The organism is Micromonospora sp. WMMD1120, assembly GCF_029626235.1.
GTDB lineage: Bacteria > Actinomycetota > Actinomycetes > Mycobacteriales > Micromonosporaceae > Micromonospora.
The window spans coordinates 652,501-708,718 of the sequence record NZ_JARUBO010000005.1; the positions used below are offsets into that span (position 1 = coordinate 652,501).

Below are 56,218 nucleotides of genomic sequence, written 5' to 3' on the forward strand. Positions count from 1 at the left end.
CACGATCGTCGGGTTCACGTTCTCCAGGACGACCTCGCGGGTGATCAGCACCCGGGCGGCGTCGGGGTTGCTCGGCACCTCGTACATCGCGGAGAGCAGGACCTCCTCGATGATGGCCCGTAGGCCGCGGGCACCGGTGCCCCGCAGCATGGCCTGGTCGGCGATGGCCTCCAGCGCCGCCTCGTCGAACTCCAGCTCGACCCCGTCCAGCTCGAACAGGCGCTGGTATTGCCGGACCAGGGCGTTGCGGGGCTCGGTGAGGATCCGCACGAGGGCGGTGCGGTCCAGGCTCCGGACGTTGGTGATCACCGGCAGCCGGCCGACGAACTCCGGGATCAGGCCGAACTTGAGCATGTCCTCCGGCATGACCTGGCTGAAGATGTCGTCTGTCGACCGCTCGGACACCGACCGGAGCCGGGCGCCGAACCCGGTGCCGCCCTGCCCGGTGCGGGACTCGATGATCTGGTCGAGGCCGGCGAACGCGCCACCGCAGATGAACAGCACGTTCGTGGTGTCGATCTGGATGAACTCCTGGTGGGGGTGCTTGCGGCCACCCTGCGGCGGCACGTTGGCCACAGTGCCCTCGAGCATCTTGAGCAGGGCCTGCTGCACGCCCTCGCCGGAGACGTCCCGGGTGATCGACGGGTTCTCCGACTTGCGGGCGATCTTGTCGACCTCGTCGATGTAGATGATGCCGGTCTCGGCGCGCTTGATGTCGTAGTCGGCGGCCTGGATCAGCTTGAGGAGGATGTTCTCCACGTCCTCGCCGACGTAGCCCGCCTCGGTCAGTGCCGTGGCGTCGGCGATGGCGAACGGGACGTTCAACATCCGGGCGAGGGTCTGTGCCAGGTGGGTCTTGCCGCACCCGGTCGGACCGAGCAACAGGATGTTGGACTTGGCCAGCTCGACGGCATCACTGCCGGAGCCGGGCGCGCCCGCCGCCTCGGCCTGGATCCGCTTGTAGTGGTTGTAGACCGCCACCGCGAGGGCCTTCTTGGCCTGGTCCTGCCCCACCACGTAGGTGTCGAGGAACTGGCAGATCTCCATCGGCTTGGGAAGCTCTTCCCACTTCACCTCGCCGGACTCGGCCAGCTCCTCTTCGATGATCTCATTACAGAGATCGATGCACTCGTCGCAGATGTAGACCCCGGGGCCCGCGATGAGCTTCTTGACCTGCTTCTGCGACTTGCCGCAGAAGGAGCATTTCAGTAGGTCGCCGCCGTCACCGATCCGTGCCACCTACGTTCTCCCTGCGCTCATCGGCCGGAGACCCGGCCTGACCTGCGGACGCTGTGCGCCGCCCGGCTTGGTTCGCCCTGCCGGCCCAACCGGCGAAGCGGTACGGACCCGACGTTACCCGCTGGCGGGGCATTCTCCGACCCCCAAAACGGGTGTGTCAGAGGTCGGCCGGGAACCCTGGCCCCGGCCAACCTCTGACCCGGTACTGCTCAGCGAGCGGCGTTGGCCGCCAGCAGACCCTTCTTGCGGCTGGTCAGGATCGTGTCGACCAGCCCGTACTCCTTGGACTCCTCGGCCGTCATGATCTTGTCACGGTCGATGTCCTTGCGGACCTGCTCAATGGGGCGGTTGCAGTGGCGGGACAGCATGTCCTCCAGCTGCGTCCGCATCCGCAGGATCTCCCGGGCCTGGATCTCGATGTCCGAGCCCTGCCCGTAGCCGCCCTCGGTGGCCGGCTGGTGGATGATGATCCGCGAGTTCGGCAGGGCCATCCGCTTACCCGGAGTGCCCGCCGACAGCAGCACCGCCGCCGCGCTGGCCGCCTGCCCGAGGCAGACGGTCGAGATGTCCGGACGGACGTACTGCATGGTGTCGTAGATCGCCGTCATGGCCGTGAACGAGCCACCCGGCGAGTTGATGTACATGATGATGTCGCGGTCCGGGTCGGTGCCCTCGAGCGTCAGCAGCTGGGCCATCACGTCGTTGGCCGACGCGTCGTCCACCTGCACGCCGAGGAAGATGATCCGGTCCTCGAAGAGCTTGTTGTACGGGTTCGACTCCTTGACCCCGTACGACGTGCGCTCGACGAACGACGGCAGCACGTAACGGTTGTGCACGGCCGCGAACTGGGGCGGCAGGCTCAGGTCGGTCATCGTCAGCTCCTCAGCTCAGGGTCCCGGCGCCATCCGGAACCTGGGCGGCCCCGATGATCACCTTGTCGATGAAGCCGTAGTCCATGGCCTCCTGGGCGGTGAACCAACGGTCCCGGTCCGAGTCGGCCTCGATCTGCGACTGGCTCTGCCCGGTGTGGTGCGCGACCCGCTCCTGGAACATCCGCTTCGTGTAGAGCATCTGCTCCGCCTGGATGGCGATGTCGGACGCCGTGCCGCCCAGACCGCCGGACGGCTGGTGCATCATGATCCGGGCGTGCGGCAGGGCGTAACGCTTGCCCTGTGTGCCCGCGCAGAGCAGCAGCTGGCCCATCGAGGCCGCCATGCCCATCGCCACGGTCGACACGTCGTTGTCGATGAACTGCATGGTGTCGTAGATCGCCATGCCGGAGTAGACCGAGCCACCCGGCGAGTTGATCCACAGGTTGATGTCGCGGTCCGGGTCCTCCGCGGCGAGCAGCAGCAGCTGCGCGCAGATGCGGTTGGCGACCTGGTCGGTCACCTCACTGCCCAGGAAGATGATGCGTTCCTTGAGCAACCGGTTGTAGACCGAGTCGTCGAGGTTGCCAATGGAGTCGCCACCGCGGGCGTCGATCGCCCGGAGCGACTTCTTGGGGATGTGCATGTCGGTCATGGCAGCCCTTCGCTCTCCGTACCGTCTTTCCCGACACTAACCGCTGTGCGAGGCGGCAGAGTCCCGGTCGGGGCAGTGTTCGCTCTCAGCGCAGCTGTCGGGCGTACCCCGGCAGTGCCTGCCGCCCGGGCGGACCCGGGAAGGGAAACGGCCGCCATCCGCCGCGCAGCGACGGATGGCGGCCGCGCCCGACGATCAGTGCTCGTGGTTGTGCTCGGCCTCGTTGGCGGCGCGCAGCGCGTCGAGGGTGACCGGGTTGCCGGCCGAGTCCTTGATCGTGATCCGCTCCATGACGGCCGCGAGCGCCTTGCCCCGCCGCACGTCGCCGAAGACGGCGGCGGCCGCGCCGGAGCGCACCAGCTGGTCGTAGTACTGCTGCGGGGCCATTCCGGCGCGCTGCGCCCGGTGCACGATCTCGTGCCCGAACTCGTCGTCGGAGACCTGCACGTCCTCCGCGTCGGCGAGGGTGTCGAGCAGCAGCTGGACCTTGACGCCCTCGGTCGCCGCCTCGGTCAGCTCGGCGTCGATCTGCTCCTCGGTCTTCTCCTCGGCCGCCAGGTATTCCTCCATCGAGGCGCCGATCCGCTCCAGCTGGTCGATCATCGCCTGCTTGCGGCTGGCGACCTCCTCGCGGACGACACCCTCCGGCGCCGGCACCTCGGCGGCCTCGACCAGCTGGGCGAGGGCCTTGTCCCGGGCGGCGTAGATCTGCTCGACCTGCTTGCCCTGGGTGACCCGCGCCCGCAGGTCGCCGCGCAGCTCCTCGATCGTGTCGAACTCGCTGGCCATCTGGGCGAACTCGTCGTTCAGCTCGGGCAGCTCCTTCTCCTTGACCGTGCGCACGGTCACCGCCACCTCGGCGTCCCGACCGGCGAAGTCGCCGCCGACCAGCTGGGTGGTGAAGGTGGTGTCCTCGCCGGCGGCGAGACCGACCACTGCCTCGTCGAGGCCCGGCAGGAGCTGCTTGCTGCCCACCTCGTGGGAGATGTTGCTGGCCTGGCCGCCCGGCACGTCCTCGCCGTCGACGGTGGCGTTCAGGTCGATCTGGACGTAGTCGCCCTCGGCGGCGGCCCGCTCGACGGTCTTCAGGGTGGCGAAACGCTCCCGCAGGTTCTTCACCTGCTCGTCGATCTCGCTCTCGTCGATCTGGAGCTCGTCGACGGTCACCTCGATGGTGGAGGCGTCCGGGATGGTGATCTCCGGGCGGACGTCGACCTCGGCGGTGAAGTTCAGCGAGTCACCGTCGTTGAACTCGGTGATCTCGACCTCGGGACGCCCCAGCGTCTTGAGGTCGTGCTCGCGCACCGCGGCCATGATGTTCTCCGGGATGGCCTCCTGGACCGCCTCGTTCAGGACGGTGCCCCGGCCCACCCGCTGGTCGATCACCGCACTCGGCACCTTGCCCCGGCGGAAGCCGGGAACCTGGACCTGCGAACCGATCTCCCGGTACGCCTTCTTGAGGCTCGGCTCGAGCTCGACGAACGGCACCTCGATGGCGAGCCGCACGCGCGTCGGGCTCAGAGTCTCGACGGTGCTCTTCACAGGCGTACTCCTTGACGGATCTCAGTTGAGTCTGGGCGTGATTCAGCCCATCGAGTGTAGGCGAGCCGGCCGGACGCTCCGGCATCGCCCGGGGCCGCACCGGGCGGCACCCGGGTCGGCCCGGCCGCGGACGACAGTCGGGGTGGCGGGATTTGAACCCACGGCCCCTCGCTCCCAAAGCGAGTGCGCTACCAAGCTGCGCCACACCCCGTGGCGACGAGCATTCTATGCCGTCGCCGCGCCTCCGGCGGTGCCGGGGCCGCTCTCACCCGGACATGTCTCTCAAACAGGACGAGACAGTCCGGTTCCGGGGAGAGGCGACGCGCATCTCGAGAAGGCGCGACGCGGGGAGGGGACGACGCGGCGGCGCGGTTACCCGACCGACTTCGACATTGGGTACGCTGTCGACGCGACCTGCTCAGGTGGGCGCACGCGGGCGTAGCTCAATGGTAGAGCTTCAGTCTTCCAAACTGACTACGCGGGTTCGATTCCCGTCGCCCGCTCCACGCGACCCGGCCCAGGTCAGCGGCGTTCGCCGCCGACCTGGGCCGTTCACGTCATGCGGCGTTGCCCGTGCACGTGGCCGGGGACCAGACTGTCCAGTGTGATCACGGGGGCAGGGCGATTCGCCCGTTTCCGATCGACCGCGACAGGGTAGGGCTTCGGCATGGACACGACGACAACGGCACGCCTGACCGGCGGACCTCGCGACGGCAGCACCCTCGACGTCAGCGACGAGGCCCTGGTCGAGGTGGAGATCGACGGCATGATGCACCGCTACATCAGGACCACCAGAGAGCGGGACGGTGGCCCGCTCTACACCTACGACGGCATGGTCGCGCCGGACGGCGGCGAGCCCGGCGTCGAGGACCCGGCCGCCCGGGTCGCGTCGCCGAGGGCCGACGCCGAGGGGCACGGCGGCGCCCACTGATGACCCACACCGCCGGTACGCACACGGACCGGCCGGCCACGGATGAACCGTGACCGGCCGGGTAAGTAGCCGCACTGCCTGGTGGGGAGACGACCGGGTGCACGGGCGGGCGGCACCGAGCCGACCCGCCCGTGCGCGCCCCGTGCTCAGTTCGAGGAGATCCAGTTCCAGGCCGACACGACCCACTCGGTCTGCTGGAGCCACGCCACCCCGAGGCCGGCGAGGAACACCGCCGTCGCCAGGTGAGCGCCCCGGGCGCTGCGCCGGACCCGACCGAGCTGCCGCTCCAGCACCACCCGGCCGACCAGCCGGGACAGGGCGAACAGGCCGACGGCCACCAGCGAGCTGAGGACGAGCACCAGCAACGGACCGCTCAGGTCGCCCTGGCCGGACAGCGCCCAGATGCCCCAGCACACGAACGCGAAGAGCCCGGCCGCCGCGCTCCACTCACCACCGCGCCGCAGCTGCGCCATCCGCGCGTTCAGCGACTGGCGCGGTACCGGCCCGCCGGGCCAGCCGGTGCCGGTCGGCTCCTGCTCGACCACCGGGAACGGCTCGGTCCGTGGGGTGCGCGGCTGACCCACCGGCGCGACACCGCGACGGAAGGGTTCGCGCTGGGCCGGCACCTCGACGCCGGCCTGCGGTGGCACCTCCACGGTCCGCTCCGCCCACGGCTGCGTCTGGTCTGCCATCTCGTCCTCCCCCTGACCGACGGCATCACCACCGCCTGCAACCGAGGGTAGCCAGCCGGCGAATCGGTCGCCGACCGCGTCCGGGACACGAGCCGGCACGACGGTGTCGAATCCGACCCCCGCGAGGGGTACGGTCGGCTGATGGGCGATCCCGACCGACGACGGCGACGACTGCGGCACCATCCCGGGGCCGAGCCGGGCCGGCAGGGGCCCGACGGGCCGACGGCGAGCACCCCGGGCGTCCACGACGGCGACGACCCGCCGCCGCGCCGCCGGCACACGGGCGGCGACGAGCGCGACAGCGAGCGAGGGCTGCGCGGATTGGTCGGCTCCGGCTCGTCCCAGGTCGGGCTGAGCGCCGCGCTCCGGGCCCGGGACGCGGCCCGTCCCACCGAAGAGGACCTGGCCGAGGCGGAGGACCGGGTGGTCATCGTCCGGCGCAACTGGGTTCCCCGCGAGGAGCTGCCCCGCTCGCCGCGCTGAGCGTCGCCGTCAGGGCAGCTCGGGCAGCTCCCGGGTGCGCTCGTACTCGGCCACCTGGGCGATCCGCCGGGCGTGCCGCTCGTTGCCGGAGAACGGGGTGTTCAGGAACGCCTCGACGATGCCGGTGGCCTCGTCGAGCGTGTGCTGACGGGCGCCGATCGCGACCACGTTGGCGTCGTTGTGCTGGCGGGCAAGCTGAGCGGTCTCCACGCTCCACGCCAGCGCGGCGCGGATGCCGGCGACCTTGTTCGCGGCGATCTGCTCACCGTTGCCGGACCCACCGATGACCACCCCGAGGCCCGCCTCGTCGGCGACCACCCGGTCGCCGGTGTGCAGGCAGAACGTCGGGTAGTCGTCGTCCGGGTCGTAGCCGTGCGGGCCGACGTCGACGACGTCGTACCCCTGCTTGGCCAGGTGGTTGGCCAGGTGCACCTTCAGCTCGAAACCGGCGTGATCGGATCCCAGGTAGACGCGCATACCGGGCAGTCTGTCAGGCCGTGCTCGGGGACGTCGCAGCGGCAGCGCCCCCGAGCCGGTTTCGTCACACGGCCGTGAACCGACCGGTCAGCGCTGCACCTCGGCGACCACCAGGCCGCCGCGTGCCTTCGGAGTGAACCAGGTGCTCTTGCGGGGCATCTTCTCCCTGGCCAGGTTGACAGCGACGAAGTCCGCCACGGTCACCGGCGCGATCAGGATGGCCAGTTCGGCCCGCCCGGCGTCCACCTCGCCGGTCAGCCAGCTCGCCGGGTAGTCGCCACCGACGTAGGTGATCCGCTTGTCACCCGGGTCCAACCCGAGCGCGTCGCGCAGCACCAGCCGTTCGACCAGGGCGTGGTCCAGGTTCTCCAGGCGGGCGGCGCCCGTCGCGGGCAGGCGCACCGCGTACCCCTGGCCGTCGAGGCGCAGGTGCACGGTGCCGCCGGCCGCCGGGACCTCGACCGGACCGGTGATCGGCTCGATCGCGGCGCCCGCCGCGCGCAGCCGGTCGAGCAGCTCTGCCGGGGTGGTGGTCAGCTCGCTGACCAGCCGGTTGTACGGCTGGATGGCCACCGAGGCCGGCGTGGTGACAACGGCCAGGAAGCGCGGCAGCCCGCCGGTCTGGGCGGCCAGGCTGCGGTGGTTGCCGTCCGCCACGACCAACTCGCCGCCGCCGGCGAGGGCGGTCAGCGCGGTCTGCTCCGGGCCGGGGCCGAGCAGCCAGATGGCGTGCGTGCGCCCCGCCTGGTCGGTGTCGGCGGCGGCGGGCGCGCCGGCCGTCTCGGTCGCCGCCGCGAGCGCGGCGTGCAGCTCGTCGCCGCGCCCGGTCTGCAGCAGGAGTACGGGTGAGAGCAGGTGCCCCAGCGCGTCGGCGAGAGCCACCCGCTCGCGCACCTTGGCGATGAACACGTCCTCGTTGCGGATGACCAGACCGGGCTCGTCGGCACGGGTGGAGATCTGGTCGGTGTCGACCATCGCGAACAGCCCGTACGCCGGCTCCTCGCCGGGCGCGCTGATCCGGTAGAGCACCACCACCTGCTCCGCCGGGGTGTAGCTGCCGTCGGCCTTGGCCTCGGCGAGGCGGGACACCGCCGCCGGCAGCGCGTCGAGGAACGACGTGCCCAGGCTGTCCGGAGCACGGTGCGGCATCTCGATGCCGAGGGCACTGTGCGGGTTCGACTCGATGATCGCGGTGATCTCCGCGTCGTCGGCGAACTCGTCGTAGTTCTGCGCGCCGGTGCCGCCAGTGGTGATCCAGGCCCGGGCGATCGGATGCACGACCGTCATGCCCCGACGCTACCGGCGACGCTGTCGCCGCCGACGGGGACCCGCGGCGCGTCCACCAGATGAAAGGGCGCGGGACTCAGCCCGCGCGGTCGGACGTGCCCCGGCGGTGCCGACCGGCGCTCACCGGCCCGTTGGTGCCCCGTCGGACGGTGCCGACCGGCCCGACGTTCACGCCCCGGCGGGGCGACGCCGGCGGCCCCGGCACGGGACGCTCCGGCGGCGGGGACGGGACCGGTCGCGGGTGCAGCGGCGGCGTCGGCACCGGGCGCGGGGCGGTCGGCGCCGGCGGCGGGGGCGCCGGCTCCGCCGGCGCCGCCAGATCCGCCACGGCGTCGGTGACCGCCGGCAGCGGGTCGGCCGGCGCGGGCGGCGTGAGCCGGGAGGTCACCGGGACCCGGGCGACCCCCACCACGATGGGTGGCGCGAGCAGATCGACGACGTGGGCGGGCAGGTCCGGGCGGACCGCCGGCCAGCGGGAGTCGTCAACGGACCAGTAGGCCGCGCCGGGAGTCTCGATCACCCCCGGTCGGATCAGCTGATCGTCACCGGACGCACGGTGCTTGGCCATCGGGATTGCCTCCACGAACTGCGGGGTGCGGCCCTGCGGGTCGCTGCGGCGGACACCGAGGGAAACGACGCCGCCCGCCCACCGGTGACGCCACCGGGGTGCGGCAACCTCTCCGCCGCACCCGGCGTCCGACGCGACACGCCCCCGTCCGGACGACTGGGCGTGCTCCGGCGGGGGCGTGTCGTGGTCGTGGATCAGTCGAAGATCGGGTCCTGCTCGCGGGTGCGCTTGAGCTCGTAGAAGCCCGGGGTCCCGGCGACCAGCAGCACACCGTCCCAGAGCCGGCCGGCGGCCTCGCCCTTCGGCGCCGGGGTGATCACCGGGCCGAAGAACGCGACAGGGCTGCCGTCCGGGCCGGGCGCGTGCACGACCGGGGTGCCGACGTCCTGCCCGACCGGGCGCATGCCGGCCTCGTGGCTGGCCCGCAGGGCCTCGTCGACGTCGGTGCTGTCGGCGACCTCGGCCAGCGCCGGGTCCAGGCCGGCGTCGGTGAGCGCGGCCACGTAGAGCGCGTTGTCCCGCTCCTGCTTGCCCAGGTGGATGCGGGTGCCCAGCGCGGTGTAGAGCGGACGCAGGACGTCGTTGCCGTACCGCTGCTCGGCGGCGACGCAGACCCGCACCGGGCCCCAGGCGGTCCTGAGGAACTCCTTGTAGTCCTCGGACAGCTCGTCCCGGCCCTCGTTGAGGACGGCCAGACTCATCACGTGGAAGCGGATGTCCACGTCGCGAACCCGTTCGACCTCGAGCAGCCAACGGGACGTGATCCACGCCCACGGGCAGGCCGGGTCGAACCACATGTCGGCGGTGACACGATCGGTCACTGGGGGATCCCTTCGTGACGGGTGGCGCCGAGGATCGGCGTCTCTGACGAATCCTCACCCCGGGGCGTCTCGACCGGCACCCGAATGAGAGCGTGACCTCGGCCACCGAGGGCTGCCCGCACATGGAAGACTCGAATCCGGGCCGCCACGAGCGGTTGGCAGACGGGCGCCGCCGGGCGTACGGCGACATGTGGGATGGAGACGAACAGTGCCGGGAGTGCGCAACCTGACGCAGGTCGAGGCGACCGAGCGGGCACGCCTGCTCGACGTGACGGGCTACGACATCAGTCTCGACCTGTCGAGCGCCGTGCTGGCGGCCGACGGCCGCACGTTCCGGTCGACGACCGAGGTCCGGTTCCGCTGCTCCGAGCCGGGCGCGAGCACGTTCGTCGAGGTGGCCGCCGAGTCGGTGCGGTCCGCGACGTTGAACGGCGCGCCCGTCGACCTCTCCGACTGGTCCGCCGAGAAGGGCCTGACCCTGTCCGGGCTCGACAGCGACAACACGCTGGTGGTCGAGGCCGACTTCGCGTACTCCAACAGCGGCCAGGGTCTGCACCGGACGGTCGACCCGGTGGACGGCGAGACCTACCTCTACAGCCAGTTCGAGACGGCCGACGCGCAGCGGGTGTACGCGTGCTTCGACCAGCCCGACCTGAAGAGCGTCTACACCTGGCACGTCACGGTGCCGGCGCACTGGCGGGCGGTGTCCAACATGCCGGTGCGGCGCGAGGAGCCGGCCGGTGACGCGCTCAAGACGCTGCACTTCGCCGAGTCGCCCCGGATGAGCACCTACATCACCGCGCTCTGCGCCGGCCCGTACCACGAGGTGCGGGACAGCCACGACGGCATCGACCTGGGGGTGTTCTGCCGGGCCTCGATGGCGGCCTACCTGGACTCCGACGACCTGTTCCTGATCACCAAGCAGGGCTTCGACTTCTTCCACGAGAAGTTCGGCGTGCGCTACCCGTTGCCGAAGTACGACCAGCTCTGGGTGCCCGACTTCAACGCCGGCGCGATGGAGAACTTCGGCTGCGTGACGCACGCCGAGTCGCACTACCTGTTCCGCTCGCAGGTCACCGACTTCGAGTACGAGCAGCGGGCCAACACCATCCTGCACGAGCTGGCCCACATGTGGTTCGGCGACCTGGTCACCATGCGCTGGTGGAACGACCTGTGGCTGAACGAGTCGTTCGCCGAGTGGGCCAGCCACTGGTGCAACACCAACGCGACCCGGTTCACCGAGGCGTGGACGACCTTCCTGTCCATCCGGAAGAACTGGGGCTACCGGCAGGACCAGCTCTCCTCCACCCACCCGGTCTACACCGAGATGCCGGACATGGAGGCCGTCGAGGTCAACTTCGACGGCATCACCTACGCCAAGGGCGCGAGCGTGCTCAAGCAGCTCGTCGCGTACGTGGGCGAGGAGCCGTTCGTGGCCGGGCTGCGGGCGTACTTCGGCAAGCACGCCTGGGGCAACGCCACCTTCGACGACCTGCTCACCGAGCTGGAGGCCGCGTCCGGGCGGGAGCTGCGCAAGTTCGCCGCGCAGTGGCTGGAGACCGCGCAGGTCAACACGCTGCGGCCGGAGGTGACCATCGGCGCGGACGGCGCGTACGAGCAGGTGCTGGTGCGGCAGGAGGCGCCGGCGGCGTACCCGACGCTGCGGACCCACCGGATCGGCGTGGGCCTGTACGACCTGACCGACGGGCGGCTGGTCCGGCGGGAGCGGTACGAGGTCGACGTGGCCGGCGAGCGCACCGAGATCCCCGAGCTGCGCGGCGTCCGGGCCGCCGACGTGCTGCTGCTCAACGACGACGACCTCAGCTACACCAAGCTGCGCCTCGACGAGCGCTCGATGGCGACGGTGGTGCAGCACATCGGCGGCTTCGAGTCGTCGCTGTCCCGCGCGCTGTGCTGGACCGCCGCCTGGGACATGACCCGCGACGCCGAGCTGTCCGCCCGGGACTACGTGGCGCTGACGTTGAGCGGGCTGCCCGCCGAGACCGACATCAACCTGGTCACCGCCACCCTGCGGCAGGCGACCACCACGCTCACCCTGTACGCCGACCCGGCCTGGGCGCCGACCGGCTGGGCGGACCTGGCCCGTACCGCCCGGGACGCGCTCGCCGCCGCGGAGCCGGGCAGCGGGTTCCAACTCGCCTGGGCCCGCGCGTTCACCTCGGCGGCCCGCTCCGACGAGGACCTGGCGACGTTGCGCGGGTGGCTGGACGGCACCGGAATGCCGGCCGGGCTGACGGTGGACACCGAGCTGCGCTGGTCGCTGCTCGCCGCGCTGGTGGCGAACGGCGCTGCCGGCGCCGCCGAGATCGAGGCGGAGCTGGCCCGCGACCGCACCGCCAGTGGCGAGCGGGAGGCGGCGTACGCGCACGCGCTGATCCCGACGGCCGAGAACAAGGACGCCGTGTGGGCCCTGCTCACCGGCCCGGAGGCGCTCCCCAACTGGCGGCACCGCGCGCTGCTTCAGGGCCTCGCCCATCCGGCGCAGGTGGAGCTGGTCGCGCCGTACCGGGAGCGGTACTTCGCGGCGGTCGAGCAGGTGTGGGCGACCCGGGACAACGAGCCGGCGCAGGAGTTCGCCCAGCTGGCGTACCCGACCTACCTGGTGGAGGAGGACACGGTGGCGGCCACCGACGCGTGGCTCGCCGAGGACGGGCACCCCGGTCCGCTGCGGCGGTTGGTCGCCGAGGGCCGCGACGGCGTGGTGCGGGCGCTGCGGGCCCGCGCGAAGGACGCCCAGTAGAGCTGACCAGCGAGGACGCGGCCCGGGCCGGCGTGGGTGCGAACCCGATGCCGGCCCGGGCCATTATCGTTGCGGAAGGAGGTGGACGTGATGGCGCAACCGACTCACCAGTGGCAGCTCCCGGAGCGGAGCTGGCGCGAGCAGGACCTGTCCGACCTGCCGGAGAACGGAAACCGCTACGAGATCATCGACGGAAGCCTGCACGTGACACCACCCGCCAGTCCCGAACACCATGAGCTGGCTGAGCACTACGAACTGCTGGGCACCCTGGGTCCGGAGGACCCGGTGAACGTGGACGAGCCGTGGCCGATAAAGTTGGATCCTTCCATCTGGCCCCGCTGACAATACCGAAGCCCGGCCCGCTGCGAGCGGGCCGGGCTTCGTCGTGTCAGGGAAAGCTCAGCCCTTGCCGGCGTGGCTGGCGAGCTGGTCGAGGCCGTTGATGATGCCGCCGGCCAGGTCGCCGCCGCTGAACGCGCCGACCATGGAGAGGGCGGCCAGCTTGGCGTACGTGTCCGGGATGCGCTTGCGCGCGTACCGCCCGGTGACGATCTCCAGCTGCCGCTGGTTGGGCGACACGGCGATCAGCACCGACTTGTCGGGCTCGGCGAGCTGGCGGTGCAGCCGCTGGGCGTGCTCCCGGACCGGCTCGTCGAGGCCGCCGACGAAGACCGAGAAGACCAGGCCGGTGCCCTTGTCGGCCAGGCGCAGCGCCTCGTCGATGCGCAGCAGCTGGCGGGTCGAGAAGGGCCCGTCCAGCACCTCGGGCCGGTTCTCCGACCCGGCCTGCTTCTCACCAACGGTCACTTGCGCCTCCGGTTCCACCGGCCGGCGCCTCGACGCTGGCCTGCTCAAGCTTGTGGCTGGTCAGCGCGGGCGCCTGCGCCCCCGCCGTCAGCGCGGTGCCGGCCGAGTCGGCCAGCTGCTCCGGGCGGCCCAGGAACCAGACCGGAGTGAAGTCGAAGGGCCGGCCGGGCCGGTAGCGCTTGGCACCCCCACCGCCGCCGGTGGCGCCACCGCCACCGCTGCCGGCGTACGACAGGCCGGCGATGACCAGCACCGCGGCCAACGGGATGCCGACGAAGACCAGCAACGTCTCGGTAACAGACAATCCCAACGCCCCCAGGCGGAAGAAGGACGACCTCGAACAACCGGGTCGGATGGACAATCATGCTGCCGACCGCCCGACTCCGTCGCCATTCACGTTAGCGGAGTCGACGGCCCGCCAGATCGCGGGGTGCCGATCCCATCCGTCACTCGACTTCTCCAGTTGCGCAGCGGTCGCGATGAGCCGCCCGTCGTCGCCGTACCGGCCGGTGAGCAGCACCCCGACGGGCAGGCCGTCGGCGGTGGCTCCCAGCGGGAGGGAGACGGACGGATCGCCGGTGACGTTGAAGATGGCGCAGTAGGGCGAGAACCGGCGCTGCTGGTCGAAATCGGCGGCCGGGTCGGCGGCGGCGGTGAACCAGCCGACGGGCGCCTGCGGAGCGGCCAGGGTGGGGCAGAGCAGCAGGTCACAGCCGGCCGTACGGCGGGCACCGAGGCGGACCTGCGCCTGCAACTCCCCGAGCGTGGCGGCGAGCGTGCCGGCGGAGATCTCGGCGCCCCGGGCGCGGAGCAGCCGGGTCAGCGGCAGCAACTCCGCCTCCCGCTGTGGCGGCACCGGGGTGAGCGCCAGCACGTACCAGAGGATCTCGAACAGTGGCCACGCCGCCGGCCCGAGTGGCGGGGGCACCTCGACCACCTCGTGGCCGGTCGCGGTGAGCAGCGCGGTGGCCCGGTCCACGGCGGCCACGCAGTCGGGGTGCACCGGTTCGTCGGCGAGCATCGGCGTGGTGAACCGGCCGATCCGCAGCCTGCCGGGCTCGGCCCGGCGCGCGGTCGCCAGGAAGCCGCCGGGCGGTGTGGGCGGTGGGAGGTAGGGCTCGCCGGGCACCGCAACGGCCATGACGTCGAGCAGCGCGGCGACGTCGGCGACGGTCCGCCCGAGCGGGCCGCTGGTGGGCAGGCCGAACGCGCCGGAGCCGACCGGCCCGCCGGAGACGAGACCACGGCTGGGTTTGTAGCCGACCAGGCCGCAGAGCGACGCCGGGATGCGCAGCGACCCGCCGCCGTCGGACCCCTGGGCGACCGGGACCAGCCCGGCCGCGACCGCCGCCGCGGCGCCGCCGCTGGAGCCGCCAGCGGTGTACGCCAGGTGCCACGGGTTGCGGGCCGGCGGCGCGACCAGGCCCTCGGAGTACAGCGAGCAGCCCAGCTCGGAGGTGGTGGTCTTACCCAGGCTGACCAGGCCGGCGGCCTTGATGAACCGCACCACGTCGGCGTCGACCGGAGGGACGAAGTCGACGAAGGCGGCCGAGCCGAAGGTGGTGCGGACCCCGGCGGTGAGCGTCAGGTCCTTGATCGCGGTGGGCACCCCGTGCAGCGGCCCGCGCTGCTCGACCGGTGCCGCGTCTGCGGCGCGGGCGGCCTCGCGGGCCAACTCCGGTGTGACGGTGACGAACGCCCCCACCGTGTCGCCGAGCGCGTCGACGCGACGCAGGTGGTGCTCGACCAACTCGACGCTGGACAGCTCACCGCGCGCGATGGCGGCGGCCTGCTCCAACGCGGTCAGGTCGTGCGGCTCGGCCATCCCGTCATCCTGCCCGCTGGGGGCCGCAGTCCGCGGGCCGACACGTCGTCGACCGTCAGTCCAACGTGCCCGCGGGGGCCACCCATTCACCACGCGGGCCGCCGACGTCGCTGATCAGGTCAAAGTCGCGGTCGTAGTGCAGGACGGTCGCGGAGTATTCGGCAGCGGCTGCCGCCACCAGGACGTCGACAGGGCTGGCCGCCCGATGATGGCCACGGGCTGCCAGCGCCAGTTGCAGGTCCTGTGCGCGGGTCGCGACGGCCAGCGTGATCGGAAGGTCGATCATCAGTTTCGCGCGGAGGGCGCGCATCGTCATGGCGTCCCGGAAGTTCCGGGCGCTTCGCCCGTTCTCGAGATCGAGCGGCACGCAGGTCGCGGCGAGACCTTCCTCGAGGATCGTCGTGATTCGCTTACCTGCGGTCGGCTGGCGTCGGCGACCCCATGCCGATGTGTCGATGAGGTAGAGCCCGGCCGGCAGGATCACGCAGCGTCCTGCTCTCCGCGCGGTGTCTTGTCGTCCTCGAGCAGACCGCTCCAGTCCTGGTCGACCGAGAGCAGTTCCCGGATGGCCTGCGCACGCTCACTGCGCTCGGCGACCAGGCGTAGCGCGGCGTGGATGGTGTCTTTCTTGCTCTTGGTGCCCAACTCGCGGCGTGCCCGGTCGAGCAGTTCATCATCAAGGTCGATAACCGTCTTCACGCAGGCAGTATATCCCCGAGAATCATCTTTATATACCCGACTTGCCGAGGAAGCGTAGGGCGTTCGTGGAGAGGATCTTGGTGCGCTGGCCGTCGGTGAGAAAGTCGGCGGCGTGCACCACCGCGCCGGCCGGGCGCTCGCCCAGCGGGTACGGGTAGTCGCTGCCGACCAGCACCCGGTCCTCCCCCATCGTGTCGACAAGCAGCCGCAGCGCGGGCGGCGTGAAGACCACCGAGTCGACGCTGAACCGGTCGAGGTAGCTGCTGGGCGGCGCGGTGGACGCGCCCCGGACCGGGTCACCCCGGCGGTGCCAGGCGTTGTCGGCGCGGCCGAGCCAAAACGGGAAGCTGCCTCCGCCGTGCGCGAAACAGATCCGCAGCGTCTCGGGCACCCGGTCGAAGACGCCCCCCAGGATCATCGCCAGCACCGACAGGTGCGTCTCGGCCGGCATGCCGGTGAGCCAGCGGGCCATCCAGCGGTCCAGTCGTGGGCCACCCGGCATGTCCCAGGGATGCACGAAGACCGGCGCGCCCACCTCGGCGCAGTGCTGGAGGAAGGTGACCAGACCGGCGTCGTCCAGGTCCCGGTCGCCGACGTGGTTGCCGATCTCCACACCCAGGTGCCCGGCGGCCAGGCTGCGGTCCAGCTCGGCGCAGGCGGCATCCGGGTCCTGAAGCGGGACCTGACAGAACGGCACCAACCGGTTGCCACCGGCGGCGGTGACCTCCAGGGTCAGGTCGTTGAAGATCCGGGCCACCTTCGCCGCCTGGTCGGCGGGGCGGTCGTAGCTGAAGAAGACCGGCGTGGGCGACACCACCTGCACGTCCACGCCGTCGGCGTCCATGTCGGCCAGTCGGCGCGACGCGTCCCAGCACTCCGCGCCGACCGGGCGGAACTCCGTCTCCCCCACCATGATCATGGCGGCCCGCTCGGAGTCCACCCGCAACCACTGCCAACCGGACCCACCGCACGCCGCGCCGAGGTCCGGCCATCCCTTGGGTACGACGTGCGTGTGCACGTCGACCACGCCAGCCGGCATCAGCCCTTGCCCGGGTGCAGGGCGCCGCAGTTCGCGCAGGTCCGGGCCGCCTCGTCGGCGTAGAACGCCTGGAACACCGGGGGCAGGTCGGCGGCGATGTCGCGCACCTGCAACTCCACCTCGTGCACCTTGTGCCCGCACTCGGGGCAGTACCACTGGAACATCTCCAGCGTGCCCTCCTCGCGCACCCGCTCGACGACCACGCCGATCGAGCCGGCCTCCGGCCGCTGCGGCGAGTGCGGGGTGTTGCGCGGCAGCATCCACATCTGGCCCTCGCGCACGTGCACCGTACGCGGCCCCTCCGGGGTCATCAGGTTGATGTGCATGTTGCCCTTGACCTGGTAGAAGAACTCCTCGTACGGGTCGACGTGGAAGTCGGTGCGCTGGTTGGGCCCGCCGACCACCATCACGATGAAGTCGTCCCCGCCGGGGAACATCTCCTTGTTGCCCACCGGAGGCTTCAGCAGGTGCTGGTTGTCGGCGATCCAGCCCGGAAAGCTGAACGGCTCGGCGATCTCACTCACGACTGACCTCCCGCGGGAAGAAGGGCCACTGCCTGGATTTCGATGAGCAGGTGCGGGTGCGGCAGTTGGTGCACCGCCACCGTCGTCCGGGTCGGGCCGGACGCGTCGAAGAACTCCGCCCAGACCTCGTTGTAACCACCGAAGTCGTTCATGTTCACCAGGTACGACGTCACCTGGACGAGGTCGGTGAGGTCCGCGCCGACCGACCGCAGCAGATCGCCGATGTTCTCGATCACGGCTCGTGTCTGCGCCCGGATGTCCAGGTTCGTGGTGCCAAACTCGTCCACCTCGACACCGGCGAAGCTGTTGTCCGGCCGCCGGGACGACGTACCGGAGACGAAGACGAAGCCACCGGCGACCTTGACGTGCGGGAACGCGCCGCGTGGCACGGCCTTGCCGGCCACCACCCGCGCGGTCACGACGACGCCCGCAGCGAGGCGGCGCCGAGCTTCTCCACGACGGCCCGGACGTGGACGCCGGGACGCAACGGCACGGCGGCGGTCGCCGCTCCGGCCAGGAAGACCCAGCCCGACTCCAGTCGCACCCCGTGCCGCCCGGCCAGCCGGATGCCCTCGTCGAGGGCGCGGCGCGGATCGCCGAGGATCGCCGCCGTCGAGCCGACCTGCGCCACCCGCCCGTCGACCTCCAGCAGCACGCCCAGGTTGTCCAGGCCCGTCGGCACCGGCGACCACTGTCCGATCACGAACGCGGCGGCCGAGGTGTTGTCCGCGATCACGTCCGGCAGCGAGAACCGGAAGTCCGCGTACCGGGAGTCGATCAGCTCGATGGCCGGGGCGACGGCGCGGACCGCGGTGGTGAAGTCGCCGACCGGTTCGCCCGGCTCGGGCAGCCGGTCCAGCAGGAACGCGACCTCCGGCTCGACCCGGGGATGGATGTACGCGGACGGGTCGACAGCGCCACCGTCGGGCACCCGCATGGCGTTCGTGAGCCGACCCCAGATCACCTCGTCCACGCCGACCTGGGCCATCTTCGCCCGGCTGGTCAGGCCCATCTTCAACCCGACCAGCCGCTCGCCGCGCTCGACGCGGCGCGCCAGCAGCGCGGCCTGCACGGCGTACGCGCCGTCCGCGTCGAGGCCGGTCTCGGCGGCGAGTTGCGGGATCGCTGTCGCCGCGTCGGCGGCAGCGCCCAGCTTCTCGGCGATCCCCGCGATGTCCGGCCCGATCATGATTGCTCCCTACCGGCCAGGTCGAGTGCCACGTCGACGATCATGTCCTCCTGGCCGCCGACCATCCGGCGTCGACCCAACTCGACAAGGATCGAGCGGACGTCCACCCCGTAGCGGGCGGAGGCCCGTTCGGCGTGCCGCAGAAAGCTGGAGTAGACCCCCGCGTACCCCAGCGAGAGCGTCTCCCGGTCCACCTGGACCGGCCGGTCCTGCAGCGGGCGGACCAGGTCGTCGGCGGCGTCCATCAGCGCGAACACGTCGCAGCCGTGCTTCCAGCCGTGCAGCTCGGCGACCGCGACGAAGACCTCCAGCGGGGCGTTGCCGGCCCCCGCGCCCATGCCGGCCAGGGAGGCGTCGACCCGTACGGTCCGGCCGTGCGGCGCGTCGGGGCCGGGCGGCGCGGACCCGGTGATCCGGCCGTGCTCGACGGCGAGCACGCTGTTGGCCACCCCGAGCGACAGGTTGTGGTGGGCGTGGATGCCGATCTGCGTCTCCGGATCGAGGACCTGCCGGTACGCGTCGACGCGTTGCGCCACGTCGGACATGAGCAGCCGGCCGCCGGAGTCGGTGACGTACACGCAGTGCGCCCCGTACGACTCCATCAGCTTGGCCTGCCCGGCCAGGCCGGCCGGGTCGTTCAGGTGCGACATCATCAGGAACCCGGCCACGTCCATGCCGTTCTCCCGGGCCCAGGAGATGTGCTGGGCGGAGATGTCCGCCTCGGTGCAGTGGGTGGCGATCCGGACGCTGGTCACCCCGAGCGCCCTCGCGGCCCTCAGGTCGGCGATCGTGCCGATGCCCGGCAGCAGCAGGGTGGTCAGCTTCGCCGTGGTCAGCACCTCGGCAGCCGCCGAGATCCACTCGGCGTCGCTGGCCGCGCCGTGGCCGTAGTTGACGCTGGAACCGGCGAGCCCGTCGCCGTGCGCCACCTCGATCGCGGCCACCCCGGCGGCGTCCAGCGCGGCGGCGATGGTGCGCACCTGGTCGACCGTGTACCGGTGGGCGATGGCGTGCATGCCGTCGCGCAGCGTCACGTCCTGGATGTACAGGTCGGTCATGCCACCGCTCCCGTCGACCGCAGGGCGACCAGCCGCTCCGCCGTACGCAGCGCGGCGGAGGTCATGATGTCCAGGTTCCCGGCGTACGCCGGCAGGTAGTGCCCGGCGCCGGAGACCTCCAGGAAGACCGACACCTGCAACGCGGTGAGTCGCCGACCCAGCGACGGCAGGTACGCCTCGACCCTGTCGAACTGCACGTCCTGCTTGAGCCGGTAGCCGGGGACGTACTCCCGCACCGCGGCGACCATCTCGCCGACCGAGGCGACGATGGCGGCGCGGTCGGCGTCGGCGTCCGGGCAGAGGCAGTAGACGGTGTCCCGCATGAGCAGCGGCGGGTCCGCCGGGTTCAGCACGATGATCGCCTTGCCCCGCTCGGCCCCGCCGACCACCTCGATGGCCCGCGCCGTGGTCTCGGTGAACTCGTCGATGTTGGCCCGGGTGCCCGGTCCGGCCGACCTCGAGGCGATCGACGCGACGATCTCGCCGTACACCACCGGGGTCACCCGGCCGACGGCGGCGACGATCGGCACCGTCGCCTGGCCGCCGCAGGTCACCATGTTGACGTTCGGCTCGCGCAGGTGCTCGTCGAGGTTGACCGGCGGCACCACGTACGGGCCCAGCGCGGCGGGGGTCAGGTCGACGACGGTCCGGCCGTGCGCGCGCAGCACCTCGTCGTGACGCCGGTGCGCGCCGGCCGAGGTGGCGTCGAAGACCAGCTCGACGTCGGCGAACTCGGGCATCGCGACCAGCCCGTCCACGCCGTCGGCGGTGGTGGCCACGCCGAGCCGGCGGGCGCGGGCGAGGCCGTCGGAGGCCGGGTCGATGCCGGCCATCGCCACCATCCGCAGGCTGTCGCTGAGCCGCAACACCTTGATCATCAGGTCGGTGCCGATGTTTCCGGAACCCAGCACCGCCACACCGGTGGTCACGCCGACCCTCCGCTTCGCTCCGGGCCGCCCTGACCACTGACAAACCTGTGCCGAGGATTCGCTCGCTGACGCTCGCTCATGACGAGACCTCCTTGCTGAAGCAGGTGCGTACCGAGCCGAGGCCGGAGATCCGGGCCTCGTAGGCCGCACCCGGCGTGACCGGCACCATCGGGCCGAGGGCGCCCGAGAGCACGACGTCACCGGCGCGCAGCGGGTCACCGGCGCGCGCGAGGGTGTCGGCCAGCCACCGCAGGGCGTGCAGGGGGTTGCCCAGGCAGGCCGCGCCCGCGCCGACCGAGACCGGCTCGCCGGCGTGCTCCAGCACCATCCCGCACAGCCGCAGGTCGACGTCGGCGAGCCGCCGCGGCGTGGTGCCGAGCACGAAGAGCCCGCTGGAGGCGTTGTCGGCGACGGTGTCCACGATGGAGATGTCCCAGCCGGCGATCCGCGAGTCGACGATCTCGATCGCCGGCAGCACGTGGTCGACGGCGCGGATCAGGTCGACCGTGGTGAGCTGCGGGTCCGGCAGGTCCCGGTCGAGCACGAACGCCACCTCCGCCTCGACCCGGGGCTGGAGCAGCCGGTCGATGGGCACCTCGACGCCGTCGCCAACCGCCATCGCGTCGGTCAGCATGCCGAAGTCCGGCTGGAACACCCCGAAGGTCTCCTGCACCGCCCGCGAGGTCAACCCGATCTTCGCGCCGACACGGCGTTCGCCGCGGCCCTGCCAGGCCCGCGCCTGGAGCTGCTGCACGCGGTACGCGGACTCGACGTCACCCTCCGGCAGCAACCGGCCGCGCAGCGGCGGGCAGGGCTTGCCGCTGCTGCGGGCATCGGCCAGCTCCCGGTTGGCGGCCTCGATGTCGGCTTCCATGTCCGCTCCCTCGCTACGGCTCATGACAGGTCCACGCACACGTTGGTGAGTTCGGAGTAGAAGTTGAGCGAGTGCAGGCCGCCCTCCCGGCCGATGCCGGACGCCTTCACCCCGCCGAACGGGGTGCGCAGGTCCCGCAGGAACCAGGTGTTGACCCAGACGATGCCGGCGTCCAGCCGGGCGCCGGCCCGGTGCGCGACCCCGACGTCCCGGGTCCACACCGTCGCCGCCAGACCGTACTCGGTGCCGTTGGCAAGCGCGTACGCCTCGTCCTCGGTGTCGAACGGCGCCACGTGCACCACCGGGCCGAAGATCTCCTCGCGGTTGGTGCGGGCGTCCGGGCCGAGCCCGGTGAGCACCGTCGGCTGCACGTACGACCCGCCGTCGCGGGCGTCGCCGAAGGTGGGTGTGCCGCCACCGGTCAGCAGCTCGGCGCCCTCGGAGCGGGCCAGGTCGTACGCGCCGAGCACCTTCGCCCGGTGCTGGTGGGAGATCAGCGGCATGGTGGCGGTGGCCTCGTCGGTCGGCCAGCCGTACGCCAGCTCGCCGGCCCGCTTCGCCAGCCGGGCGGTGAACTCCTCGAAGACCGGGCGCTGCACGTAGATGCGTTCGGTGCAGAGGCACACCTGCCCGCCGTTGGTGAAGCTGGACCGCACCGAGCCGGCCACCGCGGCGTCCAGGTCGGCGTCGGCGAAGACCAGGCCGGCGTTCTTGCCGCCCAGCTCGAAGCTCACCGCCTTCACCCGGTCGGCGGCGGCCCGCATGATCGCGCCGCCGGTGGCCGACTCGCCGGTGAAGGTGATCGCGTCCACGCCCGGGTGGCGGGTGAGGTGCTCGCCGGCCGAGTCCGGCCCGAAGCCGTGCACCAGGTTGAACACCCCGGCCGGCACCCCGGCGGCGGCCATCACCTCGGCGAGCAGCGTCGCCGAGGCGGGCGTCTCCTCGCTGGGCTTGACCACCACGGCGTTGCCACAGGCCAACGCCGGCGCGACCTTCCAGGTGAGCAGCAGCAGCGGCAGGTTCCACGGCACGATCACCGCCACCACGCCGACCGGCTTGCGCAGCGCGTAGTTGAGCGCGCGACCGCCGGTCGGGGTGACGGTGGTGAACGACTCGGTCGGCGCGGTCGCCACGATCTCCGCGAACGCCCGGAAGTTCGCCGCGCCGCGCGGGATGTCCAGCGTGCGGGCCTGGGCGATGGACTTGCCGGTGTCGGCGACCTCGGCGGTGACCAGGTCGTCGAAGCGGCGCTCCAGCTCGTCGGCGACCCGGCGCAGCACCTCGGCGCGCTCGCGCTCCCCCATCCGGCCCCACGGCCCGCGCAGCGCCGCTCGGGCGGCGGCCACCGCGTCGTCCACAGTGGATGACGACGCCTCGACCACCTCGAAGACCGGCTCTCCGGTGACCGGGCTGGCCTTGGTGAACGTCGGCCCGCCGTCGACGAACTCGCCGCCGACGAAACTGCGCAGCCGTTGCGGACCATCCGGGGCGCTGCCGGCCATCAGTCGTGGGTCCCAGGTGCCGGTCATCCGCGCCTCCCTCGGCTCAGGCCCGCGACCACCGCGCCGACCAGCGACAGCGCCACCGCGCCGACGACCGCGCCGAGCACGCGGTGCTGCCGACGCACCCGGCGGCGCACCTCGGCGTACGGGGTGGTGGAGAAGGACACCAGCTCGTACTGGGAAACGTACCGGCCGGGCAGGGCCCGTTCCAGTGCGTGCTCGACCCGCCGCCGCGCCTGGAAGACCGGGGAGGCGACCCGGTCCCGCATCTCCACGAAGTTGGTCAGCGCCATCGTCGCGATGGCCTCGGCGTTCTCCTGCCGGCGACGCTGGAACAGCGGCAGCGCCGCCGACCAGTCGTCGGCGCACTCGTCGAGGCAGCGGTCCAGCTCCACCACGTCCTCGAAGGCGCAGTTGGCGCCCTGGCCGTAGAACGGCACGATGGCGTGCGCGGCGTCGCCGAGCAGGCCGACCCGTCCGTTGACCTGCCACGGGGTGCAGCGGACCGTGCCGAGGACGCCCACCGGGTTGTGCCGGTAGTCGTCGACAAGGTTCGGTGCCAGCGGCACCACGTCCGGGTAGTGCGCGGCGAAGTGCCGCTCGATCTCCGCCGGGTCGGTCAGCGCGGCGAAGCTGCCGACGCCCTCGTTGGGCCAGAACAGCGTGCAGGTGAAGGAGCGGTCCGGGTTCGGCAGCGCGATCATCATCGAGGTGCCGCGCGGCCAGATGTGCAGGGCGTCCGGGTCCAGGGCGAAGTCCCCGCCCAGCGGCGGGATCGTCAACTCCTTGTAGCCGTAGTCGAGGAAGTCCACGCTCTCGTCCAGCAGCCCGTACCCGAGGAGTCGCGCCCGCACCGCGGAGCCGGCGCCGTCGGCACCCAGCACCACCGACGCCTTGGCCGCGACCGGACCCTGCGGCGTCTCGAAGCTGAGCGTGCCGTCGGTCGGGTCCAGCCCGACCAGCCGGTGGTCGAAGACGACCCGCACCCCGGGCAGCGCCGTGGCCTCGTCCAGCAGGGCGTTGTTCAGCGCGCCCCGGCTGATCGAGTTGATCGCCCGGTCACCGGCCGCGCTGTACGACTGGAACTGCTGCTCGCCCTCGACCGGATGGATCATCCGGCCGCGCATCGGCAGCGCGTCGACCAGCACCTGCTCGGCGAGCCCGATCCGGCGCAACGCGTCCAGGCCGCGCTCGGAGAGCGCCAGGTTGATCGACCGACCGCGCTCGGCCGTGCCACCGCGCGGGTCGGAGCGACGCTCGTAGAGGGCCACCGGGTAACCCCGCCGGGCCAGGAAACAGGCCGCGAGGCAGCCGGCCAGCCCGGCCCCGATGATGGCGATCTCGTCGCGCCGGGCCGTCATTCGGAGCCACCTCTCGCTCGCGACCGCGGGGCTCGCAACCCCGGCTCACTCCTCGTGCTCACGGGTTCACCTTTCCCACCGTCGCGGCCAGCGCGGCGGCGGCCCGCCAGCAGTCGAGGTACGTGGAGTAGAGCGGCACCGGGGCGAACCGCACGACGTCAGGCTCGCGGGCGTCGGCGATGACGCCGTGCTCGTACCGCAGGCGTTTGGTCAGTTCGGCGGCGCTGCCGCTGCCGATGCGGACCGAGAGTTGGCAGCCGCGCCGGGCCGGGTCGCGCGGGGTGACCACGCGCAGCGGCCGGTCGACGACGACAGCGTCGAGCAGCGATTCCAGCCAGGCCGTGAGGCGCAGACTGCGGGCCCGCAACGCCGGCATGCCGACCGCGTCGAACAGCTCCAACGAGGTACGCACCGGGCCCATCGCGAAGATCGGCGGGTTGGAGATCTGCCACGCCTCCACAGTGGCCGGTGGCCGGGACACCGGTGTCATCTCGAACCGGGTGGCCGCCGCGGTGCTCCACCAGCCCTCGAAACGCGGCAGGTCGGGGTCGCCGAGGTGCCGCTCGTGCACGAAGACGCCGGCCAGCGCGCCCGGACCCGAGTTCAGGTACTTGTAGGAGCACCACGCGGCGAAGTCGACGTCCCAGTCGTGCAGGGCCAGCGGCACGTTGCCGACCGCGTGGGCGAGATCCCAGCCGACCACCGCGCCGGCCGCCCGACCGGCGGCCGTGATCGCCGGGATGTCCAGCAGCTCACCGGTGAGGTAGTTGACGCCGCCCAGCAGCACCATCGCCACCCGGTCGCCCTCGGCGGCCAGGTAGTCGACCACGTCCTCGGTGCGCAGCACGTCCTCGCCCGCGCGCGGACGCAACCGGACCACCGTGTCGTCCGGGTCCAGGCCGTGGAAACGGGCCTGGCTGCGCACGGCGTAGCTGTCCGAGGGGAAGGCGGCGTCCTCGATCACGATGCGGGTGCGCGCGCCGGCCGGACGGTAGAAGCTGACCATCAGCAGGTGCAGGTTGACGGTGAGCGAGTTCATCACCACGGTCTCCGCCGGAAGGCCGCCGACCAGTCGGGCGGCCGGCGCCGTCAACAGCTCGTGGTACGGCAACCAGGCGCGCTCGGCCTCCAGGTGCCCCTCCACGCCGAGCCGCGCCCAGGCGTCCAGGTCGCCCAGCAGTTCGTCCCGGGTGGCGCGGGGTTGCAGGCCGAGCGAGTTGCCGGCGAGGTACGCCGCCTCGCCGTGGTCACCACCGTCGGCGGGCGGCACGTGGAACAGGTGCCGGTGACCCGGGTCGGCCGCGTCGAGGCGGTGCGCCTCATGTTCAGGGGTGTGCATGTCTCGCTCTCCGGTCACATCGCGGTACGGGCCGACCACAGCTCGGGGAAGACCACCCGGGCCATGCTGCGCTGCAACCATGCCAGGCCGGCGGAGCCGCCGCTGCCGACCTTCGCGCCCATCGTCCGCTGCACCGCCTTGACGTGGTTCCAGCGCCAGTCGCCGAACTCCTCGGCGACACCGCTCAGCGCCTCGCCGAGCAGCCGCAGGTGGTTGTCCGGGCTGGCGTCGTCGTAGATCCGTACCCAGGCCGCCTCGACCAACGGGTGCGGGTCGTGTTCCACGGACACGTCCCGGTCCAGCAGGTCGGCGGGAAGGTCGAAGCCGCGCCGGGCGAGCAGCGCGAGCACGTCGTCCCAGAGGCTCGGCGCGGTCAGGGCGGCGCTCAGCGCGGCGTGCACCTCTGCCTGCCGGCGGAACGGGCGGATCAGCGCCGCGTCCCGCAGGCCGAGCAGGAACTCCAGGTGGCGGTACATGGCCGACTGGAAGCCGGACGCCTCGCCGAGCAGGTTGCGGAACCTGTTGAAGTCGGCCGGGCTCATCCAGCGCAGCCCCTGCCAGGCGGCGTTGAGCCCCTCCAGGTGCAGCCGGGCCCGACGCAGCGGGGCCAACGCCTCCCAGACCTGGTCGGCGCGGATCAGCCGCTGGGTCTCCCGCAACTCGTGGCAGGTCAGCCCGAAGTACAACTCCATGATCTGGCTGACCATCAGGAAGGACATCTCACCCGGGTCGTTGCTGAGCGGGTGCTGCATCTTGTGCAGGGCGCTGGCCTGCACGTAAGCGTCGTACGGCACCATGTCGGCGAACTCCAGCGTCGGCTCGCCGCCGGTGCGCGCGGCCTGGGCGGCGCGCTGTTTCGGGGTCACCGGTCGCACCGGGGCAGGGCGGTTCGGCGCCCGCCGCTCCGTCTGTTCCACCATCTCGTCTCCCTCCCCCGGACTGGCCGACGTCATGATCCCGCGCCCGGATCGGCAGACGGAATGCCGAATCAACGGCTCTCGGCGGCTTCTCCTCACGAACCGAAGGCAGGTAGGCGAATCTGGTTCACGAAAGTAAGGTCTGAGCGTGGACGACATGGACTGGGCACTGCTGCGCGAGTTGCAGGCCGACGCGCGGCTCTCCTTCAGCGAGTTGTCGCGACGGGTGCACCTGTCACCGCCCTCGGTGGCGGAACGGGTGCGCCGACTGGAGGAGGCCGGCGTCATCACCGGCTACCACGCCCACGTCGACCTGAGCCGCGCGGGCCGCACCGTGGTCGCCCTGATCCGGATGTCCTGCTACGGCGCGCGGTGCATCCTGCACGACCCGGCCGTGGCCGACTGGCCGGAGATCCTGGAGATCCACCGGATCACCGGTGACGCGTGCAGCGTGTTGAAGGTGGCCGCCGGCTCGATCGGCGCGTTCGAGGGGGTCATCGACCGCCTCGCCCCGTACGGCCAGCCGTCCAGCACGATGGTCCTCTCCTCCCCGCTGGACTGGCAGCCCATAACCCCCCTCCCCCGCCAGCGCTAACCCCGCACCCCGCGCCCGCCCCGCCCCGCGCCCACCCCACCCCACCCCCACCCCACCCCACCCCACCCCACCCCGCCCCGCCCCGCCCCGCTACTGCGCGATCTTGCGCGTTCTGTTGTTCATATGTCCCTTTCATGGGTTTATGCCGCCGCAACAAGTACAAGATCGCGGAGAAGGGGGGTCGGGGAGAGGGCGAGGGGCGGGGAGGGCGGGGGCGGTTTGGCGTGGGGCTGGGGGGAAAGCAGCGCGGGTGCCCAGGGGAGGGTTCCGGCGGTCGTCGCCGGTTGGGGGGAAATCATGCAGGCAATCCGCACTGTCAACCGCGCGTTGTCGTCCGCGCTGGCGCTGGTGGGGCTGGTCGGGGCGTTCGTCCTGTTGTCGGTCGCACCGGCCCGAGCCGGCGACAACACCTTCGTCGAGGTGACGCCGAACAGCGCCCAGGCCGGCAGCCGGGTCAGCATCAAGGCGAGCTGCGACAACGACAACAACAACCGGCAGTCGAACGTGCACTCGGACGCGTTCGGGCACGTCATGCTCAGGCCGGACCGGGGGTTCCTGACCGGGCAGGTCACGATTCCGGGCGACAAGCAGGCCGGTGAGTACCCGGTCGACCTGCGCTGCGACAACGGCCAGACGGCGTCCACCACCCTCACCGTGCTGAACATGGCCTCGCCCAGCAAGGGACCGGCCACCGGGGGCGGCGGGATGGCCGGCGGTCGGGGCACCGGTTCACTGCTGGTGCTCGGCGGGGTGGCGCTGGTGGCCACCGCGATCGTGCTCGGCATGGCCGGCGGCCGACGCCGCCCGGGAGCCGGCTCCTGAGCCGGACGACCCATGACCCGCGGATCCGCGCGGGCGCGGCGGGATCGCCGCGCCCGCTTCCGCGCCGGGCCGGCGCTGCGCGCGTCCGGCCGGCTGGTGGCACGCGCCTCCACCCGACTGCGTCGGGTCGCCGGGCAGGCGTGGTCGGCGAGCGTCGCGACCACCGACCCGTCCGCCCGTCCACTGCCGCCGCGACGCCGGGCCGGGCCGCCGATGGTCCGGCACCGATTCGGTACGGGCCCAGGGCTGCCGGTGCTGGCCATCGCCACCCTGATGGTGGTGATCGTGGCGATGCTCGGTGTCGAGCGGGTGACCGGGATGACCCTGTTGCCGGATCGGCTCAGCGCCGGTCTGCGACCGCCGCCGAAGAAGTTCCCGGTGCTGGCGGCCAGTCGTCCGACGTCCCTCGCCATCGAGAAGATCGACCTACGGGCGCCCGTGCACGACGTGGGGATCGCCGCGGACGGCACGATCGCCGTCCCGGACGCGGCCCGCGCGCAGGAGGCCGGCTGGTACGACCAGGGGCCCACCCCCGGGCAGTACGGCCCCGCGGTGATCGTCGGTCACGTCGACACCACGAGCGGCCCGGCGGTCTTCCACAAGCTCCGCGAGCTGCGCTCCGGTGACCGGATCGAGGTCACCCGCACCGACCACAGCGTGGCGGTCTTCGAGGTGAACTCGGTGGACCGCTTCGACAAGGACCGGCTGCCGGTGGACCAGGTGTACGGAGACTTCAGCCGCCCCAGCCTCCGCCTGATCACCTGCGGTGGCCAGTGGGTCGGCGGTGAGCGCGGCTACTCGGACAACGTCGTGGTCTTCGCCTCGCTGGTCAGGGCGCGCGGTGGTTGACGCTCGCGGTGGTCGAGGTGTTCGGCGAGCCGCGCCGCCCCGGTGAGCATGGCCCGGCCGCGTTCGGTGAGCCGTTCGCGCCACTGGGCGATTGACGCGGCGAGCGGTTCTGCGCCGCCGGCGTGCCGGACCTGACGCAGCACCGCGGCGATGTGGTCGAGCCGGTATCCGCCCCGGCGCAGCAGGTGGGCGAGTTCGGCGTCGCGCACGTCGTCGGCCGCGTAGACGCGGTGCCCGGTCGTCGCGCGGTGCGGTTGCAGGACCCCGGCCAGCTCCCACTTGCGCAGGGTCGCGGGTCGCACGCCGAGCCGGTGCGCCAGCACGCTGATCGGTACGCCGTCGCGGTGTCGCGGGGCGGGCACCGTGTCGGTGAGGGTGACCACCGCCGCCTCCACCGCGTCCAGGGTCTCCCGGTCGCGCCGCAGCAGGGCGTGACTCTCGTCGATGGTGCGCAGCGCCGTGTCGATCTCACCACGGTTGACGGCGCGCATGATCTCGCCGCCGGCCGCGTACCCATGGCCCATCACCAGCGCGAGGTAGGCGCTCAACGCCGTGGCGTGGGCCTCGGTGAAGCGGCGGTAGCCGGTCGGGGTGCGTTGGGCCGGCGGCAGGAAGCCCTCCCGTTCGTAGTTGCGGACCGCCTGGGCGGACAGCCCGTGCCGGCGCGCCAGATCGACCGGCCGATACGTACCCCGGTTTGAGGGTTTTCCGCTGTTCACCGCGCTCCTTCGGCCGCAGGTTTCAAACGCTGGTTCAACGATACGGTTGATGCAATGACCTCCCTTGACGACCTGCTTGCCGGCTCCCCGACGGTGCTCGCGATCGGCGAGCCCACGCACGGCGAGTCCGCCTTCCTCCAGGTGCGCAACGAGACCTTCCTGACGCTCGCCGAGCGGGGCTACCGCTCGATCGCGCTGGAGAGCGACCGGGCCGCCGGGTTGCTCGCGGACGCGTTCGCGCAGGGCGCCGACGTGCCGCTCGACACCGCCCTCGCCGAGGGGTTCAGCCACGCCTTCGGCACGGCCCCGGCCAACCGCGACCTGCTGGTGCGGATGCGCGAGTGGAACGCGGGACGACCGGTGGCCGACCGGCTGCGGTTCCACGGGTTCGACGCCCCGCTGGAGTTGGAGAGCGTGCCCAGCCCTCGACGCCACCTCGTCCGGGTCGGTGACTTCCTCGGCCTGGACCTGGCGGCGGAGATCGACGACCTGGTCGGCGACGAGACGAGGTGGAGCGACCCGGCCGCCGTCTGGGAGCCGGGGCGGTCGGTCGGGCGATCGGCCGACGCCCAGCGGCTGCGGGTGCTCGCCGACGACCTGCTGGGCGAGTTGTACCGCCAGGCGCCCGAGCGGGCCACCGGCTGGTCGGCGGCGTTCGTGCAGGTCACCTCGGCGATCGCGCTGCTGCGGTACCACTCCGTTGCCGCCGCCGCGCCACCGTCGCGGGCCGAGCGCTTCGCCCGGCTGGCCGGGGCCCGGGGCGCGCTGATGGCCGAGAACCTGCTGGCGATCCGGGCGGCCGAGGCACATCGTGGGCCCACGCTGGTCTTCGCGCACAACTCCCACCTGCAACGCCACCCGAGCACGATGACGGTCGACGGCACCCGGCTGACGTGGTCCGGCGCCGGCGCGATCGTCGGGTCGTTGCTGGGTGAGCGGTACCGCGTGGTCGCCGGCAGCATCGGTGTTAGCCCCGCGCTGGGCATCGGGGAACCCGCCCCGGCCAGCTACGAGGGCCGGCTCCAGCGGCACGGCGAGCTGCCCGTGTACGTCCGGACGGCCGACATCCCCCCTGCCGAGGGGCGGGAGCACGACTACCGGTACGCCCCGCTCAACCAGGCCACCGTCGCGCACGTCGACGCGGTGCTGCACGTCCCCACCGGTGTCGACGCGGCGATGCTCGCCGAGCGGCTCCTCGCCCTGCCCGGTGTCGAGCAGGTGGTGGCGAGCGAGGAGATCGGATCACCCGAGGGCGCCTGGGGTGACCGGTTCTTCTACGTGGGCACGGACCGGCGTCAGCCGTTCGCCACCATCGTCGAGCACGACGTGCCGGGCTTCGACGAGGAGTCGCGACTCGACCGCCCCGGCGTCTTCCGCCTCAATCTGGACCTGGGTCGTGCCGAGTTCGAGCGGCGGTTCGGTTTTCCGCCGAAGGACTTCGAGGCGCACCGGGGCAGCTTCGACTTCGCCCGGCTCGACACCGTCCTGCCGCATCCGAGCTACGCGCTGTACGGCTTCGGCTGCGTCGTCATGCCCGGTCCGCTGCTGCTGCCCGAGGTCGACCGGCTGCTGGCGGTCGCGCACGGCCGAGCGGTGGACCGTCACGAACGCGCGGCACGCCGGTCGGCCGACGGGCGGGGGTGACGGGCGCAGCTGCACCGCTTCGTCCCGGGCAGGGGCCGGCGGTCAGCGGCGGGGCGCCCGGGTCAGGCGGCGGCCTCGGGCTCGCGCAGGTCGAGCCAGTCGGCCCAGCGGGGGTCCGGGGCGCGGTGCCCGAGCACCCGCCAGGCGGTGCCCTTCGGCGCGGCCGGGAGAGCGTGCAACCGCCACCCCATCTCGGCCGGCGTCTTGTCACCCTTTGTGTGGTTGCACCGGGCGCACGCGGCGACGACGTTCTCCCAGGCGTGCCGGCCGCCCCGGCTGCGCGGGAAGACGTGGTCGATGGTCTCGGCCGGGCCCCGGCAGTAGGCGCACCGCCAGCCGTCCCGGGCGAAGATCGCCCGGCGGGACAACCCGACGTGCGTCCGGTACGGCACCCGGACGAAGCGCGTCAACCGGACCACCGACGGCACCGGGAGCGCGTCCCGGGCGCTGTGCAGGATGCCGTCCCCGTCGGCGACGCAGACCGCCTTGGCGGAGAGGACGAGGATCGCGGCGCGGCGCACCGACACGACACACAGCGGCTCGTAGGTGGCGTTGAGGACCAACGCGCCGGAGCCCACCGTGGGTCGTATGTCAGGCATCGCGCTCACCCTCCCGGTTCAGCGGTTGCGGGGAACCGCCGCCGGCCGGGGCCGGGCACGACGGCCCACCCGGTCGACGCCGGGCCGATCACCGACGTCCGTTGCGCCAATAGTCCCTGATCGGAACCGGGATTGCACGTACTAATCCGGGGTCCCTCGCGAAGCTGTTCGCCGCACCTGTCACGATGGCCGGTTCGCCCCGTTCCGGTCCGGCCTCCGGCGGCAGGTCACCCGGCCGGTGGGTCGGCGGCGGAGGCCCGGACCCCTTGCGGTACGAAGACAGGGTGAGTGCCGCCGCCGTGACCCCCCTCGCCCTGCCCACCGTCGGGTCGGTGAACTGCCAGGGCAGCACCTCCTGCGAGTGGATCTACGACATCACCAGGTCGTCCTGGTTCGCCGAGGGCAGCTACTGGATCCTGCTCAAGCCGTTGCGGGTGCTGCTCATCCTGGTGCTGGCGATGGTGGCCCGCTGGGCGCTGCACCGGACGATCAACCGGCTGGTCCGTACGACCTCCGAGGGCGCGGTGCCGACCATGCTGCGTCCGCTGCGGGAACGCGTGCCCACCGCCGCAGTGGACCCGGCCGAGTTCGTGCCCGAGCGGCGGCGGCAGCGGGCCGAGGCGATCGGTTCGGTGTTGCGCAGCATGACCACCGCGTTCGTCTTCGGCATCGCGCTGCTGATGATCCTGCGCGAGTTCAGTTTCGACCTGGCGCCGCTGCTGGCCAGCGCCGGCATCGCCGGCGTCGCGCTGGGCTTCGGGGCGCAGAGCCTGGTCAAGGACCTGCTCGCCGGTCTCTTCATGCTGATCGAGGACCAGTACGGCGTGGGCGACAACGTCGACCTGGGTGAGGCGATGGGCGTGGTCGAGGCGGTCGGGCTGCGGGTCACCACGGTCCGCGACGGTCGCGGGGTGCTCTGGTACATCCGCAACGGCGAGATCATCCGGGTGGGCAACAAGAGTCAGGGCTGGGCGCTCGTGGTGGTGGACCTGCCGATCGGCTTCAGCAGCACCGAGGAGGCCACCGCCGTGCTGCGGACCGCCGCCGCCTCGGTCGCGGTGGACCCGGAGCTGTCGCCGGAGATCGTGGAGGCGCCCGAGGTGCTGGGCGTCGAGCAGGTGACGGTGGACGGCGCGGTCATCCGTACCGTGGTGAAGACGACGGCGGACGGCCAGTTCGCCGTCGGCCGGGAGCTGCGTCGGCGGCTCGCGGAGGCGCTGGAGAACTCCGGCATCACCGCACAGATCGCGGCGGCCCGCATCTATCCGGGTGTGCCGACACGGCCGCTGTCCGATGGGGAGACCGGCCAGGGCGGCGCCACCTGACCCAGGCGGCGCTGGCTTCACATTCGGGGGTCGCGGGCCGCCCGGCCCTCAGGTATCGTCCGTTCGTTCAGTCGGGGAAGCGACGAACGACCCGTTCGGCCTAGCCAGTTGTCAGACGATCGGGCAGAATCCGGAGCACGCGTTCCCGTTCACACGAGATCACGTCCCCGTTGATCCGTAGATCTGAGAGAGCTTCTGGCCGGGCTGCCACGAGCGGCCAACCCGGAGCCGATGGAGGCGACGGTGCCCGACGAGCGACCTTCCGCGGAAGGCCCCGCTACTTTTCGCGAAGTGTTCGCCCAGCGCGAGTTCCGGGCCGTGTTCGTGGCCGGTGCTCTCTCCTGGGTCGGCGACTACGTCGCCAAGGCCGCTGTCACCCTTCTGGTCTACCAGCAGACCGAGTCCGTCGCGCTCTCCGCGACGGCCTTCGCGGTCAGCTTCCTGCCCTGGCTGCTCGGCGGGCCGGTGCTCGCCGCGCTCGCGGAGCGGTACCCGTACCGACGGGTGATGGTGACGTGTGACCTCATCCGCATGGCGCTGATGCTGCTCATCGCCATTCCGGCGCTGCCGTACCAGGCGGTGCTGATGCTCATCTTCGCCGCCACGCTCGCCAACCCGCCGAGCCAGGCGGCGAAGTCGGCGCTGATGCCGCAGATGCTCGCCGGGGACCGACTGGTGCTGGGCCTGTCGCTGAACAGCAGCGTCGGGCAGGCCGCCCAGGTCGCGGGGTACGTCTTCGGCGTGGCGGTCTCCGCGATCGATCCGGTGGTGGCGCTGCTGTTCAACGCGGCCACGTTCGGCCTTTCCGCGCTGCTGGTCCGGCTCGGTGTACGCCACCGCCCGGCGACGACGAGCCCGGCGCACCGCAGCCACCTGCTGACCGAGACCCGGCAGGGTTTCCGCATCGTGTTCGGCACGCCCGTGCTGCGGGCGATCGCGGTGCTGGTGTTCAGCGCGATGCTCTTCTCTGTCGTCCCCGAGGGCCTGGCCGCGGCCTGGGCCCACCAGGAGAGCGACGGTTCGGTGAGCGCGGGCACCGCCCAAGCGGCGATCATGGTGGCCAACCCGGTCGGCTTCATCCTCGGCGGGTTGCTGGTGAGTCGCCTGTTCGCGCCGACGCGCCGGCTGAAGCTGATGCGACCGCTCGCGGTGCTCGCCCCACTGGTGCTGGTGCCCGCGCTGCTCGATCCCTCACCGCTGGTGGTGGCACTGCTGGCCGGCCTCTGCGGGTTCGCGGTCGCCGGCATGCTGCCGATGGCCAACGGCTTGTTCGTCCAGGCCCTGCCCAATGGTTTCCGGGCCCGCGCCTTCGGGGTGATGGCCACCGGCGTGCAGGCCATCCAGGGCCTGTCGGTGCTCGTCACCGGCGTGCTCTCCGAGCGTTTCCCCATCCCGAGGGTGGTCGGCTGGTGGGCCACTGCCGGCGTGGTGCTGATGGTGGTGGCCGCGCTGCGCTGGCCCGACCAGCGCACGGTGGACGCCGCGATCGAGGCCGCCGCGACGGCCAACGCGAGCCCACCGTCCGAGGTGAGCGTGCCCGTCGAGGAGGACACCGCCACGGACAGCCCCGACCCGCGTGCCGACGACAGTCACCGCCGGCACGCGGTCACCTGACCCTGGCGTGATCCGACGCACGGTGTGCGGGTCCGGCCCCCGCCGAGCGCACCTGGCAGGATGGAACGGTGAACCCCGCAGGTGAATCCGACCGTCCCGGTGCGTCGATGACCCTCTTCGAAGCGGTCGGCGGCGAACCCACCTTCCGCAAGCTGGTGGACGAGTTCTACGTCGGTGTCGCCACCGATCCCCTGCTGCGGCCGATGTATCCGGAGGAGGACCTGGGCCCGGCCGCCGACCGGCTGACGCTCTTCCTGATGCAGTACTGGGGCGGCCCCAACACGTACTCGGCCCAGCGCGGGCACCCGCGGCTGCGGATGCGGCACGCGCCCTTCCGCATCGGAGCGGCGGAGCGGGACGCCTGGCTGCTGCACATGCGTCGGGCGGTGGACCGACTGGAGCTGGAGCCGCAGGTCGCCGCGGCTCTCTGGGACTACCTGGAGCGGGCCGCGTACTTCATGGTCAACGTGATGGACGACCCGGCCACCGGCGGCTGAACCGCCCCGGCGGGCGCGGCGTCAGAGCAGCGCGCCCTCGTCGTGCAGCCAGTCCACGAAGCTGGTGGCGACCGCCGCGCCGCAGTCGAGCATCTCGACCAGCAGCGCGTCGTGGGTGCCGGCGCCGAGCGGCACCTGGAGCTCGGCATAGATCGGCAGTTGACCGCGCTCGGTCGGGTCGCCGATGTACGCCTTGCAGAACCGGCGGGTGTGGTTCCACTCGTTGACCACCCGGTATGCCCGGTCGGCCCAGTCCGGCGGAACAGTCGCGTGTGGGCGGGCCCGCATGACCAGGATCTCGTCCTCCGGGCCTTCGAGGGTGACCAGCACGGCGTGCCGCTCCCACATGGCCAGCAGGTTGCCGTCGCCGTCGGCCAGGTAGCGCACGTCGAGCAGGTCGAGTGCGTCACAGACCCGACGCAGGCTCACCGGCTCGACGGTGGCGGGCATCTCGGTCAGCACGGGCCGCTCGTTGGACGGGCAGTCGTCCCCCGGCTGCCGGGGGCTGGGCGGTCCGACCCGGACCGCGCTCTCCATCGTGATCCCGCTTCGGGTTTCCGGATCGCCGCCGTCGGCGGGACCGGGGCGCCATGACCACCACGGCATCGCTCGCGCACCTCACTCCCCAGCGGATCCAGTCGCCTACGGTGCGTTGGATCCGAGGATGGACGGTACCCGGACAGCCGGGTTGAAGCACCCCCCCAACGACCGCCCCTGCCCAGAAGATTGAGCCGGGGTCATCCGTTCGGACGATTTTTCAGGGGTGTCACGGCAAGATCCGTGGCCTTCTGCAACCACGCGGCTCCGTGCGGTCCCACCAGGCCCACCCACCGACCGGCGACCCGCACCTGGACGGCGTCCGTGCCACGCCCGGCGGCCGGGCCGTCGGCAGCACCGAGGAAGCCCATCCGGACCAGCCCCTGCACCAGCCGCTGCGGCACCTCCACCGGCGCGGCGGGCGCACCGTCCGGGGTGACCAGCACCGCCACGTGGTCCAGCAGCGCGTCCCGCAACACCCGCTGCCCCACCGCGCGACCCGCCACGCCCTGCTCGCTCGCCGTCCGCAGGGTGCCCGCCGCCGCGTCCGCGATCCGCCGCAACTCGGCCGCCGGCAGCGCCTCCACCTGCCGGCTGCCCGCCGGCGGCAGCGGCCACCGCCACTGCGCGTCCCGACGGCCCGGCAGGGCCTCCCCGCCGCGCGCCAACTCGGCGAGCAGCTCCCCGGCGGCCACTGTGACGTCCTCGGCGGCACCGTCGGCCGGCCCACCGGCGACGGTGCGGACCACCAGGACCTGCCACGGCAGCCGGGCCCAGAGGGCGACCCGGCCCGGCGCGCCGGCCGACCGCAGCCGGACCGGCGCGCCCGGGTCCAGCCGGACCAGCCGGGCCAGGAACGCGCCCGCGTCGGCCACCCCGGCGACGCCGTGGGTGGCCGGCACCGGGCCCGACTCGGCAGTGCCCGGCCGGGTCACGCTCCGCCGCCCTGCGGGGCGTACGTGAGCAGGAAGTCCCGCTCCTCGGTGGTGACCCGCCGGGGCACCTGGCGGGTCAGGTCGAACGGCACCAGCACCGAGCGGGCGCGGCTGGCCAGCACGTCACCGTCGTACAGCTCGTAGGCGACGGTGAACGAGGCAGCCCGGATCTCCTCCACCCACAGTTCGATCCGGACCGTGGGAGCGGCCTCGGCGGTGGCCCGGCCCAACGCGTAGTCGACGGGGCGCAGGTAGTCGACCTCGTGGCGGCGGATCACCACGCCGTCGGCGAACGAGCCGACCCCCCACGCCCGGCCGCCGGCGAACATCAACGCGACCCGCGCCTCCTCGTAGAGGGTGAGGAAACGCGAGTTGTTGACGTGGCCGTACGCGTCCAGGTCGGACCAGCGCAGGGTGCAGTGATAGATGAACCGGTCAGACACGTCGGGACGCCGGTCAGTCGCGGGTCAGCTTGCGGTAGGTCACCCGGTGCGGGCGGGCGGCCTCCGCGCCGAGGCGGTCGATCTTGTTCTTCTCGTACGCCTCGAAGTTGCCCTCGAACCAGAACCACTTCGCCGGGTTCGCATCGTCGCCCTCCCAGGCCAGGATGTGCGTGGCGACCCGGTCCAGGAACATCCGGTCGTGCGAGATGACCACGGCGCAGCCGGGGAACTCCAGCAGCGCGTTCTCCAGGCTGGAGAGCGTCTCCACGTCCAGGTCGTTGGTCGGCTCGTCGAGCAGGATCACGTTGCCGCCGATCTTCAGGGTCAGCGCCAGGTTGAGCCGGTTGCGCTCGCCACCGGAGAGTACCTTCGTCGGCTTCTGCTGGTCCGGCCCCTTGAAACCGAACGCCGCGATGTACGCCCGGGACGGCATCTCGACCTTCCCGACCATCAGGTAGTCGAGCCCGTCGGAGACGACCTCCCAGACGGTCTTGTCGCCGTTGAGGCCCTCGCGGTTCTGGTCGACGTAGGACAGCGAGACCGTGGGACCGACCCGGACCTCACCGGCGGTCGGCTGCTCCAGCCCGACGATGGTCTTGAACAGCGTGGTCTTGCCGACGCCGTTCGGGCCGATGATGCCGACGATGCCGTTGCGCGGCAGCGAGAACGACAGGTTGTCGATCAGCAGCCGGTCGCCGAAGCCCTTGCTGAGGTTCTGCGCCTCGATCACCGTGCTGCCCAGGCGCGGGCCCGGCGGGATCTGGATCTCCTCGAAGTCCAGCTTGCGGGTCTTCTCCGCCTCGGCGGCCATCTCGTCGTACCGGTCGAGGCGGGCCTTGGACTTGGTCTGCCGGGCCTTGGCGTTGGAGCGGACCCACTCCAGCTCCTCGGTGAGGCGCTTCTTCATCTTGGCGTCGCGGCGACCCTCGACGGCCAGCCGGGCGGCCTTCTTCTCCAGGTAGGTGGAGTAGTTGCCCTCGTACGGGTAGGTCCGCCCACGGTCCAGCTCGAGGATCCAGTTGGCGACGTTGTCGAGGAAGTACCGGTCGTGGGTGATCGCCATGACCGTGCCGGCGTACTTCGCCAGGTGCTGCTCCAGCCAGGAGACGCTCTCCGCGTCCAGGTGGTTGGTGGGCTCGTCGAGCAGCAGCAGGTCGGGCGCCTCCAGCAGCAGCTTGCAGAGCGCGACCCGGCGGCGCTCACCACCGGAGAGCTGGGTGACGTCGGCGTCCGGCGGCGGGCAGCGCAGCGCGTCCATCGCCAGCTCGAGCTTGGAGTCGATGTCCCAGGCGTCGAGGTGGTCCAGCTCCTCCTGGAGCTTGCCCATCTCCTCCATCAGCTCGTCGGAGTAGTCGGTCGCCATCTGCTCGGCGATCTTGTTGAACCGCTCCAGCTTGGCCTTGGTCTCGGCGACCGCCTCCTCGACGTTGCCGAGCACCGTCTTGGCGTCGTTGAGCGGGGGCTCCTGGGCGAGCATGCCGACGGTGAAGCCGGGCATCAGCCGGGCCTCGCCGTTGCTCGGCTTGTCCATGCCTGCCATGATCTTGAGCAGGCTGGACTTACCGGCGCCGTTCGGGCCGACCACACCGATCTTGGCCCCCGGCAGGAAGTTCAGCGTCACGTTGTCGAGCACGACCTTGTCGCCGTGCGCCTTGCGCGCCTTTTCCAGGACGTAGATGAACTGGGCCACGGTGCGGGCTACCTCCGTCGGATTGCTGTCGCCTGATCGGCGGCGCGGCGCGGGCTGCGAGGACCGCCCGCTGCCGCCGACCGGGGGCCGGCCGCGCGCACGCCATCGTCAATCCTGACAGGTACGGCGCGCTTCGCCCACATCACCCCGCCCCAGGAGTACGCCGGCGAGCCACGTTGCCCCTGCCGGTAAGGCAAAGTAGCTTTTTCGGTATGACCAAGAAGATCACAGTCAGCCTGCCTGACGATCTCGCCGAACGGCTCGCACAGGAACCGAACGCTTCCGCCTATGTGGCGGAATCACTGCGACGCCGGGTGGCCGGAGAAAGGACGCGGGAGATCCTGCGGGGCGCTGGCTTCGCGCTCACTGACGAGGGGTTGGCGCGGGCTCAGGTCGAGATGGACCAGCTGGAGGCGAGCATCACGCCGGAGCTGCGGACGGAAGCTGCCAGGCTACAGAACGAGGTTCTGGCAGCACGCGACAAGTTTCACGCGGCACGCGCCAAGGCTCGCAGGTGATCGCTTTCGGCCTCGCACTGGACACCACCGCGTTGCTCGCTTACTCCTCGACAGAACTGGACGTCGGGCACCGGATCGCGAAGGCTGCCGACCGCGGCCGGCAGGTGCTCGTTCCCGCCCTGTGCCTCGCCAACGCACATCAACTGGCGACCGCCGCGCAGTGGGAGATGCTCGAACCGCTCGGCGCGCTGCCGCATATTCAGATCACCCCCGTCGAACCCGAGATGTGCAGCTACCTCGGCGGCTGGTCGCGTCGGATGAACGGCCGGATGGATCTGGCCCAGTTGGCGATGGACGCCGCCGCCAACCCTCTCGTACCGATCATGACGGATCGGCGGGAACTGCTCGGCGAGGTGCTGCCGAAGGAATGGCCGATCATCGACCTCTGACCGGTGGGCTGTCGACAAGATCACCTTTGGGATTCGGTCGTGCGCACGCGGGTAGGAGACTCCGGCACGAGGCACAAGACGCCGCAGCTACGCTCAGTACGCTCAACGCGGTGGACCCGTCAGTACCCGGAGGTGGCCGATCGTGACCGTCCGTAGCTCCTTTGTCGTAGTGGCGAACCGTCTGCCGGTCGACGAGGTGAGCACACCCGAGGGACGGCAGTGGCGACGCAGCCCGGGTGGGCTGGTCACCGCGCTGCATCCCGTACTCGCCGAACACCAGGGCACCTGGGTCGGCTGGGCCGGCGGCACCGGCGCGGCCCCCGAGCCGTTCGACCTGGAGGGCATCCGGCTGCACCCGGTTCCGCTCAGCGCCGAGGAGTTGGAGCGCTACTACGAGGGCCAGTCGAACGCGACGATCTGGCCGCTCTACCACGACGCGGTGGAGACCCCTGCCTACAAGCGTCGCTGGCGGGAGGCGTACCGCCTGGTCAACGCCCGGTTCGCGGAGGCCGCGGCGGACGTGGCGGCCGAGGGCGCGACGGTATGGGTGCAGGACTACCAGCTCCAACTGGTCCCGGCGATGCTCCGTGAGCTGCGCCCGGACCTGCGGATCGGGTTCTTCCTGCACATCCCGTTCCCACCGATCGAGCTGTTCATGCAGATGCCGTTCCGCACCGAGATCCTGCGCGGCCTGCTCGGCGCCGACCTGGTCGGTTTCCAGCAGCGGCTGGCGGCGCAGAACTTCGTCCGCCTGGCCCGGCACCTCCTCGGGTTGCGCTACGAGGGTCAGATGATCCAGGTCGACGGTCGACAGGTGAAGGCCGGCGCCTTCCCCATCTCGATCGACACCAAGGAGATGGAGCGGCTGGCCGAGGACCCGGCGATCCAGGCCCGGGCCAAGCAGATCCGTGCCGAGCTGGGCGACCCGAAGACGATCATCCTGGGCGTGGACCGGCTGGATTACACGAAGGGCATCGAGCTACGCCTGAAGGCGTTCCGGGAACTGCTGGCTGACGGAAAGCTGACAGTTCCCGACGCGGTTATGGTGCAGGTCGCCACGCCCAGCCGCGAACGTGTCGAGCACTACCAGGCACTTCGAGTCAAGGTAGAGCGCGAGGTTGGTCGGATTAATGGCGAATTCGGCAGGGTCGGCGTGCCGGCGGTGCATTATCTGCATCAGTCGTACAGTCGCAGTGAGCTTGCCGCCATGTACGTAGCCGCCGACGTGATGATGGTGACCCCGCTGCGCGACGGCATGAACCTGGTGGCAAAGGAATACGTAGCATCCCGTGCCGAGCAGGGCGGGGCGCTCGTGCTCAGTGAGTTCGCCGGCGCGGCCACCGAGCTGCGTCAGGCATTCCTATGCAATCCGCACGATCCGGACGCGGTCAAAGACGCCCTGCTCCGGGCCGTGCACGTGGAGAAAACCGAGGCACGCCGCCGGATGCGGACCATGCAACGTCACCTGCGTACCCACGATGTGGGCCACTGGGCCAAGTCGTTCCTCTCGGAGCTGGGAGTTCCCGAGGCGGAGGCCGAGTGAACACGTCCGTCAACGATCAGGTGGCAGTCGCCGCCGGGGTGCTGGACCCCGAGCTGCGCGCCGCCATCGGCCGGATCGCCCGGGTCCCCCAGCTCCTGGTCGCCTGCGACTACGACGGCACACTGGCGCCGATCGTGGAGGACCCGAGCACCGCCGTCCCACTGCCCGAGGCGGTGGCCGCCGTCCGCGCGCTCGCCGCGCTGCCGCAGACCACCGTGGCGGTGGTCTCCGGCCGGGCGCTGCGCGACCTGGCCGCCCTCTCCCGGCTGCCCAGCGAGGTGCACCTCGTCGGCAGTCACGGCTCCGAGTTCGACATCGGCTTCGTCGAACGGCTCTCCCCCGAGCTGGTGGCGGTACGCACCCAGGTGCGCAACGCGCTGCGGGAGATCGCCGCCCAGCACCCCGGCATCCGGCTGGAGCGCAAGCCGGCGAGCGTCGCGATGCACACGCGGGGCGTCGACCCGCAGATCGCCGCGGCGGCCACCGAGGCGGTGCTGAACGGCCCGGCCACCTTCGACGGGGTCACGGTGACCCAGGGCAAGGAGGTCATCGAGCTCTCCGTCGTGGCCACCCACAAGGGCACCGCCGTCGACCAACTGCGTACCCAACTGGCCGCCAGCGCGGTCCTCTTCATCGGTGACGACATCACCGACGAGAACGCGTTCGGCAACCTGCACGGCCCCGACCTGGGCATCAAGATCGGCCCCGGGGACACCCAGGCCGACCACCGGGTGGGCGATCCGCTGGAGGCCGCACGTGTCCTGGGTCTGCTGCTGGAGACCCGGCGGCACTGGCTGTTCGGCGAGCGCGCGGTGCCGATCGAGCGGCACTCCATGCTCGCCAACGGTCGTACCGTCGCACTGCTCACCCCCGAGGCGAAGGTGAGCTGGCTCTGCCACCCCAAGCCGGACTCGGCGGCGATCTTCGCCGACCTGGTCGGCGGCAGTCCGGCCGGCCACTTCAGCGTCGCGCCCGAGCGCGGCGGCATCCCGCTGGGCCAGCGCTACCGCTCCGGCACGATGACAGTGGAGACCCGGTGGTCCGGCCTCACCGTCACCGACTGGCTGGACAAGCCGGCCCGGGAGACCACCCCGGACGACAGCCCGGCGGTCATCACCGGCGACTCGACACTGGTCCGGGTGCTCACCGGCAGCGGCAAGGCCCGGATCGAGTTCGCGCCGCGCCCGGAGTTCGGCCAGGTGGCCGTGCAGTTGCAGCCGCTCGGCGACGGCCTGCTGGTGCTGGGCTCCAACGAGCCGGTCGCGCTCTACGCCCCGGGCGTGCAGTGGGAGGTCCGCAACGACGGCGGGTTCGAGACCGCCAAGGCGGTCGTCGACCTCTCCGCCGCCGGCGGCCAGGTGGTGCTGGAGCTGCGCTTCGGCACGCACAGCCTGGAGCACCACCGGGTGCCGATCCACGAGCGGCAGGCCGCCGCCGAGCAGCCGTGGAAGGACTGGGTCGCCTCGCTGCGGCTGCCGTCCACCTCCCGTGACCTGGTCGCGCGCAGCGCCCTCACCCTGCGCGGGCTCTGCCACGAGGCGACCGGCTCGATCCTGGCCGCGGCCACCACCTCGCTCCCCGAGGAGCTGGGCGGCGTCCGCAACTGGGACTACCGCTACTGCTGGCTGCGCGACGCCGCGCTGACCGCCCGCGCGCTCGTCGACCTCGGCTCCATCGAGGAGGCCGAGGCGTTCCTGCGCTGGGTGGACGGCTGCATCGAGCGGACCGGCGGGCACCCGGAGCGGCTGCACCCGCTCTACACCATCGACGGGTACGAGCTGGGCGCCGAGGCGGTCATCGACACGCTGCCCGGGTACGCCGGGTCCCGCCCGGTCCGGGTCGGCAACCTCGCCAACCACCAGCTCCAGCTCGACGTGTTCGGCCCCATCGCCGACCTGATCGCGGCCGTCGCCGACGCCCGTGGCTCGGTCCGCGAGGACGAGTGGCGGGTCCTGGAGAACATGGTCGAGGCGGTCCGCCGCCGCTGGCACGAGCCCGACCACGGCATCTGGGAGGCCCGGCTGCCACCCCGGCACCACGTCTTCTCCAAGGTGATGTGCTGGATGACAGTCGACCGGGCGCTGCACGTGATGCGCCAGCACGGCGGCGAGGACCGACCCGAGTGGAAGGACCTGCGCGACCGGATCGGCGCCAACGTGCTGGAGCACGGCTGGCACGACGACGTCGAGGCGTACAGCGTCGCGTACGGGGACGAGGACATGGACGCCTCGTCGCTCTGGATCGGCCTCTCCGGCCTGCTCCCGGGTGACGACCCGCGCTTCCTCTCCACGGTCCTGCGGATCGAGGCCGACCTGCGCAGCGGGCCGGTCGTCTACCGCTACCACTGGGACGACGGCCTGCCCGGCCGCGAGGGCGGCTTCCACATCTGCACGGCGTGGCTGATCGAGGCGTACCTGCGCACCGGCCGCCGCACCGACGCCGAGGAGCTTTTCGCGCAGATGGTGCTGACCGCCGGCCCGACCGGGCTGCTCCCCGAGCAGTACGACCCGCTCGCCGAGCGCGGCCTGGGCAACCACCCGCAGGCGTACAGCCACCTCGGGCTGATCCGCTGCGCCCTGCTGCTGGACAACATGCTCAAGCAGTAGATCAAGCACACGAGGGGGGGCCGGAGCGCGCTGAAGCGCCCCGGCCCCCTCTCGTTGTCCGCGCCGATCTTGCACGTTTGGTTGACGAAACGCACCGTTATGCCCCTTATGCCGCAACAACAAGTGCAAGATCGCGGGGGTGGGGTGGGGTGGGGCGGGGGCGGGGGCGGGGTGGGGTGGGGTGCGGGTTAGGTGTTGAGGGCGTGCACCACGTCGCCGATCACGACGACGGCTGGTGGGCGGAGGTCGGCGGCGTGCGCCTCGGCGGCTACCGCGCCGAGTGTCGAGCGGAGCGCTCGCTGGGCTCCGGTGGTGGCCTCCTGGACCACGGCGGCAGACGTCTCGGGAGAGCGGCCGTGGGCGATCAGCGTGGCGGTGATGGCGGCGAGGTTCTTCAGCCCCATCAGGATCACCAGCGTGCCGCGCAGGCCGGCGAGGGCGTCCCAGCGCACCAGCGAGGCCGGTGAGTCGGGTGCCACGTGCCCGGAGACGACGGTGAACTCGTGCGCCACCGACCGGTGGGTGACCGGGATGCCGGCCGCCGCCGGAGCGGCGATCGAGCTGGTCACCCCGGGAACCACCGTCACCGGTACGCCGGCCGCCGCGCACGCCAGCAACTCCTCACCGCCCCGGCCGAAGACGTACGGGTCGCCGCCCTTGAGGCGTACCACGGAGGCGCCGGCCAGCGCCCTCTCGACCAGTATCTGGTTGATCTCCTCCTGCGCCCGGGACGGGCCGTAGGGGATCTTCGAGGCGTCCACCAGCTCGACGTCCGGGCGCAGCTCGTCCAGGAGCAGCCCGGGTACCAGGCGGTCGGCGACCACCACGTCGGCGGCGGTGAGCAGTCGCCAGCCCTTCACCGTGATCAACTCTGGATCACCCGGGCCCGCGCCGACGAGCGCAACCCGACCGGTCCGCCGCCGGCCCGCCGCCCCGGTCGAGGCGTCGGACCGGTCGGGCGTCGGCGGGACTCCGTCGGACACCAGGCGCACGGCGAGCAGGTCCCGGATGGCGTCACGCACTGTCATGGCCCGGCGCGGGTCGCCGCCGCCGAGGACCGCCACGGTGACCGGGCCGTGTCGGGTCACCGCCGGGGTCCAGGCCGTGGCGGCAGTGCGGTCGTCGGCCCGGACGCAGAAGATCCGCCGCTCGGCGGCGACCGCGCTCACCGCGGCCGCCGCGAGCGGATCGTCGATCGCGACCTGGACCAGCCACGCGCCGTCCAGGTCCTCGGGCGCGAACCGGCGCGGCACCCAGTGCAGCCGGCCCGCGTCCACCCGGGCGCGCAGGGCGGGGGTCAGGTCCGGCGCGACGAGCAGCACGTCGGCGCCGGCGTCCAGCAGCGCCGGGACCCGCCGGGTGGCGACCGCGCCGCCGCCCACCACCACCACCCGCCGCCCGTCGAGCCGCAGGCCCAGGGGGTACGGATTCGCTGTCACTTCTCGGCCACCCCGGCGGAGTCGAAGGTGGCCACCTCGTGCAGGACGCGTACCGCGCCGGTGACCACGGGCAGCGCCAGCAGCGCCCCGGTGCCCTCACCGAGACGCAGCCCCAGGTCGATGAGCGGGTCGAGACCCAGGTGACGGAGCGCGACGGTCGCGCCGGGCTCGGCCGACCGGTGACCGGCGACCATTGCCCCGACCGCCGCCGGGGCGAACGCGGTGGCGGCCAGGGCGGCGGAGACAGCGATCACGCCGTCGAGCAGCACCGGCGTGCGACGGGCCGCGGCGCCGAGGATCAGCCCGGCGAGGGCGGCGTGTTCCAGGCCGCCGACGGCGGCCAGCACGCCCAGCGGGTCGGCCGGATCGGGGGTGTGCCGGGCCAGCGCGGCCCGCACCACTGCCACCTTGTGGGCGTACGTCGGGTCGTCGATGCCGGTGCCCCGGCCGGTGGCGTCGAGCGGGTCGACGCCGGTGAACGCGGCGATCAGCGCCGCCGCCGGGGTGGTGTTGGCGATGCCCATGTCACCGGTGAGCAGGATGCCGGCCCCGGCGTCGACCAGCTCGTCGGCGATCCGGATGCCGGTCCGCACCGCCGCCAGCGCCTCGTCCCTAGTGAGGGCGGCGGTCACCGTGAGGTCGCGGGTGCCGCGCCGGACGGGCGCGACGACCAGTCGGGGCGTGGACGGGTCGAGGACGGCCGCGCCGGTTTCCGCACCGACGGCCAGCGGGGCGGCCACGCCGACGTCGACCACGGTGACCGACGCGCCAGCCTGCCGGGCGAACGCGTTGACCACCGCGCCGCCGGCCAGGAAGTTGCCGATCATCTGCGCGGTGACCTCCTGCGGCCACGGGCTCACCCGCTGGGCGTGCACGCCGTGGTCGCCGGCGAAGATCGCCACCGCGACCGGCTCGGGCAGCGGCGGCGGGCAGACCCCGGCCAGGCCGGCGAGGCGTACGGACAGCTCCTCCAGCGCGCCCAGCGAGCCCGCCGGCTTGGTCAGCCGGCCGTGCAGCTCCCGGGCCGCGGCCATGGCCGCCTCGTCCGGCTCCCGGATCGCGGCGATCGTGGTCTCCAGCATCATGCCTCCATGATTTCGCGCAGCACGTCGACGAACGCGTCGGTGGTGTCTCGGTCGCGTACCGCCACCCGCAGCCAGTCCGGGCCGAGGCCGGGGAACGTGTCGCCCCGGCGGACCGCCCAGCCGCGCTCGCGCAGGGCGGACCGTACCCGGCTCGCGCCGGGCACGCGCAGCAGGACGAACGCGCTGGCGGGGCGGCCGACGAGGCGTACGCCGGGCAGGTCGGCGAGGCGCGCGACCAGGTGGTCGCGGTCGGTCGCGAGGTCGGCGGCGATGGCGCGCTCGGCCCGGACCGCGACGGCGCTGGCGCAGGCCGACGCGGCGGCCAGCGCGGGCGTGGAGACGGCCCAGAGCGGCTGGACGGCGGCCAGCCGGGTCAGCAGCTCCGGGGCGCCGAGCAGGTAGCCGATCCGCAGGCCGGCGAGCCCCCAGGTCTTGGTGAGGCTACGCACCACGAGCAGTCCGGGCAGGTCGCGGCGCTCGGCCAGCGACTCCGGTTCGCCGGGATGCCCGGGGGCGATGGTGGTGTCGGCGAACGCCTCGTCCACCACGAGCACCCGGCCGGGACGGGCCAGCGCGGCGATCGTCTCGGCCGGGTGCAGCACCGAGGTCGGGTTCGTCGGGTTGCCGATCATCACCAGGTCGGCGTCGGCGGGCACCCTCGCCGGGTCGAGCCGGAAGTCGTCGGCGACGTCCAGCAGCAACCGCTCGACCGTGTGCCCGGCGGCCCGCAGCGCGGCCTCCGGCTCGGTGAACTGGGGGTGCACCACCACCGGACGGCGAACGCCGCGCAGCGCCTGCGCGATCAGCACGAAGCCCTCGGCCGCGCCCGCGGTGAGCAGCACCTCGTTCGGGTGACGGCGGTGTCGGGCGGCGACCGCCGCCCGCGCGGGCGTCGGGTCCGGGTAGCGCGCCAGGTCGCTCAGGGTCGCGGCGATCGGCTCGGCCAGCCAGGCGGGCGGCGACGCCCGGCGGACGTTGACGGCGAGGTCGATCAGGCCGTCGCCGACCTCCGCGTCGCCGTGGTGGGCGAGGTCCGGCTCGGCCGCGACGGCACTCCGGTGGTCGGACATGTCCGCGATCCTGCCGGGAAGGCGGCCGGGGGAACAGTCGATCCCACCGTAAGCCGCGTCACCACTCGCCGGTTTAAGAGTTCTTCTCATGTACGAATCGGAAATGTCATAACTTGACCCTGTGAGCAACCGACCCCTTGCCGCCGCTGGTCGTCTCGTCCCTCTCCTACGCGCCGGGCTGATCGCCGGCATCGTGATCGCCGCCGCCGCGTACCCCCTCGTCGCCCTGACCGGGATCGGCGCGAAGGCCACCGCGCACGCCGTGGAGCAGAAGACCCGGGTGCTGCGGACGGCGATGCCCGCCGAGACCTCGTACGTCTACGCCCCGGACGGCAAGACCGTGCTGACCATGTTCTACGAGGAGTACCGGCAGTACACGAAGCTGTCCGACATGTCGCCGAACATCCAGCAGGCGATCGTCGCGGCCGAGGACTCCCGCTTCTACCAGCACCACGGCGTCGACCCGAAGGGCGTCGCCCGGGCCTTCGTGTCCAACGCCCGCTCCGGCGGTTCCCAGGGCGCGTCGACGCTGACGATGCAGTACGTGCGGATGGCCCTGCGGGACAGCGCGACCACTCCCAAGGAGGTCCAGGAGGCCACCCAGCAGACCAGCGTCCGCAAGATCAAGGAGATGCGGATGGCGCTGGACCTGGAGAAGGAGCTGAGCAAGGAACAGATCATGGAGCGTTACCTGAACTCGGCGTACTTCGGGCACCGGGCGTACGGCATCTACGCGGCCAGCGAGATCTTCTTCTCCAAGACCCCGAAGGACCTCACCCCGGTCGAGGCCGCCACCCTCGCCGGACTGGTCAAGTCCCCGTCCGAGTACGACCCGGCCGACTCCGACCAGAAGGAGGCCACCGGGCGGCGCAACTACGTGCTGGACCGGATGAGCCAACTCGGCTACCTGTCCCCCGACTCGGCCGCCGCCGCCAAGTCCGAGCCGATCCGGCTGAAGCTGACCACCCCGCCGCACGACTGCGCCGCCGTGCCCGAGAAGTACAACAGCTGGGGGTTCGCCTGCGACTACCTGAAGAACTGGTGGAGCGCCCAGCCCGCGTTCGGCGCGACCCGGCTGGAACGGATGGACAACCTGCGCAGGGGCGGCTACCGGATCGTGCTCAGCCTCGACCCGAAGATCCAGGCGGCGGCGGAGAAGAACGTCGGCGCCAAGGAGGCCACCGGCAGCCCGTTCGCCAACGGCATCGTGGTCTCCGAGCCGGGCACCGGGCGGGTCAAGGCGATGGCGGTGAACCGCACCTACTCGCTGGACCTGGAGGAGAACCCGCAGAGCTCGAACCCGGAGGCCGGGCCGAAGGTGAAGGCCAACTACCCGAACACCGTGGCGCCGCTGCTGGGCGGCGGCGACCTGGCGGGCTACCAGGCCGGGTCGACGTTCAAGATGTTCCCGATGCTGGCCGCCCTGGACGCCGGCATGCCCCTCTCCACGTCCTTCAACGCCCCTCACCGCTACCGGTCCGAGGTCTACGACGGCTGGTCCCCGTCGAACGCCAGCGGGGCGATGACCGGTCAGCAGACCATGTGGTCCGGGTTCGGCAAGTCGGTGAACACCTACTTCGTCTGGCTGGAGGAGAAGGTCGGCGCGGAGCGGGCGGTCCGGTTGGCCGAGCAACTCGGGCTGCGCTGGCGTACCGACGTGGACCGGGACCACGCCTCCCCCGCGAAGGCGTCCAAGTGGGGCGCGTTCACCCTGGGCGTCTCCGACGCCACCCCGTTGGAGATGGCGAACGCGTACGCCGCGATCGCCGCCGACGGCAGGTACTGCGAGGCCATCCCCGTCTCCGCGATCATGAACCGGGACGGCACACCCGCCACGTACGTCACGCCGGGCGGCATCCACCGGGAGGTGGCCAAGCCACGCTGCCGGCAGGTGGTCAGCGCGGACGCCGCGCGGGCGGCCACCGACGCGGCCCGCTGCCCGACCGGCGACACGCCGGCGCGCGGGAGCTGCGGCGGCTGGTCCACCGCCGACAGCGTGCGGGGCACCGTCGGCCGCCCGGTGGCCGGCAAGACCGGTACGACGGACAGCACGCGGTCCGCCTGGTTCGTCGGCTACACACCGGAGCTGGCCGCCGCGAGCTTCATCTCCGATCCGGACAACCCGTTCAACGCGGTCGGTGACGGGCAGTCCCAGATCCCGATCGCGGCCGTCGCGGAGACCCTGCGGGACGGCCTGAAGGGCACCCCGACCCGTCAGTTCACCCCACCGTCCGACGCGATGGTCGGCTGACACCGGGCGACCCGGTTGGCGGCAGGCGACGCCGCCACGGCCCCTGTCAGCGTAGGTCGGCGGCGACGAACGACCAGAGTTCGAGATCGACCCGGCCGCCCCCGGCGAGCCCCGCGTTGCGCAGCAGGCCCTCGTAGCTGAAGCCGGCCTTCTCGGCCACCCGGCGGGAGGCCAGGTTGCCGGGCGCGACCCGCAGCTCGACCCGCTGGAAGCCGTGCTCCAGGATCAACGCGATGGCCACCGCGTCGACGGCCTCGGCGGCCAGGCCGAAGCCCCGCGCCTCCGGCGCCATCGCGTAGGAGACCTCGGTGAGCCGGGCGCCCCAGTCGGTACGCCGTGTCCACAGCGAGCCCACCACCTGGTCGTCCTCCCGCCGCAGCACCGCGTAGTGGTCGCCCTCGCCACTGTCGCGCCGCTGCCGGGCCAGGTCGGTGCACCAGGCGTGTCCGTCGATCGGGCCGGAGTCGTCGGGCAGGGGCAGCCAGCGCCGGGTCAACTTGTCCGCGAAGACCTCCCCGACCGCCGCCGCGTCCGCGGCGGTGAGCTGCCGTACCTCGGTGCGCGGGGTGGAGACGGTCAACGCCGGAAACCGGCGGACCGCCACCTGACCGATCACACCGACGCTCCGGTCGACGGCGTGGGCACCGCCTCGGCCACCGGCTCGGTCGCCGCCGCGGACACCAACCGGCCGGCCGCCGCCGGATGACCGGCCCAGTGCAGGGTGAGCTGCGAGGCGTGCACGTTACGCCACACGAAGCCCTCCGGGCTGCCACCGTCCCAGCTCCACGCCGGGCGCTGGCCGGCCCGCGGGGTCAGCACCGCGCGGTGCGCCTTGTGGCCGACCAGCACCGTGCCGGCGGCGGCCACCACGCTGTCGGTCTGGGCGGTCGCCTCCCGGTAGCCGGCGACCAGGCCGTCGCGGCTCACGCCGACCGCGTCCAGCACGCCGCACATCGGCAGCCCGTCCAGCTCCCGAGCCAGCCAGAGCAGGCCGGCGCCCTCGGCGACCACCGGCCGCCCGGTCCGCGCCAACTCGGCCACCGCGATGCAGAGCCGCCGGTTGGCCGACAACTGCTCGGCGTACGCCTCGGGCAGCGCGCCGCCGACGACGAGCGCCCGGGTGCCGACCGGCAGCGCCTCGTCGCGCAGCGGGTCGATGGTGACGACCTCCGCCCCGGCGGCCCGGAGCAACTCGGTGGTCTCCGGGTGGCTGAAGCTGCCGCCCGGCCCACCGGCGACCGCCACCAGCGGACGGTTCGCCGGGGCGGTGAACGCCCCGAGCGCCTCCTCCGGCGACCAGGCCGGCGCGGGCAGCGGCGGGGCGGATCGGGCCAGCCCGAGCAGTCGCTCCAGGTCGACGGTGGCGGCGACCGCCTCGCCGAGACGGCGGACCGCGCGGGCCGTGTCGGGCGACCCGTCGACCACCGGCGCGACCCCGTGCCGCCGCGACGGCAACACCGCCGGCAGGTCCTGGCGGCGCAGCGCGCCGTAGACCGGCACCCCCACGTCGTCGAGCGCCTCGCGCAGCAACTCCTCGTGCCGCGACGACGCCACCCGGTTGAGGATCACCCCACCGAGCCACAACTGCTCGTCGTACGAGCGGAAGCCGTGCACCAGGGCGGCCACCGACTGACCCATCGCGGCCACGTCGACCACCAGCACCACCGGGCTGCGCAGCGCCGCCGCCGCGGCGGCGGTGGAGTCCTGCTCCGGGCGACCGCCGATCGAGTCGTACAGCCCCATGCCGCCCTGCACCACGGCGAGCCCGGCACCGGCGGCGCCGTGCGCCACCAGCGGGGCGAGCCGGTCGGCGCCGACCAGCCGGGGGTCGATCACCCGGCCGGGCCGGCCGGCGGCGAGGCCGAGGTACGCGGCGTCGACCGGGTCCGGCCCGAGCTTGAACCCGGCGACGTCGACCCCGCGCTCGGCCAGGGCGGCGAGCAGCCCGATCGCCAGCGCGTTCTTGCCATGTCCGGAGGACGGCGCGCTGAGCACCAGGCGCGGCACGACGGTCATCTTCGACTCCTCGCGAGCGACGGCGGGTACGCGACGGGACGACCGAGGCCGATCCGTCGGCGTGACGATACCGGTCCGGCCGAAGGGACGAGCACCGCCAACCGGCGTCGACGGCTCACCCCGACCCCGATCCCGGCCCGGTCCAGGTCAGTGGCGTCGGTCATACGGGTAGCCTCGGTGCCGTGTACCGGTTCCTGCTGAGCCCACGCTGGCTGGGCGCGCTCGCGCTGACCCTGGTCGCCGCCGCCGTCATGGTGTTCCTCGGCAACTGGCAGCTGGACCGCTACCGGGGGCGCACCGAGGTCAACGAGCGGATCGACGCGGGCCTGCGGATGGCACCGGTGCCGCTCACCGACGCGCTGCGTGCCCCCGCCGGCGGCCCGGGCACGACCGGCCCGGCGCCCGCCGAGGAGAAGGTCTGGACCCGGGTCACCGCCACCGGCCGCTACGACCCGGCGAACACGGTGCTGGTCCGGGGCCGGACGGTGGACAGCCGGGTCGGCTTCGAGGTGCTCACCCCGCTGGTGCTGGCCGACGGCACGGCGCTGCTCGTGGACCGGGGCTGGATTCCCCCGGCGCCGGGTGGGGCGACCGCCCAGCCGTCGGTGCCGGCGGTGCCGACCGGTGACGTGACGGTGGTGGGTCGGGTGCACGAGACCGAGAGCGGCGCCGGCGCGGTGGCGCGCCGGGACGGGGTGCTGGAGATCCGGCGCATCGGTGTGTCCCGGCTGGCCGCCGAGATGCCCTATCCGGTCTACGGGGCGTACCTGCTGCTCGACGAGCAGACTCCGGCGGCCGACCCGGTGTTCAAGGCGGTGCCGGTCGGGCACGCCAACAACTGGCAGAACTTCGGCTACGTGGTGCAGTGGTGGCTGTTCGCGGTGATGGCGATCGTCGGCTACGGCTGGGTGGCCCGTCGCGAGGCCCGACGCGCGGCCGGCATCGACACCACCCCGGCTCCCCTGGACCGGGCCGCCGAGCCGACGCCGAGCGCGACCGCCTGACCCGCGTCGCCGTCCACCGGCTCGCCGGCGCGGGGCGGCCGGTCAGCCGGTGGGGCGACCCGCGTGGATGGCCCGGACCGCGTCGATGGTGTCCGCCTCGGCGGCGGACTTGTCGTCGCGGTAGCGGACCACCCGGGCGAACCGCAGCGCCACCCCGCCGGGATAGCGCGAGCTGGTCTGCACCCCGTCGAAGGCGATCTCCACGACCTGCTCGGGCCGGACCCGGACCACCCAGTCGCCACGCTCCACCGCGAGGCCGAGGAAGCGTTCGGTCTGCCAGCGCAGCAGCTCGTCGGTGAGCCCCTTGAACGTCTTGCCGAGCATCACGAAGCCGCCGGTGCCCGGATCGCGCGCGCCCAGATGCAGGTTGGACAGCCAACCCTTGCGACGGCCGCTGCCCCACTCGACGGCGAGCACCACCAGGTCGAGGGTGTGCCGTGGTTTGACCTTGACCCAGGCGGCGCCACGCCGGCCGGCGTCGTAGGGGGCGTCCGGCGCCTTGACCACCACGCCCTCCTGGCCGGCGTCCAGCGCGGCGGCGAACGCGGCGGCGGCCTGCTCCGGATCGTCGACCTCCATCCGCCCGACCAGCAGCGACGGGTCCGCCAGGGCAGCCAGGGCGGCCCACCGCTCCCGGCCGGGCAGGTCGATCAGATCCTGGCCGTCGAGGTGCAGCAGATCGAAGAAGTACGGAGTGAGCACCGTCGTGCCCGTGCTGGCCGCCGCCGCGAGCACCGCCGGAGCGACCGGGGTGGCCCCGGTGGTGCTGGGGGTGGTGCGCCGGGCCGCCCGGCTGGAGGTCTGCTGGAAGGGCAGTGGACGGCCGGCCTCGTCCAGACCGATCGCCTCGCCGTCGAGCACCACCTCGCGGCCGGGCAGCGCCCGGACCGCGGCGACCACCTCGGGCACCCGTGGGGTGATCTCGTCGAGGCTGCGGGTGAAGACGGCGATGTCACCGCCGGAGCGGTGCACCTGGATGCGGATGCCGTCGAGTTTGACGTCGACCACCGCCGGTGTGCCGGTCGCGGCCAGCGCCTCGTCGACCGAGGGGGCGCTCTGCGCGAGCATCGGCGCCAGCGGACGGCCGACCCGCAGACCGAAGCCGGCCAGCTCGGCGGCGCCGCCGGCCAGCGCCGCCACCGCCACGGCACGCAGGTCACCGGCGAGCAGCAGCGCCCGCCGGACGGCCGCGACCGGCACCTCGGCGGCATGGGCCACCGCGTCGGCGAGCAGCCCGGCCTGGGCGCCCTGGCGCAGCTCACCGCTGAACAGGCCGGTGAGCAGGCGCTGCTCGTCGGCCGTCGCCGCCGCGTAGAGGGCGCCCAGCAGCGCCCGACGCCGCGCCTGCGAGCCGGACCCGTGGACCGCCGCGATCTGCGCGATGGCCGCGTCGACGGCGGCCACTGTCAACGTCGGCTCGGCGGCCGGCGGCGGCAGGTCACGCAGGCTCGCATAACCCACCCCGGTCTGCCGTTGCCGCAGCTCACCGGCGAGATAGCCGGCGCCGGGCTCGACCTCGGACGGGTCCAGCCGACGCAGCGCCTCGGCGAGCAACAGCACCTTGGCCCGGCGCCCGCTGGTGGCGCTGACCGCCGCGGACGTGGCCGCCAGATCGAGGAACCGCACGCTGCTCATCCTGCCAGTCACCTCCGACACCGCCCGGGCATTGCCGTGCCCGGGCGGTGTCGGCAGGGTGCCGCCCACTCACGCGGACGACGGATCAGGGCCTGTCGCGTGAGGCAGGCTCTCAGGCGGAGACGGGCTCCTCGATGCGCAACCCCCGGGCCCGAACCTCGCCGGCGACCCGGGAGAGCACCGAGTCGAGGGCGACCAGGGCGGCGGAGAGCTCGCCGAGCTGTTCGTTGAGAGTCTCCTCCGACCACGCCGAGACGTCGACGTCGCCCAGCGCGCTGACAGCGGCCCCCAGCCGGGCCATCACCTCGTTCGTACTCATGTACGAAAGGCTATACCAGACGACGATCCGACACGCCGTAAACACGCAGATCAGACCCGAAGTTGCCGGTCTGCCGGCCCCCGCTGACCAGCCGCTGCCGCCACCTTGCCGAGCAGCAGCGCCTCGGCGAGACACACCCGGGCGAATTCCCCCAGGTGCAGACTCTCGTTCGGGCCGTGGGCGCGGGCGTGCGGGTCCTCCACACCGGTCACCAGGATCGCCGCCTCCGGGAACATCTGCTGGAAGGTGGCGATGAACGGGATCGAGCCGCCGATGCCGATGTCCACCGGGTCGGTGCCGTCCCAGGCGGCCCGGAAGGCCGAGCGGGCAGCGTCGAACATCGGCCCGGACGCGTCGATCACGCACGGGTCGCCGTCGTGTTCGAGCGTGACGGTCACCCGCGCACCCCACGGCGTGCGCTTCTCCAGGTGCGCGCGCACCGCCGCGTACGCCCGCTTGGGGTCGTCACCCGGGGCCAGCCGGATGCTGAGCTTCGCCTTCGCGGCTGGGACCAGGGCGTTGGGCGCCTCGCCGGTGGACGGGGCGTCGATGCCGAGCACCGCCACCGCCGGCTTGGTCCAGAGCCGGTCGGTGATCCGGCCGGTGCCGATGAAGCCCACGCCCTCGGCGAGCCCCGCCTCGGCCCGGAACCGGTCTTCCGAATAGTCGACGCTGGCGCCCTCCCGGCCGACCAGCCCGTCCACGGTCACGTCGCCCGCGTCGTCGTGCAGCGTCGCCAGCAGCCGCACCAGCGCGGTGAGCGCGTCCGGCACGGCACCGCCGAACATGCCGCTGTGCACCGCGTGGTCGAGCGTACGCACCTCGACGAAGCAGTTGACGATGCCGCGCAGGGAGGTGGTCAACGCCGGTACGCCGACGTCCCAGTTGCTGGAGTCGGCGATCACTATGACGTCCGAGGCGATCTCGTCACGGTGCTCGACCAGCAGCCGCTCCAGCGAGTCCGAGCCGTACTCCTCCTCGCCCTCGACGAAGAGCACCACGCCGACCGGCAGCGCGTCCCCGTACGCCCGCAGCGCCGCGACGTGCGCCATGATGCCGGCCTTGTCGTCGGCCGCGCCCCGCGCGTAGAGCCGGCCGTCGCGCTCCACCGGCTCGAACGGGTCGGATTCCCACAGCGACCGGTCGCCGATCGGCTGGACGTCGTGGTGGGCGTAGAGCAGCACGGTGGGAGCACCGGGCGGGGCGGCCCGACGGCCGATCACCGCCGGCTGGCCGCCGGAGCGCACGATGTCGACGTCCAGGCCGCAGCCGCGCAGCAACTCCGCGACCGCCTCGGCGGAGCGTTCCACGTGCGAGTGGTCGAAGCCCTCGAAGGCGATGCCGGGAATGCGGACGAGGCGTTCCAGGTCGGCCCGGACGCCGGGCATCTCCCGCTCGACGGCTGCCCGCACCTGGGACTCGGACATGATCGGTGAGGTCATGCCCGGCATCGTATGCCGGCCTTACCGGGCCGTGCCGGCGGAGCCCGTACCCTCGTCGTCTCCCCACGGGGCGGCGCCCGCCCGCGCGCCGGGGCCGGCCCGGCCGGCGCGGCGCGCCCGGCCGGCGGCCTCGGTGGCGGCGTCCATCCAGGAGCGGGCCCGACCGGCGGTGCCGCCCACCCACTCCCCGACGTCGCTCGCTCCGTCGCCGAGCCGGCGCAGCAACCCGACCAGCGGGTCGGTG

Annotated in this window: 57 protein-coding genes and 2 tRNA genes (2 of these 59 running past the window's edge); 18 read left to right on the plus strand and 41 right to left on the minus strand. The window is 72.4% G+C overall.

Translation table 11 applies throughout. The features are described 5' to 3' along the window. The 5 genes from clpX to O7634_RS03135 form a co-directional block, all read right to left on the minus strand. Positions 1-1,239, minus strand: the 5' portion of a protein-coding gene (clpX, locus tag O7634_RS03115; RefSeq protein WP_278148663.1) for an ATP-dependent Clp protease ATP-binding subunit ClpX. Its footprint begins 57 nt before the window's first position; 1,239 of the gene's 1,296 nt are visible here — the first part of the coding sequence; its start codon is at positions 1,237-1,239; its stop codon lies beyond the left edge, outside the window. A gap of 209 nt (positions 1,240-1,448) precedes the next feature. Continuing rightward, a complete protein-coding gene (locus O7634_RS03120; RefSeq protein ID WP_030333536.1) occupies positions 1,449-2,111 on the minus strand; it encodes an ATP-dependent Clp protease proteolytic subunit in 663 nt (220 codons plus the stop codon). A gap of 10 nt (positions 2,112-2,121) precedes the next feature. Then, positions 2,122-2,763, minus strand: coding sequence for an ATP-dependent Clp protease proteolytic subunit (locus O7634_RS03125; RefSeq protein WP_203151866.1), 642 nt, complete (start codon positions 2,761-2,763; stop codon positions 2,122-2,124). A gap of 195 nt (positions 2,764-2,958) precedes the next feature. Further along, on the minus strand, positions 2,959-4,305 hold the full coding sequence (gene tig, locus O7634_RS03130) for a trigger factor (RefSeq protein WP_278148664.1): 1,347 nt from the start codon (positions 4,303-4,305) through the stop codon (positions 2,959-2,961). Between the two features lie 137 nt (positions 4,306-4,442). Continuing rightward, positions 4,443-4,516: transfer RNA gene (locus tag O7634_RS03135), tRNA-Pro, on the minus strand. Between the two features lie 221 nt (positions 4,517-4,737). Between O7634_RS03135 and O7634_RS03140 the strand changes: the two genes are divergently transcribed. Together O7634_RS03140 and O7634_RS03145 are read left to right on the plus strand one after the other, a co-directional pair. After that, positions 4,738-4,811 (plus strand) — tRNA-Gly (locus O7634_RS03140). 161 nt (positions 4,812-4,972) lie between these two features. Beyond that, positions 4,973-5,236: a hypothetical protein gene (locus tag O7634_RS03145; protein WP_278148665.1), complete on the plus strand. Its 264-nt coding sequence runs from the start codon at positions 4,973-4,975 to the stop codon at positions 5,234-5,236. 146 nt (positions 5,237-5,382) lie between these two features. Here O7634_RS03145 and O7634_RS03150 read toward each other — a convergent pair whose 3' ends face one another. Next, complete coding sequence (locus O7634_RS03150) at positions 5,383-5,928, minus strand: hypothetical protein (RefSeq protein ID WP_278148666.1); 546 nt, start codon at positions 5,926-5,928, stop codon at positions 5,383-5,385. A 141-nt stretch (positions 5,929-6,069) separates the two neighbouring features. Here O7634_RS03150 and O7634_RS03155 point away from each other — a divergent pair, with 141 nt between their 5' ends. Next, positions 6,070-6,411: a hypothetical protein gene (locus tag O7634_RS03155; protein WP_278148667.1), complete on the plus strand. Its 342-nt coding sequence runs from the start codon at positions 6,070-6,072 to the stop codon at positions 6,409-6,411. A 9-nt stretch (positions 6,412-6,420) separates the two neighbouring features. On the opposite strand, the gene O7634_RS03160 is transcribed toward O7634_RS03155, so the two are convergent. The 4 genes from O7634_RS03160 to O7634_RS03175 all read right to left on the minus strand — a co-directional run bounded on the left by O7634_RS03160 (position 6,421) and on the right by O7634_RS03175 (position 9,564). After that, positions 6,421-6,888, minus strand: coding sequence for a ribose-5-phosphate isomerase (locus O7634_RS03160; RefSeq protein ID WP_278148668.1), 468 nt, complete (start codon positions 6,886-6,888; stop codon positions 6,421-6,423). Positions 6,889-6,975: 87 nt separating this feature from the next. Then, positions 6,976-8,175 (minus strand): DUF1015 family protein, encoded by a 1,200-nt coding sequence (locus O7634_RS03165; protein ID WP_278148669.1) that lies wholly within the window; start codon positions 8,173-8,175, stop codon positions 6,976-6,978. A 76-nt stretch (positions 8,176-8,251) separates the two neighbouring features. Beyond that, on the minus strand, positions 8,252-8,743 hold the full coding sequence (locus tag O7634_RS03170; RefSeq protein ID WP_278148670.1) for a hypothetical protein: 492 nt from the start codon (positions 8,741-8,743) through the stop codon (positions 8,252-8,254). A 194-nt stretch (positions 8,744-8,937) separates the two neighbouring features. Beyond that, complete coding sequence (locus tag O7634_RS03175; RefSeq protein ID WP_278148671.1) at positions 8,938-9,564, minus strand: disulfide bond formation protein DsbA; 627 nt, start codon at positions 9,562-9,564, stop codon at positions 8,938-8,940. A gap of 217 nt (positions 9,565-9,781) precedes the next feature. Between O7634_RS03175 and pepN the strand changes: the two genes are divergently transcribed. Together pepN and O7634_RS03185 are read left to right on the plus strand one after the other, a co-directional pair. Next, entirely contained in the window at positions 9,782-12,325 is a 2,544-nt protein-coding gene (gene pepN / locus O7634_RS03180; RefSeq protein WP_278148672.1) for an aminopeptidase N, read from the plus strand. A 90-nt stretch (positions 12,326-12,415) separates the two neighbouring features. After that, entirely contained in the window at positions 12,416-12,667 is a 252-nt protein-coding gene (locus O7634_RS03185; protein ID WP_278148673.1) for a hypothetical protein, read from the plus strand. Positions 12,668-12,724: 57 nt separating this feature from the next. On the opposite strand, the gene O7634_RS03190 is transcribed toward O7634_RS03185, so the two are convergent. From O7634_RS03190 to O7634_RS03265, 16 genes are all read right to left on the minus strand, one after another. Then, a complete protein-coding gene (locus O7634_RS03190; protein WP_278148674.1) occupies positions 12,725-13,132 on the minus strand; it encodes a DUF5130 family protein in 408 nt (135 codons plus the stop codon). After that, positions 13,119-13,418: a hypothetical protein gene (locus O7634_RS03195; RefSeq protein ID WP_203150313.1), complete on the minus strand. Its 300-nt coding sequence runs from the start codon at positions 13,416-13,418 to the stop codon at positions 13,119-13,121. The genes O7634_RS03190 and O7634_RS03195 overlap by 14 nt, the downstream gene beginning before the upstream one ends. Positions 13,419-13,493: 75 nt before the next feature. Continuing rightward, entirely contained in the window at positions 13,494-14,957 is a 1,464-nt protein-coding gene (locus tag O7634_RS03200) for an amidase (RefSeq protein WP_278148675.1), read from the minus strand. A gap of 55 nt (positions 14,958-15,012) precedes the next feature. Beyond that, a complete protein-coding gene (locus O7634_RS03205; protein ID WP_278148676.1) occupies positions 15,013-15,441 on the minus strand; it encodes a PIN domain-containing protein in 429 nt (142 codons plus the stop codon). Then, positions 15,438-15,656 carry a type II toxin-antitoxin system VapB family antitoxin gene (locus O7634_RS03210; protein ID WP_278148677.1) on the minus strand — a complete coding sequence of 73 codons (219 nt, stop codon included), beginning with the start codon at positions 15,654-15,656 and terminating at the stop codon, positions 15,438-15,440. The genes O7634_RS03205 and O7634_RS03210 overlap by 4 nt, the downstream gene beginning before the upstream one ends. A 28-nt stretch (positions 15,657-15,684) precedes the next feature. Then, positions 15,685-16,695, minus strand: a complete 1,011-nt coding sequence (locus O7634_RS03215; protein ID WP_278148678.1) for an amidohydrolase family protein — start codon at positions 16,693-16,695, stop codon at positions 15,685-15,687. Then, positions 16,695-17,219: a 3-hydroxyanthranilate 3,4-dioxygenase gene (locus tag O7634_RS03220; protein ID WP_278148679.1), complete on the minus strand. Its 525-nt coding sequence runs from the start codon at positions 17,217-17,219 to the stop codon at positions 16,695-16,697. Before O7634_RS03220 ends, O7634_RS03215 begins: the two co-directional genes overlap by 1 nt. Then, entirely contained in the window at positions 17,216-17,638 is a 423-nt protein-coding gene (locus tag O7634_RS03225) for a RidA family protein (RefSeq protein WP_278148680.1), read from the minus strand. The genes O7634_RS03220 and O7634_RS03225 overlap by 4 nt, the downstream gene beginning before the upstream one ends. Next, positions 17,635-18,408: a 4-oxalocrotonate decarboxylase gene (locus tag O7634_RS03230; protein WP_278148681.1), complete on the minus strand. Its 774-nt coding sequence runs from the start codon at positions 18,406-18,408 to the stop codon at positions 17,635-17,637. Before O7634_RS03230 ends, O7634_RS03225 begins: the two co-directional genes overlap by 4 nt. After that, entirely contained in the window at positions 18,405-19,466 is a 1,062-nt protein-coding gene (gene dmpG, locus O7634_RS03235) for a 4-hydroxy-2-oxovalerate aldolase (protein WP_278148682.1), read from the minus strand. The genes O7634_RS03230 and dmpG overlap by 4 nt, the downstream gene beginning before the upstream one ends. Then, positions 19,463-20,395 carry an acetaldehyde dehydrogenase (acetylating) gene (locus O7634_RS03240; protein WP_278148683.1) on the minus strand — a complete coding sequence of 311 codons (933 nt, stop codon included), beginning with the start codon at positions 20,393-20,395 and terminating at the stop codon, positions 19,463-19,465. The genes dmpG and O7634_RS03240 overlap by 4 nt, the downstream gene beginning before the upstream one ends. A gap of 76 nt (positions 20,396-20,471) precedes the next feature. Further along, positions 20,472-21,269, minus strand: coding sequence for a fumarylacetoacetate hydrolase family protein (locus O7634_RS03245; protein ID WP_278153851.1), 798 nt, complete (start codon positions 21,267-21,269; stop codon positions 20,472-20,474). Positions 21,270-21,289: 20 nt separating this feature from the next. Further along, positions 21,290-22,771: a 2-hydroxymuconic semialdehyde dehydrogenase gene (locus O7634_RS03250; RefSeq protein WP_278153852.1), complete on the minus strand. Its 1,482-nt coding sequence runs from the start codon at positions 22,769-22,771 to the stop codon at positions 21,290-21,292. Positions 22,772-22,794: 23 nt separating this feature from the next. Further along, positions 22,795-24,132, minus strand: a complete 1,338-nt coding sequence (locus tag O7634_RS03255; RefSeq protein WP_278148684.1) for an NAD(P)/FAD-dependent oxidoreductase — start codon at positions 24,130-24,132, stop codon at positions 22,795-22,797. A 58-nt stretch (positions 24,133-24,190) separates the two neighbouring features. Further along, on the minus strand, positions 24,191-25,471 hold the full coding sequence (gene kynU, locus O7634_RS03260; protein ID WP_278148685.1) for a kynureninase: 1,281 nt from the start codon (positions 25,469-25,471) through the stop codon (positions 24,191-24,193). A gap of 14 nt (positions 25,472-25,485) precedes the next feature. Then, the gene (locus O7634_RS03265; protein WP_278153853.1) at positions 25,486-26,388 is read right to left on the minus strand and encodes a tryptophan 2,3-dioxygenase family protein; all 903 of its coding nucleotides are present in this window, start codon (positions 26,386-26,388) and stop codon (positions 25,486-25,488) included. A gap of 148 nt (positions 26,389-26,536) precedes the next feature. Between O7634_RS03265 and O7634_RS03270 the strand changes: the two genes are divergently transcribed. From O7634_RS03270 to O7634_RS03280, 3 genes are all read left to right on the plus strand, one after another. After that, complete coding sequence (locus O7634_RS03270) at positions 26,537-26,983, plus strand: Lrp/AsnC family transcriptional regulator (RefSeq protein WP_278148686.1); 447 nt, start codon at positions 26,537-26,539, stop codon at positions 26,981-26,983. A gap of 297 nt (positions 26,984-27,280) precedes the next feature. Further along, positions 27,281-27,805 carry a hypothetical protein gene (locus O7634_RS03275; protein WP_278148687.1) on the plus strand — a complete coding sequence of 175 codons (525 nt, stop codon included), beginning with the start codon at positions 27,281-27,283 and terminating at the stop codon, positions 27,803-27,805. A gap of 75 nt (positions 27,806-27,880) precedes the next feature. After that, positions 27,881-28,654: a class F sortase gene (locus O7634_RS03280; protein WP_278153854.1), complete on the plus strand. Its 774-nt coding sequence runs from the start codon at positions 27,881-27,883 to the stop codon at positions 28,652-28,654. On the opposite strand, the gene O7634_RS03285 is transcribed toward O7634_RS03280, so the two are convergent. Continuing rightward, a complete protein-coding gene (locus O7634_RS03285) occupies positions 28,600-29,373 on the minus strand; it encodes a TioE family transcriptional regulator (RefSeq protein WP_278148688.1) in 774 nt (257 codons plus the stop codon). The two genes, O7634_RS03280 and O7634_RS03285, sit on opposite strands and share 55 nt — an antisense overlap. Positions 29,374-29,427: 54 nt before the next feature. On the opposite strand from O7634_RS03285, the gene O7634_RS03290 reads away from it, so the two are divergent. Continuing rightward, positions 29,428-31,017 carry a DUF6194 family protein gene (locus tag O7634_RS03290; protein ID WP_278148689.1) on the plus strand — a complete coding sequence of 530 codons (1,590 nt, stop codon included), beginning with the start codon at positions 29,428-29,430 and terminating at the stop codon, positions 31,015-31,017. Positions 31,018-31,079: 62 nt separating this feature from the next. Here O7634_RS03290 and O7634_RS03295 read toward each other — a convergent pair whose 3' ends face one another. Further along, complete coding sequence (locus O7634_RS03295) at positions 31,080-31,616, minus strand: HNH endonuclease (protein WP_030333470.1); 537 nt, start codon at positions 31,614-31,616, stop codon at positions 31,080-31,082. 284 nt (positions 31,617-31,900) lie between these two features. On the opposite strand from O7634_RS03295, the gene O7634_RS03300 reads away from it, so the two are divergent. The 3 genes from O7634_RS03300 (at position 31,901) to O7634_RS03310 (ending at position 35,052) form a co-directional block, all read left to right on the plus strand. Beyond that, the gene (locus O7634_RS03300) at positions 31,901-32,941 is read left to right on the plus strand and encodes a mechanosensitive ion channel family protein (protein ID WP_278148690.1); all 1,041 of its coding nucleotides are present in this window, start codon (positions 31,901-31,903) and stop codon (positions 32,939-32,941) included. Positions 32,942-33,172: 231 nt separating this feature from the next. Then, on the plus strand, positions 33,173-34,555 hold the full coding sequence (locus tag O7634_RS03305) for an MFS transporter (RefSeq protein ID WP_278148691.1): 1,383 nt from the start codon (positions 33,173-33,175) through the stop codon (positions 34,553-34,555). Between the two features lie 107 nt (positions 34,556-34,662). Then, positions 34,663-35,052, plus strand: coding sequence for a globin (locus tag O7634_RS03310; protein WP_278148692.1), 390 nt, complete (start codon positions 34,663-34,665; stop codon positions 35,050-35,052). Between the two features lie 21 nt (positions 35,053-35,073). Here O7634_RS03310 and O7634_RS03315 read toward each other — a convergent pair whose 3' ends face one another. The 4 genes from O7634_RS03315 to ettA all read right to left on the minus strand — a co-directional run bounded on the left by O7634_RS03315 (position 35,074) and on the right by ettA (position 38,657). Further along, a complete protein-coding gene (locus tag O7634_RS03315; protein ID WP_278148693.1) occupies positions 35,074-35,658 on the minus strand; it encodes a YbjN domain-containing protein in 585 nt (194 codons plus the stop codon). 131 nt (positions 35,659-35,789) lie between these two features. Next, entirely contained in the window at positions 35,790-36,524 is a 735-nt protein-coding gene (locus tag O7634_RS03320; protein ID WP_278148694.1) for a hypothetical protein, read from the minus strand. Beyond that, positions 36,521-36,967, minus strand: coding sequence for a thioesterase family protein (locus O7634_RS03325; RefSeq protein ID WP_278148695.1), 447 nt, complete (start codon positions 36,965-36,967; stop codon positions 36,521-36,523). The genes O7634_RS03320 and O7634_RS03325 overlap by 4 nt, the downstream gene beginning before the upstream one ends. 13 nt (positions 36,968-36,980) lie before the next feature. Further along, complete coding sequence (ettA, locus tag O7634_RS03330; protein ID WP_278148696.1) at positions 36,981-38,657, minus strand: energy-dependent translational throttle protein EttA; 1,677 nt, start codon at positions 38,655-38,657, stop codon at positions 36,981-36,983. 212 nt (positions 38,658-38,869) lie between these two features. On the opposite strand from ettA, the gene O7634_RS03335 reads away from it, so the two are divergent. The 4 genes from O7634_RS03335 (at position 38,870) to otsB (ending at position 43,713) form a co-directional block, all read left to right on the plus strand. After that, positions 38,870-39,175 (plus strand): hypothetical protein, encoded by a 306-nt coding sequence (locus O7634_RS03335; RefSeq protein ID WP_278148697.1) that lies wholly within the window; start codon positions 38,870-38,872, stop codon positions 39,173-39,175. Continuing rightward, the gene (locus O7634_RS03340) at positions 39,172-39,564 is read left to right on the plus strand and encodes a hypothetical protein (RefSeq protein WP_278148698.1); all 393 of its coding nucleotides are present in this window, start codon (positions 39,172-39,174) and stop codon (positions 39,562-39,564) included. The genes O7634_RS03335 and O7634_RS03340 overlap by 4 nt, the downstream gene beginning before the upstream one ends. 142 nt (positions 39,565-39,706) lie before the next feature. After that, positions 39,707-41,107 (plus strand): trehalose-6-phosphate synthase, encoded by a 1,401-nt coding sequence (locus tag O7634_RS03345; RefSeq protein ID WP_278148699.1) that lies wholly within the window; start codon positions 39,707-39,709, stop codon positions 41,105-41,107. Continuing rightward, positions 41,104-43,713: a trehalose-phosphatase gene (gene otsB / locus O7634_RS03350; protein WP_278148700.1), complete on the plus strand. Its 2,610-nt coding sequence runs from the start codon at positions 41,104-41,106 to the stop codon at positions 43,711-43,713. The genes O7634_RS03345 and otsB overlap by 4 nt, the downstream gene beginning before the upstream one ends. A gap of 188 nt (positions 43,714-43,901) precedes the next feature. Here the strand turns inward: otsB and cobA are convergent, their stop codons facing one another. From cobA to cobC, 3 genes are read right to left on the minus strand one after another with little or no spacing between them, the layout of a single operon-like run. Next, positions 43,902-45,152 carry a uroporphyrinogen-III C-methyltransferase gene (gene cobA, locus O7634_RS03355; RefSeq protein WP_278148701.1) on the minus strand — a complete coding sequence of 417 codons (1,251 nt, stop codon included), beginning with the start codon at positions 45,150-45,152 and terminating at the stop codon, positions 43,902-43,904. After that, positions 45,149-46,234: a nicotinate-nucleotide--dimethylbenzimidazole phosphoribosyltransferase gene (cobT, locus tag O7634_RS03360; protein ID WP_278153855.1), complete on the minus strand. Its 1,086-nt coding sequence runs from the start codon at positions 46,232-46,234 to the stop codon at positions 45,149-45,151. Before cobT ends, cobA begins: the two co-directional genes overlap by 4 nt. Next, positions 46,234-47,307 carry an Rv2231c family pyridoxal phosphate-dependent protein CobC gene (gene cobC, locus O7634_RS03365; RefSeq protein ID WP_278148702.1) on the minus strand — a complete coding sequence of 358 codons (1,074 nt, stop codon included), beginning with the start codon at positions 47,305-47,307 and terminating at the stop codon, positions 46,234-46,236. Before cobC ends, cobT begins: the two co-directional genes overlap by 1 nt. Positions 47,308-47,428: 121 nt before the next feature. Here cobC and O7634_RS03370 point away from each other — a divergent pair, with 121 nt between their 5' ends. Next, positions 47,429-49,558: a transglycosylase domain-containing protein gene (locus O7634_RS03370; protein WP_278148703.1), complete on the plus strand. Its 2,130-nt coding sequence runs from the start codon at positions 47,429-47,431 to the stop codon at positions 49,556-49,558. Between the two features lie 46 nt (positions 49,559-49,604). On the opposite strand, the gene O7634_RS03375 is transcribed toward O7634_RS03370, so the two are convergent. Together O7634_RS03375 and O7634_RS03380 are read right to left on the minus strand one after the other, a co-directional pair. Continuing rightward, positions 49,605-50,174: a GNAT family protein gene (locus tag O7634_RS03375; protein WP_278148704.1), complete on the minus strand. Its 570-nt coding sequence runs from the start codon at positions 50,172-50,174 to the stop codon at positions 49,605-49,607. After that, positions 50,171-51,574, minus strand: a complete 1,404-nt coding sequence (locus O7634_RS03380) for a cobyrinate a,c-diamide synthase (RefSeq protein WP_278148705.1) — start codon at positions 51,572-51,574, stop codon at positions 50,171-50,173. The genes O7634_RS03375 and O7634_RS03380 overlap by 4 nt, the downstream gene beginning before the upstream one ends. Positions 51,575-51,756: 182 nt before the next feature. Here O7634_RS03380 and O7634_RS03385 point away from each other — a divergent pair, with 182 nt between their 5' ends. Then, on the plus strand, positions 51,757-52,578 hold the full coding sequence (locus tag O7634_RS03385; protein WP_278148706.1) for an SURF1 family protein: 822 nt from the start codon (positions 51,757-51,759) through the stop codon (positions 52,576-52,578). A 42-nt stretch (positions 52,579-52,620) separates the two neighbouring features. Here the strand turns inward: O7634_RS03385 and O7634_RS03390 are convergent, their stop codons facing one another. The 4 genes from O7634_RS03390 to O7634_RS03405 form a co-directional block, all read right to left on the minus strand. After that, complete coding sequence (locus O7634_RS03390; protein ID WP_278148707.1) at positions 52,621-54,213, minus strand: ATP-dependent DNA ligase; 1,593 nt, start codon at positions 54,211-54,213, stop codon at positions 52,621-52,623. A 112-nt stretch (positions 54,214-54,325) separates the two neighbouring features. Next, entirely contained in the window at positions 54,326-54,532 is a 207-nt protein-coding gene (locus O7634_RS03395) for a hypothetical protein (protein ID WP_278148708.1), read from the minus strand. 50 nt (positions 54,533-54,582) lie between these two features. After that, entirely contained in the window at positions 54,583-55,959 is a 1,377-nt protein-coding gene (locus tag O7634_RS03400) for a dipeptidase (protein WP_278153856.1), read from the minus strand. A gap of 36 nt (positions 55,960-55,995) precedes the next feature. Further along, positions 55,996-56,218, minus strand: the final stretch of a protein-coding gene (locus O7634_RS03405; protein ID WP_278148709.1) for a M48 family metallopeptidase. It continues 923 nt past the right edge of the window; the window shows 223 of its 1,146 coding nt (coding positions 924-1,146); its start codon lies beyond the right edge, outside the window — the gene reads right to left on this strand; it ends in the stop codon at positions 55,996-55,998.

Excerpts from the sequence above, each read along its gene's own strand:
- O7634_RS03120 (WP_030333536.1), bottom strand. The coding sequence starts at position 2,111 with ATGACCGACCTGAGCCTGCCGCCCCAGTTCGCGGCCGTGCACAACCGT.
- O7634_RS03125 (WP_203151866.1), bottom strand. The coding sequence starts at position 2,763 with ATGACCGACATGCACATCCCCAAGAAGTCGCTCCGGGCGATCGACGCC.
- O7634_RS03145 (WP_278148665.1), top strand. The coding sequence starts at position 4,973 with ATGGACACGACGACAACGGCACGCCTGACCGGCGGACCTCGCGACGGC.
- O7634_RS03150 (WP_278148666.1), bottom strand. The coding sequence starts at position 5,928 with ATGGCAGACCAGACGCAGCCGTGGGCGGAGCGGACCGTGGAGGTGCCA.
- O7634_RS03155 (WP_278148667.1), top strand. The coding sequence starts at position 6,070 with ATGGGCGATCCCGACCGACGACGGCGACGACTGCGGCACCATCCCGGG.
- O7634_RS03160 (WP_278148668.1), bottom strand. The coding sequence starts at position 6,888 with ATGCGCGTCTACCTGGGATCCGATCACGCCGGTTTCGAGCTGAAGGTG.
- O7634_RS03165 (WP_278148669.1), bottom strand. The coding sequence starts at position 8,175 with ATGACGGTCGTGCATCCGATCGCCCGGGCCTGGATCACCACTGGCGGC.
- O7634_RS03170 (WP_278148670.1), bottom strand. The coding sequence starts at position 8,743 with ATGGCCAAGCACCGTGCGTCCGGTGACGATCAGCTGATCCGACCGGGG.
- O7634_RS03185 (WP_278148673.1), top strand. The coding sequence starts at position 12,416 with ATGGCGCAACCGACTCACCAGTGGCAGCTCCCGGAGCGGAGCTGGCGC.
- O7634_RS03200 (WP_278148675.1), bottom strand. The coding sequence starts at position 14,957 with ATGGCCGAGCCGCACGACCTGACCGCGTTGGAGCAGGCCGCCGCCATC.
- O7634_RS03215 (WP_278148678.1), bottom strand. The coding sequence starts at position 16,695 with ATGCCGGCTGGCGTGGTCGACGTGCACACGCACGTCGTACCCAAGGGA.
- O7634_RS03230 (WP_278148681.1), bottom strand. The coding sequence starts at position 18,408 with ATGATCGGGCCGGACATCGCGGGGATCGCCGAGAAGCTGGGCGCTGCC.
- dmpG (WP_278148682.1), bottom strand. The coding sequence starts at position 19,466 with ATGACCGACCTGTACATCCAGGACGTGACGCTGCGCGACGGCATGCAC.
- O7634_RS03245 (WP_278153851.1), bottom strand. The coding sequence starts at position 21,269 with ATGGAAGCCGACATCGAGGCCGCCAACCGGGAGCTGGCCGATGCCCGC.
- O7634_RS03250 (WP_278153852.1), bottom strand. The coding sequence starts at position 22,771 with ATGGCCGGCAGCGCCCCGGATGGTCCGCAACGGCTGCGCAGTTTCGTC.
- O7634_RS03255 (WP_278148684.1), bottom strand. The coding sequence starts at position 24,132 with ATGACGGCCCGGCGCGACGAGATCGCCATCATCGGGGCCGGGCTGGCC.
- kynU (WP_278148685.1), bottom strand. The coding sequence starts at position 25,471 with ATGCACACCCCTGAACATGAGGCGCACCGCCTCGACGCGGCCGACCCG.
- O7634_RS03275 (WP_278148687.1), top strand. The coding sequence starts at position 27,281 with ATGCAGGCAATCCGCACTGTCAACCGCGCGTTGTCGTCCGCGCTGGCG.
- O7634_RS03290 (WP_278148689.1), top strand. The coding sequence starts at position 29,428 with ATGACCTCCCTTGACGACCTGCTTGCCGGCTCCCCGACGGTGCTCGCG.
- O7634_RS03295 (WP_030333470.1), bottom strand. The coding sequence starts at position 31,616 with ATGCCTGACATACGACCCACGGTGGGCTCCGGCGCGTTGGTCCTCAAC.
- O7634_RS03305 (WP_278148691.1), top strand. The coding sequence starts at position 33,173 with ATGGAGGCGACGGTGCCCGACGAGCGACCTTCCGCGGAAGGCCCCGCT.
- O7634_RS03310 (WP_278148692.1), top strand. The coding sequence starts at position 34,663 with ATGACCCTCTTCGAAGCGGTCGGCGGCGAACCCACCTTCCGCAAGCTG.
- O7634_RS03315 (WP_278148693.1), bottom strand. The coding sequence starts at position 35,658 with ATGCCGTGGTGGTCATGGCGCCCCGGTCCCGCCGACGGCGGCGATCCG.
- O7634_RS03335 (WP_278148697.1), top strand. The coding sequence starts at position 38,870 with ATGACCAAGAAGATCACAGTCAGCCTGCCTGACGATCTCGCCGAACGG.
- cobT (WP_278153855.1), bottom strand. The coding sequence starts at position 46,234 with ATGCTGGAGACCACGATCGCCGCGATCCGGGAGCCGGACGAGGCGGCC.
- cobC (WP_278148702.1), bottom strand. The coding sequence starts at position 47,307 with ATGTCCGACCACCGGAGTGCCGTCGCGGCCGAGCCGGACCTCGCCCAC.
- O7634_RS03380 (WP_278148705.1), bottom strand. The coding sequence starts at position 51,574 with ATGACCGTCGTGCCGCGCCTGGTGCTCAGCGCGCCGTCCTCCGGACAT.
- O7634_RS03390 (WP_278148707.1), bottom strand. The coding sequence starts at position 54,213 with ATGAGCAGCGTGCGGTTCCTCGATCTGGCGGCCACGTCCGCGGCGGTC.
- O7634_RS03395 (WP_278148708.1), bottom strand. The coding sequence starts at position 54,532 with ATGAGTACGAACGAGGTGATGGCCCGGCTGGGGGCCGCTGTCAGCGCG.
- O7634_RS03400 (WP_278153856.1), bottom strand. The coding sequence starts at position 55,959 with ATGTCCGAGTCCCAGGTGCGGGCAGCCGTCGAGCGGGAGATGCCCGGC.